53 protein-coding genes, 6 tRNA genes, 1 other RNA gene and 1 pseudogene are annotated in these 55,480 nt (G+C 70.3%); 34 read left to right on the top strand and 27 right to left on the bottom strand.

What is annotated here, in order from left to right:
• The first annotated feature begins 20 nt into the window (after positions 1 to 20).
• From hrpA to ACFWPS_RS36495, 3 genes are all read left to right on the top strand, one after another.
• Positions 21 to 3,989, top strand: coding sequence for an ATP-dependent RNA helicase HrpA (hrpA, locus tag ACFWPS_RS36505; RefSeq protein WP_383713388.1), 3,969 nt, complete (start codon positions 21 to 23; stop codon positions 3,987 to 3,989).
• A gap of 94 nt (positions 3,990 to 4,083) precedes the next feature.
• Positions 4,084 to 4,158, top strand: a tRNA-Asp gene (locus ACFWPS_RS36500).
• Positions 4,159 to 4,308: 150 nt separating this feature from the next.
• Positions 4,309 to 4,500: a DUF6274 family protein gene (locus ACFWPS_RS36495; protein ID WP_383713385.1), complete on the top strand. Its 192-nt coding sequence runs from the start codon at positions 4,309 to 4,311 to the stop codon at positions 4,498 to 4,500.
• A 506-nt stretch (positions 4,501 to 5,006) separates the two neighbouring features.
• Here the strand turns inward: ACFWPS_RS36495 and bldC are convergent.
• A complete protein-coding gene (gene bldC / locus ACFWPS_RS36490) occupies positions 5,007 to 5,213 on the bottom strand; it encodes a developmental transcriptional regulator BldC (RefSeq protein WP_003949541.1) in 207 nt (68 codons plus the stop codon).
• Between the two features lie 619 nt (positions 5,214 to 5,832).
• The gene (locus ACFWPS_RS36485; protein ID WP_383713382.1) at positions 5,833 to 6,675 is read right to left on the bottom strand and encodes a hypothetical protein; all 843 of its coding nucleotides are present in this window, start codon (positions 6,673 to 6,675) and stop codon (positions 5,833 to 5,835) included.
• Between the two features lie 266 nt (positions 6,676 to 6,941).
• On the opposite strand from ACFWPS_RS36485, the gene ACFWPS_RS36480 reads away from it, so the two are divergent.
• A complete protein-coding gene (locus tag ACFWPS_RS36480; RefSeq protein WP_383713380.1) occupies positions 6,942 to 8,033 on the top strand; it encodes a Leu/Phe/Val dehydrogenase in 1,092 nt (363 codons plus the stop codon).
• Between the two features lie 300 nt (positions 8,034 to 8,333).
• Positions 8,334 to 8,600, top strand: coding sequence for a DUF3073 domain-containing protein (locus tag ACFWPS_RS36475; RefSeq protein ID WP_383713378.1), 267 nt, complete (start codon positions 8,334 to 8,336; stop codon positions 8,598 to 8,600).
• Between the two features lie 123 nt (positions 8,601 to 8,723).
• Here the strand turns inward: ACFWPS_RS36475 and purM are convergent, their stop codons facing one another.
• From purM to ACFWPS_RS36455, 4 genes are all read right to left on the bottom strand, one after another.
• The gene (gene purM, locus ACFWPS_RS36470; RefSeq protein WP_383713375.1) at positions 8,724 to 9,794 is read right to left on the bottom strand and encodes a phosphoribosylformylglycinamidine cyclo-ligase; all 1,071 of its coding nucleotides are present in this window, start codon (positions 9,792 to 9,794) and stop codon (positions 8,724 to 8,726) included.
• Between the two features lie 31 nt (positions 9,795 to 9,825).
• A complete protein-coding gene (gene purF, locus ACFWPS_RS36465) occupies positions 9,826 to 11,355 on the bottom strand; it encodes an amidophosphoribosyltransferase (protein ID WP_383713372.1) in 1,530 nt (509 codons plus the stop codon).
• A gap of 232 nt (positions 11,356 to 11,587) precedes the next feature.
• A complete protein-coding gene (locus tag ACFWPS_RS36460) occupies positions 11,588 to 12,016 on the bottom strand; it encodes an META domain-containing protein (protein WP_383713369.1) in 429 nt (142 codons plus the stop codon).
• Between the two features lie 57 nt (positions 12,017 to 12,073).
• Complete coding sequence (locus ACFWPS_RS36455) at positions 12,074 to 12,871, bottom strand: sterol carrier family protein (RefSeq protein ID WP_383713366.1); 798 nt, start codon at positions 12,869 to 12,871, stop codon at positions 12,074 to 12,076.
• A 75-nt stretch (positions 12,872 to 12,946) separates the two neighbouring features.
• Here ACFWPS_RS36455 and ACFWPS_RS36450 point away from each other — a divergent pair, with 75 nt between their 5' ends.
• Positions 12,947 to 13,150 (top strand): helix-turn-helix domain-containing protein, encoded by a 204-nt coding sequence (locus ACFWPS_RS36450; RefSeq protein ID WP_089100649.1) that lies wholly within the window; start codon positions 12,947 to 12,949, stop codon positions 13,148 to 13,150.
• Between the two features lie 7 nt (positions 13,151 to 13,157).
• Complete coding sequence (locus ACFWPS_RS36445) at positions 13,158 to 13,622, top strand: Clp protease N-terminal domain-containing protein (RefSeq protein ID WP_383713363.1); 465 nt, start codon at positions 13,158 to 13,160, stop codon at positions 13,620 to 13,622.
• A gap of 96 nt (positions 13,623 to 13,718) precedes the next feature.
• On the opposite strand, the gene purL is transcribed toward ACFWPS_RS36445, so the two are convergent.
• From purL to purS, 3 genes are read right to left on the bottom strand one after another with little or no spacing between them, the layout of a single operon-like run.
• Positions 13,719 to 15,977, bottom strand: a complete 2,259-nt coding sequence (purL, locus tag ACFWPS_RS36440; protein WP_383713360.1) for a phosphoribosylformylglycinamidine synthase subunit PurL — start codon at positions 15,975 to 15,977, stop codon at positions 13,719 to 13,721.
• The gene (gene purQ / locus ACFWPS_RS36435) at positions 15,974 to 16,678 is read right to left on the bottom strand and encodes a phosphoribosylformylglycinamidine synthase subunit PurQ (RefSeq protein ID WP_383713357.1); all 705 of its coding nucleotides are present in this window, start codon (positions 16,676 to 16,678) and stop codon (positions 15,974 to 15,976) included. Before purQ ends, purL begins: the two co-directional genes overlap by 4 nt.
• Positions 16,675 to 16,938, bottom strand: coding sequence for a phosphoribosylformylglycinamidine synthase subunit PurS (gene purS, locus ACFWPS_RS36430; protein WP_015659417.1), 264 nt, complete (start codon positions 16,936 to 16,938; stop codon positions 16,675 to 16,677). The genes purQ and purS overlap by 4 nt, the downstream gene beginning before the upstream one ends.
• Before the next feature lie 383 nt (positions 16,939 to 17,321).
• Between purS and ACFWPS_RS36425 the strand changes: the two genes are divergently transcribed.
• From ACFWPS_RS36425 to ACFWPS_RS36390, 8 genes are all read left to right on the top strand, one after another.
• A complete protein-coding gene (locus ACFWPS_RS36425) occupies positions 17,322 to 17,639 on the top strand; it encodes an Lsr2 family protein (RefSeq protein WP_046733685.1) in 318 nt (105 codons plus the stop codon).
• Between the two features lie 135 nt (positions 17,640 to 17,774).
• Positions 17,775 to 17,846: transfer RNA gene (locus tag ACFWPS_RS36420), tRNA-Gly, on the top strand.
• An 80-nt stretch (positions 17,847 to 17,926) separates the two neighbouring features.
• Positions 17,927 to 18,002: transfer RNA gene (locus tag ACFWPS_RS36415), tRNA-Gly, on the top strand.
• A 146-nt stretch (positions 18,003 to 18,148) separates the two neighbouring features.
• Entirely contained in the window at positions 18,149 to 19,072 is a 924-nt protein-coding gene (locus tag ACFWPS_RS36410; RefSeq protein ID WP_383713355.1) for an ABC transporter ATP-binding protein, read from the top strand.
• Entirely contained in the window at positions 19,069 to 19,878 is an 810-nt protein-coding gene (locus ACFWPS_RS36405; RefSeq protein WP_383713352.1) for an ABC transporter permease, read from the top strand. Before ACFWPS_RS36410 ends, ACFWPS_RS36405 begins: the two co-directional genes overlap by 4 nt.
• Positions 19,879 to 19,897: 19 nt before the next feature.
• On the top strand, positions 19,898 to 21,157 hold the full coding sequence (locus ACFWPS_RS36400) for a sensor histidine kinase (RefSeq protein ID WP_383713349.1): 1,260 nt from the start codon (positions 19,898 to 19,900) through the stop codon (positions 21,155 to 21,157).
• On the top strand, positions 21,154 to 21,768 hold the full coding sequence (locus ACFWPS_RS36395) for a response regulator (RefSeq protein ID WP_383713346.1): 615 nt from the start codon (positions 21,154 to 21,156) through the stop codon (positions 21,766 to 21,768). The genes ACFWPS_RS36400 and ACFWPS_RS36395 overlap by 4 nt, the downstream gene beginning before the upstream one ends.
• A gap of 22 nt (positions 21,769 to 21,790) precedes the next feature.
• Positions 21,791 to 21,863: transfer RNA gene (locus ACFWPS_RS36390), tRNA-Gly, on the top strand.
• Positions 21,864 to 21,967: 104 nt separating this feature from the next.
• Here the strand turns inward: ACFWPS_RS36390 and ACFWPS_RS36385 are convergent.
• The 6 genes from ACFWPS_RS36385 to ffs all read right to left on the bottom strand — a co-directional run bounded on the left by ACFWPS_RS36385 (position 21,968) and on the right by ffs (position 30,796).
• Positions 21,968 to 22,867 carry a phosphoribosylaminoimidazolesuccinocarboxamide synthase gene (locus ACFWPS_RS36385; protein ID WP_383713344.1) on the bottom strand — a complete coding sequence of 300 codons (900 nt, stop codon included), beginning with the start codon at positions 22,865 to 22,867 and terminating at the stop codon, positions 21,968 to 21,970.
• Between the two features lie 92 nt (positions 22,868 to 22,959).
• Positions 22,960 to 24,456, bottom strand: a complete 1,497-nt coding sequence (locus ACFWPS_RS36380; RefSeq protein ID WP_383713342.1) for a N,N-dimethylformamidase beta subunit family domain-containing protein — start codon at positions 24,454 to 24,456, stop codon at positions 22,960 to 22,962.
• 280 nt (positions 24,457 to 24,736) lie between these two features.
• Positions 24,737 to 26,533, bottom strand: a complete 1,797-nt coding sequence (locus tag ACFWPS_RS36375; protein ID WP_383713339.1) for a hypothetical protein — start codon at positions 26,531 to 26,533, stop codon at positions 24,737 to 24,739.
• Between the two features lie 304 nt (positions 26,534 to 26,837).
• The gene (purD, locus tag ACFWPS_RS36370; protein ID WP_383713336.1) at positions 26,838 to 28,094 is read right to left on the bottom strand and encodes a phosphoribosylamine--glycine ligase; all 1,257 of its coding nucleotides are present in this window, start codon (positions 28,092 to 28,094) and stop codon (positions 26,838 to 26,840) included.
• Between the two features lie 341 nt (positions 28,095 to 28,435).
• Positions 28,436 to 30,652, bottom strand: a complete 2,217-nt coding sequence (locus ACFWPS_RS36365; RefSeq protein ID WP_383713334.1) for a DNA polymerase III subunit gamma and tau — start codon at positions 30,650 to 30,652, stop codon at positions 28,436 to 28,438.
• Between the two features lie 45 nt (positions 30,653 to 30,697).
• An RNA gene (ffs, locus tag ACFWPS_RS36360) (signal recognition particle sRNA small type) lies at positions 30,698 to 30,796 on the bottom strand.
• A 72-nt stretch (positions 30,797 to 30,868) separates the two neighbouring features.
• Between ffs and ACFWPS_RS36355 the strand changes: the two genes are divergently transcribed.
• Positions 30,869 to 30,956: transfer RNA gene (locus ACFWPS_RS36355), tRNA-Ser, on the top strand.
• Between the two features lie 62 nt (positions 30,957 to 31,018).
• Here the strand turns inward: ACFWPS_RS36355 and ACFWPS_RS36350 are convergent.
• From ACFWPS_RS36350 to ACFWPS_RS36335, 4 genes and pseudogenes are all read right to left on the bottom strand, one after another.
• Positions 31,019 to 31,208: pseudogene (locus tag ACFWPS_RS36350) on the bottom strand (site-specific integrase); the annotation flags it as partial.
• Positions 31,209 to 31,701: 493 nt separating this feature from the next.
• Positions 31,702 to 31,959 carry a hypothetical protein gene (locus ACFWPS_RS36345; protein ID WP_383713331.1) on the bottom strand — a complete coding sequence of 86 codons (258 nt, stop codon included), beginning with the start codon at positions 31,957 to 31,959 and terminating at the stop codon, positions 31,702 to 31,704.
• Between the two features lie 266 nt (positions 31,960 to 32,225).
• Entirely contained in the window at positions 32,226 to 32,486 is a 261-nt protein-coding gene (locus ACFWPS_RS36340; RefSeq protein ID WP_383713327.1) for a hypothetical protein, read from the bottom strand.
• Positions 32,483 to 33,028, bottom strand: a complete 546-nt coding sequence (locus ACFWPS_RS36335; protein ID WP_383713325.1) for a hypothetical protein — start codon at positions 33,026 to 33,028, stop codon at positions 32,483 to 32,485. Before ACFWPS_RS36335 ends, ACFWPS_RS36340 begins: the two co-directional genes overlap by 4 nt.
• Before the next feature lie 407 nt (positions 33,029 to 33,435).
• Between ACFWPS_RS36335 and ACFWPS_RS36330 the strand changes: the two genes are divergently transcribed.
• From ACFWPS_RS36330 to ACFWPS_RS36310, 5 genes are all read left to right on the top strand, one after another.
• Positions 33,436 to 33,714: a CopG family transcriptional regulator gene (locus ACFWPS_RS36330; protein ID WP_383713322.1), complete on the top strand. Its 279-nt coding sequence runs from the start codon at positions 33,436 to 33,438 to the stop codon at positions 33,712 to 33,714.
• On the top strand, positions 33,711 to 34,136 hold the full coding sequence (locus ACFWPS_RS36325) for a PIN domain-containing protein (RefSeq protein WP_383713319.1): 426 nt from the start codon (positions 33,711 to 33,713) through the stop codon (positions 34,134 to 34,136). Before ACFWPS_RS36330 ends, ACFWPS_RS36325 begins: the two co-directional genes overlap by 4 nt.
• A 1,578-nt stretch (positions 34,137 to 35,714) precedes the next feature.
• Positions 35,715 to 36,416 (top strand): hypothetical protein, encoded by a 702-nt coding sequence (locus tag ACFWPS_RS36320; RefSeq protein ID WP_383713316.1) that lies wholly within the window; start codon positions 35,715 to 35,717, stop codon positions 36,414 to 36,416.
• 680 nt (positions 36,417 to 37,096) lie between these two features.
• Entirely contained in the window at positions 37,097 to 38,518 is a 1,422-nt protein-coding gene (locus ACFWPS_RS36315; protein ID WP_383713313.1) for an ATP-binding protein, read from the top strand.
• Positions 38,519 to 38,933: 415 nt separating this feature from the next.
• Positions 38,934 to 39,443: a DinB family protein gene (locus ACFWPS_RS36310; RefSeq protein WP_383713310.1), complete on the top strand. Its 510-nt coding sequence runs from the start codon at positions 38,934 to 38,936 to the stop codon at positions 39,441 to 39,443.
• A gap of 18 nt (positions 39,444 to 39,461) precedes the next feature.
• On the opposite strand, the gene ACFWPS_RS36305 is transcribed toward ACFWPS_RS36310, so the two are convergent.
• The 5 genes from ACFWPS_RS36305 to ACFWPS_RS36285 form a co-directional block, all read right to left on the bottom strand.
• Positions 39,462 to 41,384, bottom strand: a complete 1,923-nt coding sequence (locus ACFWPS_RS36305) for a copper resistance CopC/CopD family protein (RefSeq protein ID WP_383713421.1) — start codon at positions 41,382 to 41,384, stop codon at positions 39,462 to 39,464.
• A 183-nt stretch (positions 41,385 to 41,567) separates the two neighbouring features.
• Entirely contained in the window at positions 41,568 to 42,338 is a 771-nt protein-coding gene (locus ACFWPS_RS36300) for an SDR family NAD(P)-dependent oxidoreductase (protein WP_383713307.1), read from the bottom strand.
• Positions 42,335 to 42,808, bottom strand: a complete 474-nt coding sequence (locus ACFWPS_RS36295; RefSeq protein ID WP_383713418.1) for a cupin domain-containing protein — start codon at positions 42,806 to 42,808, stop codon at positions 42,335 to 42,337. The genes ACFWPS_RS36300 and ACFWPS_RS36295 overlap by 4 nt, the downstream gene beginning before the upstream one ends.
• On the bottom strand, positions 42,795 to 43,421 hold the full coding sequence (locus ACFWPS_RS36290) for a GNAT family N-acetyltransferase (protein ID WP_383713304.1): 627 nt from the start codon (positions 43,419 to 43,421) through the stop codon (positions 42,795 to 42,797). Before ACFWPS_RS36290 ends, ACFWPS_RS36295 begins: the two co-directional genes overlap by 14 nt.
• Positions 43,414 to 45,969 carry a penicillin acylase family protein gene (locus ACFWPS_RS36285; RefSeq protein ID WP_383713303.1) on the bottom strand — a complete coding sequence of 852 codons (2,556 nt, stop codon included), beginning with the start codon at positions 45,967 to 45,969 and terminating at the stop codon, positions 43,414 to 43,416. The genes ACFWPS_RS36290 and ACFWPS_RS36285 overlap by 8 nt, the downstream gene beginning before the upstream one ends.
• 135 nt (positions 45,970 to 46,104) lie before the next feature.
• Between ACFWPS_RS36285 and ACFWPS_RS36280 the strand changes: the two genes are divergently transcribed.
• From ACFWPS_RS36280 to ACFWPS_RS36265, 4 genes are all read left to right on the top strand, one after another.
• Positions 46,105 to 46,737 carry an HhH-GPD-type base excision DNA repair protein gene (locus ACFWPS_RS36280; protein WP_383713300.1) on the top strand — a complete coding sequence of 211 codons (633 nt, stop codon included), beginning with the start codon at positions 46,105 to 46,107 and terminating at the stop codon, positions 46,735 to 46,737.
• Positions 46,738 to 46,834: 97 nt separating this feature from the next.
• Positions 46,835 to 47,485 (top strand): HdeD family acid-resistance protein, encoded by a 651-nt coding sequence (locus tag ACFWPS_RS36275; RefSeq protein WP_383713297.1) that lies wholly within the window; start codon positions 46,835 to 46,837, stop codon positions 47,483 to 47,485.
• Between the two features lie 219 nt (positions 47,486 to 47,704).
• A complete protein-coding gene (locus ACFWPS_RS36270) occupies positions 47,705 to 48,052 on the top strand; it encodes a hypothetical protein (RefSeq protein WP_383713294.1) in 348 nt (115 codons plus the stop codon).
• A 58-nt stretch (positions 48,053 to 48,110) separates the two neighbouring features.
• Positions 48,111 to 48,239, top strand: coding sequence for a hypothetical protein (locus ACFWPS_RS36265; protein WP_383713292.1), 129 nt, complete (start codon positions 48,111 to 48,113; stop codon positions 48,237 to 48,239).
• Between the two features lie 41 nt (positions 48,240 to 48,280).
• Here ACFWPS_RS36265 and ACFWPS_RS36260 read toward each other — a convergent pair whose 3' ends face one another.
• Positions 48,281 to 49,123, bottom strand: coding sequence for a helicase HerA-like domain-containing protein (locus ACFWPS_RS36260; RefSeq protein ID WP_383713289.1), 843 nt, complete (start codon positions 49,121 to 49,123; stop codon positions 48,281 to 48,283).
• Positions 49,124 to 49,307: 184 nt separating this feature from the next.
• On the opposite strand from ACFWPS_RS36260, the gene ACFWPS_RS36255 reads away from it, so the two are divergent.
• A complete protein-coding gene (locus ACFWPS_RS36255) occupies positions 49,308 to 49,604 on the top strand; it encodes a type II toxin-antitoxin system VapB family antitoxin (protein WP_003999914.1) in 297 nt (98 codons plus the stop codon).
• 111 nt (positions 49,605 to 49,715) lie between these two features.
• A complete protein-coding gene (locus ACFWPS_RS36250) occupies positions 49,716 to 50,372 on the top strand; it encodes a LytR C-terminal domain-containing protein (RefSeq protein WP_383713287.1) in 657 nt (218 codons plus the stop codon).
• Positions 50,373 to 50,783: 411 nt separating this feature from the next.
• Here the strand turns inward: ACFWPS_RS36250 and upp are convergent, their stop codons facing one another.
• On the bottom strand, positions 50,784 to 51,419 hold the full coding sequence (gene upp / locus ACFWPS_RS36245; protein ID WP_383713284.1) for a uracil phosphoribosyltransferase: 636 nt from the start codon (positions 51,417 to 51,419) through the stop codon (positions 50,784 to 50,786).
• Positions 51,420 to 51,534: 115 nt separating this feature from the next.
• On the opposite strand from upp, the gene ACFWPS_RS36240 reads away from it, so the two are divergent.
• The 4 genes from ACFWPS_RS36240 to ACFWPS_RS36225 all read left to right on the top strand — a co-directional run bounded on the left by ACFWPS_RS36240 (position 51,535) and on the right by ACFWPS_RS36225 (position 53,302).
• Positions 51,535 to 51,741 (top strand): hypothetical protein, encoded by a 207-nt coding sequence (locus tag ACFWPS_RS36240; protein WP_383713281.1) that lies wholly within the window; start codon positions 51,535 to 51,537, stop codon positions 51,739 to 51,741.
• Positions 51,742 to 52,125: 384 nt separating this feature from the next.
• A complete protein-coding gene (locus ACFWPS_RS36235) occupies positions 52,126 to 52,653 on the top strand; it encodes a hypothetical protein (protein WP_383713279.1) in 528 nt (175 codons plus the stop codon).
• A gap of 56 nt (positions 52,654 to 52,709) precedes the next feature.
• Positions 52,710 to 53,141: a tRNA adenosine(34) deaminase TadA gene (gene tadA, locus ACFWPS_RS36230; protein WP_383713276.1), complete on the top strand. Its 432-nt coding sequence runs from the start codon at positions 52,710 to 52,712 to the stop codon at positions 53,139 to 53,141.
• A gap of 76 nt (positions 53,142 to 53,217) precedes the next feature.
• A tRNA-Ser gene (locus ACFWPS_RS36225) sits at positions 53,218 to 53,302 on the top strand.
• Between the two features lie 39 nt (positions 53,303 to 53,341).
• Here ACFWPS_RS36225 and ACFWPS_RS36220 read toward each other — a convergent pair.
• Positions 53,342 to 53,572, bottom strand: coding sequence for a PLDc N-terminal domain-containing protein (locus ACFWPS_RS36220; RefSeq protein ID WP_383713273.1), 231 nt, complete (start codon positions 53,570 to 53,572; stop codon positions 53,342 to 53,344).
• Between the two features lie 212 nt (positions 53,573 to 53,784).
• Between ACFWPS_RS36220 and ACFWPS_RS36215 the strand changes: the two genes are divergently transcribed.
• The 3 genes from ACFWPS_RS36215 to ACFWPS_RS36205 all read left to right on the top strand — a co-directional run bounded on the left by ACFWPS_RS36215 (position 53,785) and on the right by ACFWPS_RS36205 (position 55,390).
• The gene (locus tag ACFWPS_RS36215) at positions 53,785 to 53,961 is read left to right on the top strand and encodes a hypothetical protein (RefSeq protein WP_089100593.1); all 177 of its coding nucleotides are present in this window, start codon (positions 53,785 to 53,787) and stop codon (positions 53,959 to 53,961) included.
• A 17-nt stretch (positions 53,962 to 53,978) separates the two neighbouring features.
• A complete protein-coding gene (locus ACFWPS_RS36210; protein WP_383713270.1) occupies positions 53,979 to 54,272 on the top strand; it encodes a Dabb family protein in 294 nt (97 codons plus the stop codon).
• 191 nt (positions 54,273 to 54,463) lie between these two features.
• Positions 54,464 to 55,390 carry an RNA polymerase sigma factor SigF gene (locus ACFWPS_RS36205; protein WP_383713267.1) on the top strand — a complete coding sequence of 309 codons (927 nt, stop codon included), beginning with the start codon at positions 54,464 to 54,466 and terminating at the stop codon, positions 55,388 to 55,390.
• Positions 55,391 to 55,480 lie beyond the last annotated feature (90 nt).

Below are 55,480 nucleotides of genomic sequence, written 5' to 3'. Positions count from 1 at the left end.
GGTGAGATCCTGGACCGCGTATGTCTACGCATCCCGCCCCCGCCCTTGGCCCCCTCGCCCCTCGCCTGACCGAGCTCTCACTGCGCGACGCGCACCGGCTCGGGCGCAGGCTGGAAGGTGCGCGCAAGATCCGTAAACCGGAGGCCCGGGCCGCCGTCCTCGCCGAGATCGAGGCCGAGGTGGCCAGGGCCGAGGAACGGATGGCCGGCCGACGTGCCGTCGTGCCCGCCGTGTCGTACCCCGAGCAGCTGCCCGTCAGTCAGAAGAAGGACGAGATCGCCGAGGCGATACGCGATCACCAGGTCGTGATCGTGGCCGGTGAGACCGGCTCCGGGAAGACCACCCAGATCCCCAAGATCTGTCTGGAGCTCGGGCGGGGGGTGCGCGGCATGATCGGGCACACCCAGCCCCGCCGGATCGCCGCCCGTACCGTCGCCGAGCGGGTGGCGGAGGAGCTGCGGACGCCGCTCGGGGAGTCCGTCGGCTGGAAGGTCCGCTTCACCGACCAGGTGAACCCCGACGCCACCTTCATCAAGCTGATGACGGACGGCATCCTGCTCGCCGAGATCCAGACCGACCGCGAGCTGCGCGCCTACGACACGATCATCATCGACGAGGCCCACGAGCGGTCCCTCAACATCGACTTCCTGCTCGGATACCTGGCCCAGCTGCTGCCCCGCCGCCCCGATCTCAAGGTCGTCATCACCTCCGCCACCATCGACCCCGAGCGGTTCTCCCGGCACTTCGGCGACGCCCCGATCGTGGAGGTGAGCGGCCGGACGTACCCCGTGGAGGTGCGCTACCGGCCGCTCCTCGAAGAGGACACGGAAGACGCCGACCGGGACCAGATCACCGCCATCTGCGATGCGGTCGAGGAGCTCCAGGCCGAGGGACAGGGCGACATCCTCGTCTTCCTCTCGGGAGAGCGGGAGATCCGGGACACGGCGGACGCGCTCACCAGGAAGAACTACACCCGCGCCGGAGGCGCTGATGGGCAGCGTACGGAGGTCCTGCCCCTCTACGCCCGGCTCTCGCACGCCGAGCAGCACCGGGTCTTCCAGCCGCACACCGGCCGCAGGATCGTTCTGGCGACCAACGTCGCCGAGACCTCGCTGACCGTTCCCGGCATCAAGTACGTCATCGACCCCGGCTTCGCGCGTATCTCCCGCTACAGCCACCGCACCAAGGTGCAGCGGCTGCCCATCGAGGCGATCTCGCAGGCCAGCGCCAACCAGCGCAAGGGCCGCTGCGGCCGTACGTCCGACGGCATCTGCATCCGGCTGTACGACGAGGACGACTTCGTCTCCCGCCCGGAGTTCACGGACCCCGAGATCCTCCGCACCAACCTCGCCTCCGTCATCCTCCAGATGACCGCGGCCGGCCTCGGCGACATCGAGAAGTTCCCCTTCATCGACCCGCCGGACCACCGCAACATCCGCGACGGCGTGCAGCTGCTCCAGGAGCTGGGCGCGATCGACCCGGCCGAGAAGGACCCGCGCAAGCGGCTCACCGACACCGGCCGCAAGCTCGCCCAGCTGCCCGTCGACCCGCGCCTGGCCCGTATGGTCCTGGAGGCCGACAAGAACGGCTGTGTCCGCGAGGTCATGGTCATCGCCGCCGCGCTCTCCATCCAGGACCCGCGCGAACGCCCGGCCGAGAAGCAGACCCAGGCCGACCAGCAGCACGCCCGCTTCCGCGACGAGACCAGCGACTTCCTCGCCTTCCTCAACCTGTGGAGATACGTCAGGGAGCAGCAGAAGGAGCGCGGCTCCAGCTCCTTCCGGCGGATGTGCAAGCAGGAGTTCCTGAACTTCCTGCGCATCCGTGAGTGGCAGGACATCTACATGCAGCTGCGCACGGTCGCCAAGCAGATGGGCATCCACCTCAGCGAGGACGACGCCCCCGCCGACCGCGTGCACGTCTCGCTCCTCGCCGGCCTGCTGTCGCACATCGGCATGAAGGACGTGAAGGAGGGCGCGAAGAACGAGTACCTGGGGGCGCGGAACGCCAAGTTCGCGCTCTTCCCGGGTTCCGCGCTGTTCAAAAAGACTCCCCGGTTCGTTATGTCGGCGGAGCTGGTGGAGACCTCGCGGCTCTGGGCCCGGGTCAACGCGAAGATCGAGCCGGAGTGGGTCGAGCCGCTCGCCGAGCACCTCCTCAAGCGGACGTACAGCGAACCGCACTGGGAGAAGGACCAGGCGGCCGTGATGGCCTTCGAGAAGGTCACGCTCTACGGCGTACCGATCGTCGCCGACCGGAAGGTGAACTACGGCCGGATCGACCCGGAGACCAGTCGCGAGCTTTTCATTCGCAACGCACTGGTCGAGGGTGACTGGCGGACCCACCACAAGTTCTTCGCCGACAACCGCAGGCTCCTCAGCGAGGTCGAGGAGCTGGAGCACCGGGCCCGGCGCCGGGACATCGTCGTCGACGACGACACGCTCTTCGACTTCTACGACCAGCGGGTGCCCGAACACGTCGTCTCGGGCGCCCACTTCGACTCCTGGTGGAAGCACAAGCGACACGAGCAGCCGGAGTTCCTCGACTTCGAGCGGGAGATGCTGATCCGGGAGTCGGCGGAGGCGGTCACCAAGGCCGACTACCCGGACTCCTGGCGCCAGGGTCAGCTGAAGTTCCGCGTCACCTACCAGTTCGAGCCGGGCGCGGACGCCGACGGCGTGACCGTCCACATCCCGCTCCAGGTCCTCAACCAGGTCAAGGACGAGGGCTTCGACTGGCAGATCCCGGGCCTGCGGGAAGAGGTGGTCACGGAGCTGATCCGCACCCTCCCGAAGCCCATCCGCCGCAACTACGTGCCGGCGCCGAACTTCGCGAAGCGCTTCCTGGACACGGCGGTCCCGCTGCAGGAGCCCCTCCCGGTGACCATGGCGCGTGAGCTCAAGCGCATGGTCGGCGTGCCCTTCGAGGCCGAGGACTTCGACTGGGCGAGGGTCCCCGACCACTTGAAGATCACCTTCCGGATCGTCGACGAACGGCGCCGGAAGCTGGCCGAGGACAAGGACCTGGAGGCGCTGAAGCTCCGGCTGAGGCCGAAGGCACGCCAGGCCCTCTCCCAGGCCGCCGCGGCCACCGCGGAGCGCCAGGGCGGCGAGTCGCTGGAACGCAAGGGGCTCACGGACTGGACGATCGGCTCGCTGACGCGCGTCTTCGAGACGCGCCGCGCGGGCCAGCCGGTGAAGGCCTACCCGGCCCTGGTCGACGACGGCGACACGGTCTCCGTCCGCCTCTTCGACACCGAGGAGGAGCAGACCGAGGCGATGTGGAAGGGCACGCGGCGGCTCATCCTCCGGAACATCCCGGTGAACCCGGCGAAGTTCGCATCGGAGAAGCTGACGAACGCCCAGAAGCTCGCGTTGTCGGCGAACCCGCACGGCACGATCCAGGCCCTGTTCGACGACTGCGCGATGGCGGCGGCGGACAAGCTGATCGCCGACTTCGGGGGGCCGGTGTGGGACGAGGAGTCGTACCGGAAGCTGTACGACAAGGTGCGCGCCGAGATCGTCGACACGACGGTCCGGACGGTCGCGCAGGTGCAGCAGGTGCTCGCCGCCTGGCAGGCCTGTGAGCGCCGTCTGAAGGCCGTACGGAGCCCCGCGCTGCTGGCGAACCTGACCGACGTCCGCAAGCAGTTGGACGCGCTGGTGAAGCCGGGCTTCGTGACGTGGGCCGGTATACGTCGGCTGCCGGACCTCATGCGCTACCTGGTCGCCGCCGACCGCCGCCTCCAGCAGATGCCGACGAACGTCCAGCGGGACACCACCCGCATGGAGAAGGTCCACGAGATGCAGGACGAGTACGCCTGGCTCCTGGAGCAGCTCCCGAAGGGCCGGCCGGTGCCGCAGCAGGTCCTGGACATCCGCTGGATGCTGGAGGAGCTGCGGGTCAGCTACTTCGCGCATGCGCTGGGGACCGCGTACCCGGTCTCCGACAAGCGGATCGTGAAGGCGATCGACACGGCGGCTCCGTAACCGACCGGGCACGCCAGGTGAGTTCGACCGGGACCCGCCCCCTCCTGTACAGTCCTTCTCGCAGCGCAACGCAAGACAAAGTGCCGCGAAACCTGGTCCTGTGGAGCAGTTTGGAGTGCTCGCCACCCTGTCAAGGTGGAGGCCGCGGGTTCAAATCCCGTCAGGACCGCCCAACGCCGAGGCCCGCATCCCCCAAGGGGAGCGGGCCTTTCGCATGCCCGGTGACGGCGAGCGGGAGCAGGGGCTCTTGACGGGGTCACATTCGGTGGCTAACCAGGAGGGAGGGCCGGTTTTCCCGGCCCCCTTCTGGAGGTGGCGTATGGCGGCTTCGGTGCGGCACGAGACGCGGGCGTTACTGAGGGCCCACCTGGCGGCCGCCTCGTCGTACCGGCATCTGACCCGTCACTGCCCGGTCTGCCATCGGCTGCTGCGGCTGGCCATGGACTCCGCCCCGCACGCCGTGGAGGCCCCCGAGGACGCCATGGCGGACGAAGACCCCGTCGGCGCGTGACCAACGGCCGTTCCCGGGAGGGGCGGTGGCGGGTCCGGTTCGCCGCGTCGCTCCCTTATCGCACCCTGCAGAGTACAAACAACCCGTGCGGTATGTGACGGGTGTCACCGCACGAGTTTCCGAAACGACGGCACTTACCCCCTTCCTACAACTGGTCAATTTAATATGTGCAATTGCACCACCCTGTCGGCCCGCCCCGAGCCCGTCCCTGGACCCCCTCCGGGGGGCGTCCACAGCGATCCGACAGGGCTCCCCAGACTCCGACAAGGCCGCTCACAGAAGCGCTGGTTACGGTGGTCCAAGACCCCATGGGCGCACAAAAAAGATCGCGCTGGACCCGGCGGAGTCCAGCGCGATCTACGACGCACCCTGTGTCGCTTGCCTGAGAAGTCTCTTGTCGGCCTGGGCGTAGGTCCTGTTGGGGCAGGTCCTGCGTCGCTTGGAGCTAGGGTTCGGGCACCTCGGCCAGTTGGGGGACCGGTCGGTTTGCCCGCTATTCAGTTGGGTCAGGCCTCGCTGCGCTGCTGGGGGATGCCCGCCAGCAGGGCGCGCACCTCAGCCTCGCGGTAGCGGCGGTGTCCGCCGAGCGTGCGGATCGACGTGAGCTTGCCGGCCTTCGCCCACCGCGTGACCGTCTTGGGGTCGACGCGGAACATCGTGGCGACCTCAGCCGGGGTCAGCAGCGGCTCGGCATCAGGGGTGCGAGCGGTCATGAGCGGCCTCCTCGGGAGAACCGAACCTTCTCGGTTCTTTCCTCTAAATTCTGCACCTTGACCCGCGTTGCCCGAAATGGCGGACGCGAGTCGAGTCGGTTATAGGACGAACGGCTTGTCCTCGGCACTACAACTACACCATCCGTCCAGCCGCGTCGGCCAAACCGATGGAATTGCCCTCCCAGGTAGGCATCAGCCGCGGAAGCCGATGGACCATGCCATAGCGGACAGTCACGCCTCTGTGACGATCAGTCACAGGACGATCAGGAGTCACCAGACCCCCCAAAGCACGTAATGCTGAGAATCCGCCCACAGTGCACCACACTTGGACGGATGGAGCCCTCCCCGGACTCCTTGTCCTATTTTGGCACGAGGAGTGGCAAGAGGCGCAAGAGCCGTGTAAGTGCTATCCGTCACCCTTGACGCAAAAGCCCGGATCGAGATCCAACGTCCAGTGCGTTCACTGAAGTGCCGTCAACGTACGTTGTTTCATGCCTCCTGGGCCGTGACGTACATCACTCACCGCACACACGTCACGCAGGTGTCATCCGGCTGTAAACACCATCAGACACCCCGTCACTCAGTACGGATCAGGGGGCATCCACGCTCAGACCGGCACTCAGTTCGCCGACCGGCGGTCCCGTACCGTCCGCCACCGCTCCACCAGCCGCCCGTACGCCTCGCCTGCCGCGGCCCCGTCGCCCTGGCGCAGGGCCTCGACGCCGGCCGCCACGTCGGCCGCGGAATGGTCGTCCTCGAGATCCCCGGCCGGCAGGGTGTGCACCAGACCGCCGTAGTCCAGCTCGACCAGCGAGCGCGGGTGGAACTCCTCCAGCCAGCGGCCGACGTCCACCAGGCCGTCGATCAGCGGCCCTTCCTCCACGGTGTCCTTGAGCGTGCGCAGCGCCCGGGCCACCCGGCGCCGGGCCTGCACCATCGGCGTGCGGTAGCGCAGCATCGGCGGGATCTCGGCGGTGCCCTTCTCGTACCGGCGCTCCTCGTCGGAGACCAGCACGAACCAGTTCAGCGGCACCTGCCAGGTCGCGGTGCGGATCCAGGGCCGGGAGTCGGGGTTGCGGACCAGCCAGCGCTCGTAGTCCATCGCGGCCTGCCGGCGCACGACCGGCGGGAGCATCGCGTCCAGGACCGGCTTCGGCAGTTCGTCGGAGAGCTCCTGCAGGGCCTGCCAGCCGCGCAGCCGGGTCCGCCACGGACAGACGCAGACGACGCCGTCGACCTCCAGGACGAACGCGTCGCCGCTCTCCTGCACCGGCACCGCGACCGGCGGGGTGGGCAGCAAGTCGGCCAGGGAACGGCGGAGTTCGTCCTGGTACGAGGGGCGCTCCGAGCGGCGGGCGTAACGCGTCCAGTGGTCGCGCTCCCGGTCCGGGAAGGCGGCCAGCGGCTCGTACACACGCAGGTACGTCGCGTAGGGGACGACCACCGAGGACACCTTGGGCACGCCTGCTCCCTCCCCACCGGACCGGGCTCGAAACCAGCGGAACCCACGGCGGAGCCATGACGGAGCCGGCCTGGGCCGGCCGCGGAAACCACAGCAAATCGTCCCACGCTCATACGTGCGCACACGGCACGGGAGAGTGATCCTGAACACTGCGCGGATGGTGTGCGGGCAATGGCTCTACGCTCATGCCACGGCCCCCGCCACCCTTACGGGAGCCCCAGCTTCCACCCGCCGCGACACACGCGACACAACCGGGAGTCACCACAGTGACCGACGTTTCCACCGGCGTCCTGCACACCCTGTTCCACTCGGACCAGGGCGGTCACGAGCAGGTCGTGCTCTGTCAGGACCGCAAGAGCGGCCTCAAGGCCGTCATCGCCATCCACTCCACCGCGCTGGGCCCCGCCCTCGGCGGCACCCGCTTCTACCCGTACGCCAACGAGGAGGAGGCCGTCGCCGACGCCCTCAACCTCGCGCGCGGGATGTCGTACAAGAACGCCATGGCCGGGCTCGACCATGGCGGCGGCAAGGCCGTGATCATCGGGGACCCGGACCGCGACAAGACCGAGGAGCTGCTGCTCGCCTACGGGCGGTTCGTGGCCTCGCTCGGCGGCCGGTACGTCACCGCCTGCGACGTCGGCACGTATGTCGCCGACATGGACGTGGTGGCCCGCGAGTGCCGCTGGACCACCGGCCGCTCCCCCGAGAACGGCGGTGCCGGCGACTCCTCCGTGCTCACCGCGTACGGCGTCTACCAGGGCATGCGGGCCAGCGCCCAGCACCTGTGGGGCGACCCCTCGCTGCGCGGCCGTACCGTCGGCATCGCGGGCGTGGGCAAGGTCGGCCACCACCTGGTGGAGCACCTGCTGGAGGAGGGCGCCGAGGTCGTGATCACCGACGTACGGCAGGAAGCCGTCCGGCGCATCGCCGACCGGCACCCTTCCGTGGGAGTGGCCGCGGACACCGACGCCCTGATCCAGGTCGAGGGCCTCGACATCTACGCCCCCTGCGCGCTCGGTGGTGCCCTGAGCGACGCGTCCGTGCCGGTGCTGACCGCTCAGGTGGTGTGCGGCGCGGCCAACAACCAGCTCGCCCACCCGGGCGTCGAGAAGGATCTCGCCGACCGAGGGATCCTCTACGCGCCGGACTACGTGGTGAACGCCGGCGGGGTCATCCAGGTCGCCGACGAGCTGCACGGGTTCGACTTCGAGCGGTGCAGGGCGAAGGCGGCGGAGATCTTCGACACCACGCTGGCCATCTTCGCACGTGCGAAGGATGACGGGATTCCGCCGGCCGCGGCGGCCGACCGGATCGCCGAACAGCGGATGCACGAAGCGGCAACGGCGGGTGGACGCTGACCGACGGCCGGGTTTCCGGGCGGTTTTTCGGTACCTGCCGGCGGACAGTTGGAGAGAACTCTCACGTTCGTCGGCGGGTCGCCCGCCAGGAAGTGGTTAAAATCGTGGTTGACCAGCGGGGACGGGGCGCCTCGCGGGTCATGGAGTCAGGCGCGTGGTGCGGGCGACGTACCGTATGGGCGCGGGCTCAGGTACCGTGGAAGCCCTACGGACCGGTCTCTCCGAGGAGAGTCCGTTCCGGATCATGAACGCGTGTCAGACTCTGGGGCCGTCGAGCCCCGTCACCGAGGGGGTCGAGCCATGGGGCGCGGCCGGGCCAAGGCCAAGCAGACAAAGGTCGCCCGCCAGCTGAAGTACAACAGCGGTGGGACTGACCTGTCACGTCTGGCCAACGAACTGGGCGCATCGACTTCGAGCCAGCCGCCGAACGGCGAGCCGTTCGAGGACGACGACGAGGACGAAGACGACCCGTACGCCCAGTACGCGGATCTGTATAACGACGACGATGACGACGAGGACGAGGACGACCAGTCCGGTCCGACGTCCCAGCATCGTCGCGGTGCTTGACGCCAGCGGCTGCTGAGCCGCTTCACTGACCCGGTCCGGTGTTCCATAGCCGGACCGGGTTTTGTGCTGGGCTCTCGGGGCTCCGCCCCGGACCCCGCTCCTCAAACGCCGGAGGGGCTGGGCTTATGCGTAGTCGCCCACCAGTTCCGCACCGGTGGTGTGGTCGCCGCGCTCGGTGATCTCGCCGGCCACCCATGCCTCGACCCCGCGGTCGGCCAGTGCCGTCAGTGCCACGTCCACCGATTCCTGCGGGACGATCGCGATCATGCCGACGCCCATGTTGAGCGTCTTCTCCAGTTCGAGCCGGTCGACGCTGCCGGTGCGGCCGACCAGGTCGAAGATCGGACCCGGGGTCCAGGTGGCGCGGTCGACGATCGCGTGCAGGTGGTCCGGGATCACCCGGGCCAGGTTCGCGGCGAGTCCGCCGCCGGTGACGTGGCTGAAGGCGTGGACCTCCGCCGTGCGCATCAGGGCCAGGCAGTCCAGCGAGTAGATCTTGGTCGGCTCCAGGAGTTCCTCGCCGAGGGTGCGGCCGAGCTCCTCGACGTGGGCGTCGAGCGCGAGGCCCGCCTGGTTCAGCAGGACGTGCCTGACCAGGGAGTACCCGTTCGAGTGAAGCCCGGAGGACGCCATGGCGATCACCGCGTCACCCGTACGGATACGATCCGCGCCGAGCAGCCGGTCGGCCTCCACGACGCCCGTACCGGCGCCGGCCACGTCGAAGTCGTCCGCACCGAGCAGGCCCGGGTGCTCGGCCGTCTCGCCGCCCACCAGGGCGCAGCCGGCCAGCACACAGCCCTCGGCGATGCCCTTGACGATGGCGGCGACCCGCTCGGGGTGAACCTTGCCGACGCAGATGTAGTCGGTCATGAACAGCGGTTCGGCACCGCACACCACGATGTCGTCCATGACCATGGCGACCAGGTCGTGGCCGATGGTGTCGTACACACCCAGCTGCCGGGCGATGTCGACCTTGGTGCCCACGCCGTCCGTGGCGGAGGCCAGCAGCGGGCGCTCGTAGTTCTTGAGGGCGGAGGCGTCGAAGAGGCCGGCGAAGCCGCCGAGGCCGCCGAGGACCTCGGGGCGCTGCGTCTTCTTCACCCACTCCTTCATCAGCTCTACGGCGCGGTCGCCCGCCTCGATGTCGACACCGGCAGCCGCGTAGGAAGCACCGGAAACAGGGCTCTCAGACATTGCCTGGGATCTTTCGGGTTGATGACGGGGCTTACGGGCGACGGATCGCGTCGGCCGCGGCCGTGGCTGCCGGACCGGCCGCCAGCTCGGTCTCCAGGAGCTGCTTGCCGAGCAGCTCGGGGTCCGGGAGCTCCATCGGGTACTCGCCGTCGAAGCAGGCACGGCAGAGGTTCGGCTTGGCGATGGTGGTCGCCTCGATCATGCCGTCGATGGAGATGTACGCCAGCGAGTCGGCGCCGAGCGAGGTGCCGATCTCCTCGATGGTCATGCCGTTGGCGATGAGCTCGGCGCGGGTGGCGAAGTCGATGCCGAAGAAGCACGGCCACTTCACGGGCGGGGACGAGATCCGGATGTGGACCTCGGCGGCGCCCGCCTCCCGGAGCATCCGTACGAGCGCGCGCTGGGTGTTGCCGCGCACGATCGAGTCGTCGACGACTACCAGCCGCTTGCCCTTGATGACTTCCTTCAGCGGGTTCAGCTTCAGGCGGATGCCGAGCTGACGGATGGTCTGCGAGGGCTGGATGAAGGTCCGGCCGACGTAGGCGTTCTTGACCAGGCCGTTGCCGAAGGGGATGCCGGAGGCCTCCGCGTAGCCGACGGCGGCCGGGGTCCCGGACTCCGGGGTCGCTATCACCAGGTCGGCGTCGACCGGGGCCTCCGCGGCCAGCTTCCGGCCCATCTCCACGCGGGAGAGGTAGACGTTCCGCCCGGCGATGTCGGTGTCGGGGCGGGCCAGGTACACGTACTCGAAGACACAGCCCTTGGGCTTCGCGTCAGCGAATCGCGAGGTGCGCAGGCCGTTCTCGTCGATGGCGACGAACTCGCCCGGCTCGATCTCGCGGACGAAGCTGGCGCCGCAGATGTCGAGAGCGGCGGACTCGGAGGCGACCACCCAGCCGCGCTCAAGACGGCCGAGGACCAGCGGGCGGATGCCCTGCGGGTCGCGGGCGGCGTAGAGGGTGTGCTCGTCCATGAAGACGAGGGAGAAGGCGCCCCGGACCTTCGGCAGGACCGCGTGCGCGGCCTCCTCGATGGTCAGCGGCTTGCCGTCCTCGTCGACCTGGGCCGCGAGGAGCGCGGTGAGCAGGTCGGTGTCGTTGGTGGCCGCGACCCGGGTGGACCGGCCGCCCGGGTCCTTCGGGAGTTCGGCCACCATCTCGGCGAGCTGCGCCGTGTTGACGAGGTTGCCGTTGTGGCCGAGCGCGATCGAGCCGTGCGCGGTGGCGCGGAACGTCGGCTGGGCGTTCTCCCACACGGAGGCACCGGTGGTCGAGTAGCGGGCGTGACCGACCGCGATATGACCCTGGAGCGAACCGAGCGAGGTCTCGTCGAAGACCTGGGAGACGAGGCCCATGTCCTTGAAGACGAGGATCTGGGAGCCGTTGCTGACCGCGATTCCCGCGGATTCCTGACCCCGATGCTGGAGGGCGTAGAGCCCGAAGTACGTGAGCTTGGCGACCTCTTCGCCCGGAGCCCAGACACCGAAGACGCCGCAAGCGTCCTGGGGGCCCTTCTCACCGGGGAGCAGATCGTGATTGAGGAGACCGTCACCACGTGGCACGGCACCGAGTGTAGGCGAGATCGACCACTGGTCCGAATTGGGGATACACAGCCGTAATGGATCTACACCCACGGACGCGGTTGTGGGTTTCTCCATTTTCGCAGGTCAGCACGGTAAGAGGTTTCTCCAGGCGGCGTCGGTTCGTGCGGACCGGTGCCGGCGCAACCCCCAGACACGGTATCCCTGAGTGAGGTGTCGCACATCATTCGGGGGGCGGCGCCCCTGTCGCGTGTCATGCCCTGGACAGCTGGACACGGTCGCCGCCGTCCGCGGTGAGGGTGAGTTTCCCGTCCTCGCCCTTCATGGTCAGCGGCCCGGCGGTGAGCGTGCGGGCGAGTGCACGCTCGAAGGCCATCCGGGCGTTGTCGCAGGCCATCCGGGTGGTGCGGGTGTGGCTCAGCCGGATCTGGTCGTCCGCGATCTCTGCGGTGGCACTGAACTGGTTGCACCCGAAGCTGCCGGCCGCGCGGCCGTCCTCGATCTTCACATGGGCGCGCGCCGGGGCGCGGTGGGTGGTGCCGTCGACGGTCACGCTGTCGACGGTCCAGTCGATCCCGGTCACCGGTGTGCGAGTCCCCACGGAGGCACCTCTCTCACTGCCACAGGCCACCACGAGCGGGACGAGCAGGGCGGCCGTCGCCGTCAGGGTCATACGGCGCATGCGCTGTTTCAACCCGTACATGCCGTTTCGACGGCGCGCACCGGCCGATCGGTTCCCTCACCCCATGACGGGCAGGTACGCCCCGAGGTCCGCCCGCTCCCCGCTGGCGCTGACCCTGGCGTCCGCCACGGCCTGCTGCCACGCCAGCCGCCCGGCGGCCAGCCGGATCCAGGTCAGCGGATCGGTCTCGACGACGTTCGGCGGGGTGCCCCGGGTGTGCCGGGGTCCTTCGACGCACTGCACCACGGCGTACGGCGGCACCCGCACCTCGGTGGAGCCGCCGGGCGCCTTGACGGCGAGCGCGTCGGCGAGCAGCCGGGTACAGGCGGCCAGGGCCTGCCGGTCGTACGGCACCTCCAGCCCGGCGACGGCCGCGTTGAGGTCGTCGGTGTGGACGACCAGTTCGACGGCGCGGGTGACGAGATAGTCGTCGAGGGAGAGCGCGCCGGCGCTGGTGGCGAGCAGCCGGGTGCCGGGGTGTGCGTCGAGCAGGGCGCGCAGGCCGGCGTCGGCGTCGGCGAGGTAGGCGCCGAGGTCGGGGTGGTCGGCGGCGAGGCGCCGGGTGAAGCCGTCGATGGCGGCGGCGTTGCCGGAGGTCCCGAACGGCCAGTCGAGGAGGACCGCGTCGGCCTTCGCCGGCTCGGCCTTGTCCAGGGCCCGGTGGACGGCGGTGACCGCCATGCCGATATGGGCGGCGAGGTCCCGTACGGTCCACCCCTCCAGCCGGGTGGGGAGCGCGAGTTGCCCGGGAGTGAGGCCCTCGACGGCCGCTCTCACGTTGCCGAACTGGGCGAGAACCGCGGCACGGGTCCTGGCCGGGTCGTAACTGCGGGCGCGCTTCTTGGCCTGGGGCATGGCGGTGAGCCTATGCGACCCCTCTCTGTCAGTCTGGGTTGACAATCAGGTCGATGTCAGTCCAGACTGACAAGCATGAACGCAGGAGATCTCTCAGAACGCCTCAGGTCGCACGACCCCGCGGTGGGACTGCGGGCCGTGGGTGCCCTGCACCGACTGGCCGAGCAGGTCGAAGCGGCGGCGGTCGCGCGCGCCAGGGAACAGGGATGGTCCTGGGAGCAGATCGGGGACGCCCTCGGCGTGTCCCGGCAGTCCGTCCACGCCAAGTACGGGAAGTGAGACGACCATGTTCGAACAGTTCGCGGCAGAGGCCCGGGCGACCGTCGCATCGGCGCTCGAAGAGACCACGCTGCGCGGCGACCGCCGCATCGGTACCGAGCACCTCCTCCTGGGAGTGCTGCACGATCCCGGCGCGGTCCGGGCCCTCGGCACCGACCTGGAGGCCGCACGCGCCGCTCTCGACGCCCTCGACCGGTCCGCGCTGGCCGTGGTCGGCATCGACGTCCAGGGGATCGAGCGGGCACCGGTTCCCGCGTCCCGCAAGCGGACCCCCCTCACTTCGGGCGCCCGCGCCGTCCTCCCCCGCGCCCTGGCCGAGACCAAGAAGGCCCACAGCCGCCGGATCACACCGGAACACCTGCTGCTGGCCCTGCTCGACTGCGAGCGGCCGGATCCCGCGGCGGAGCTCCTGACCGAGCTCGGCGTCGACCGCCCGGCCGTCCGTGACCGCATCCGGCAGACGGGTCGCTGAGACATCGGCCCCGTGCCGGTCGGCGCACACAGCAGGGCGGCCCCGCCTGTCGCCTGGGCAACAGGCGGGGCCGCCCGGAGAACCTCTTGCGCCCGCTTACGCCAGCAGCGCCTCGATCGTCCCCTCGTGCGCCTCGCGCAGCTCGGTCAGGGGGAGTTCGAACTCGCCCTGGATCTCCACCGAGTCCCCGTCCACGACACCGATGCGGGTGACCGGAAGGCCGCGCGCACCGCACATGTCGTTGAAGCGGACCTCCTCCGAGCGCGGCACCGCGACGATCGCGCGCCCGGCCGACTCGGAGAGGAGGAAGGTGAAGGCGTCGAGCCCGTCCGGTACGACCAGCCGCGCGCCCTTGCCGCCGAGCAGCGCGGACTCGACCACGGCCTGGATCAGACCGCCGTCGGACAGGTCGTGCGCCGAGTCGATCATGCCGTCGCGGGAGGCGGAGATCAGGATCTCGGCCAGCAGCCGCTCCCGCTCCAGGTCGACCTTCGGCGGCAGGCCGCCGAGGTGGTCGTGGACGACCTGGGACCAGGCCGAGCCGCCGAACTCCTCGCGGGTGTCGCCGAGGAGGTAGAGCAGCTGGCCCTCCTCCTGGAAGGCGACCGGCGTGCGGCGGGCCACGTCGTCGATCACACCGAGGACCGCGACCACCGGGGTCGGGTGGATGGCCGCCTCGCCCGTCTGGTTGTAGAGCGAGACGTTGCCGCCGGTCACCGGGGTGCCCAGCTGGAGGCAGCCGTCGGCGAGTCCACGCACGGCCTCCGCGAACTGCCACATGACCGCCGGGTCCTCGGGCGAGCCGAAGTTCAGGCAGTCGGAGACCGCAAGGGGCTTGGCACCGGTGGTCGCCACGTTGCGGTAGGCCTCGGCCAGGGCCAGCTGGGCGCCCGTGTAGGGGTCGAGCTTGGCGTAGCGGCCGTTGCCGTCCGTGGCGATGGCGACGCCGAGGCCGGTCGCCTCGTCGACGCGGATCATGCCGGAGTCCTCGGGCTGGGCGAGGACCGTGTTGCCCTGCACGAAGTGGTCGTACTGGGAGGTGATCCACTTCTTGGAGGCCTGGTTGGGGGAGCCCACCAGTCGAAGGACCTGCGCGCGGAGTTCCTCGCTGTCGGCCGGGCGCGCGAGCTTGTTCGCGTCGTCCGCCTGGAGCTCGTCCTGCCACGCCGGGCGGGCGTACGGGCGCTCGTAGACCGGGCCGTCGTGGGCGACCGTGCGCGGGTCGACGTCGACGATCTTCTCGCCGTGCCAGAAGATCTCAAGCCGGTCGCCGTCGGTCACCTCACCGATGACGGTGGCGATGACGTCCCACTTCTCGCAGATCTCCAGGAAGCGCGCGACCTTCGCCGGCTCGACGACCGCGCACATGCGCTCCTGCGACTCGCTCATGAGGATCTCCTCGGGCGAGAGCGTGGAGTCGCGCAGCGGGACGTCGTCGAGGGTGACGGTCATGCCGCCGGAGCCGTTCGAGGCCAGCTCGGAGGTGGCGCAGGACAGACCGGCCGCGCCGAGGTCCTGGATACCGACGACGAGCTTCTCCCGGAAGGCCTCCAGGGTGCACTCGATGAGCAGCTTCTCCTGGAAGGGGTCGCCGACCTGGACGGCGGGGCGCTTCGAGGGCTTCGCGTCGTCGAAGGTCTCGGAGGCGAGGATCGACGCGCCGCCGATGCCGTCGCCGCCGGTCCGGGCGCCGTACAGGATGACCTGGTTGCCCGCGCCGGAGGCCTTGGCGAGGTGGATGTCCTCGTGCCGCATCACGCCGATGGCACCGGCGTTGACCAGCGGGTTGCCCTGGTAGCAGGCGTCGAAGACGACCTCGCCGCCGATGTTGGGCAGGCCCAGGCAGTTGCCGTAGCCGCCGATGCCTGCGACGACGCCCGGCAGGACGCGCTTGGTGTCGGGGTGGTCGGCGGCGCCGAAGCGCAGCGGGTCGACCACGGCCACCGGCCGCGCGCCCATCGCGATGATGTCGCGGACGATGCCGCCGACGCCCGTGGCCGCGCCCTGGTAGGGCTCCACGTACGACGGGTGGTTGTGCGACTCGACCTTGAAGGTGACCGCGTAGCCCTGGCCGACGTCGACCACGCCCGCGTTCTCGCCGATGCCCACCAGCAGCGCGTCGCTCTGCGGCGCCTTCTCGCCGAACTGGCGGAGGTGGACCTTGGAGGACTTGTAGGAGCAGTGCTCGGACCACATGACCGAGTACATGGCGAGCTCGGCGCCGGTCGGGCGGCGGCCGAGGATCTCCACCACCCGCTCGTACTCGTCCTTCTTCAGGCCGAGTTCGGCCCAGGGCAGCTCGACGTCGGGGGTCGCGGCCGCGTGCTCGACCGTGTCCAGAGGCGTCCGGCTCATGCGTTGACCAGCTTCTTGAGGATCGAGGTGAAGAAGGGGAGGCCGTCGGTACGGCCCGTGCCGATCAGCGGCTCGACGGCGTGCTCGGGGTGCGGCATGAGGCCGACGACGTTCCCGGCCTCGTTGGTGATGCCGGCGATGTCCCGTAGGGAGCCATTGGGGTTGCCGTATCCATCAGCGGCTTCGCCGCGGACGAGGTAGCGGAACACCACCCGGCCCTCGGCCTCCAGCTTGTCGAGCGTGTACTCGTCGGCGACGTACCGGCCGTCCATGTTCTTCAGCGGGATGTGGATCTCCTGGCCCGCGCGGTAGTCCGCCGTCCAGGCCGTGTCCGCGTTCTCCACCCGCAGCTTCTGGTCACGGCAGATGAAGTGGAGGTGGTTGTTGCCGAGCATCGCGCCGGGCAGCAGGTGTGCCTCGGTGAGGATCTGGAAGCCGTTGCAGATACCGAGGACCGGGAGGCCGGCCTTCGCCTGCTCGATGACGGTCTCCATCACCGGCGAGAAGCGGGAGATGGCGCCGGCCCGCAGATAGTCGCCGTAGGAGAAACCACCGGGAAGAACCACCGCGTCGACCTGGTGGAGGTCCTTGTCCTTGTGCCAGAGGGCGACCGGTTCCGCACCCGCGAGACGGATCGCGCGCTGGGTGTCACGGTCGTCGAGGCTTCCCGGGAAAGTGACGACGCCAATACGAGCGGTCACTTCGCCGCCTCCGCGACTTCCTCCACCTTGACGGTGAAGTCTTCGATCACGGTGTTGGCGAGGAAGGATTCCGCAAGATCATGGATGCGGGCGAGCGCGGCCTCGTCGACCGGTCCGTCAACTTCCAGTTCGAATCGCTTTCCCTGACGTACGTCGGAGATGCCCTCGAAACCCAGGCGCGGCAGCGCACGCTGGACCGCCTGGCCCTGGGGGTCGAGGATCTCCGGCTTGAGCATGACGTCGACTACGACGCGTGCCACTGGCACTCCCGGTGTTGTGGTGCTGACTGCTGAGCAGATACCCGTGATACCCGTCGGTGTCTCCGACCGGTGTCTTCAGACTACCCGCACAAAATTTCTACGCGGGTAGAGTTGTAGGAAACTACGTGAGCCGCATCACGATCGGGTGACGGTGGCGGATCCTCACGAAAAGTTCTGGGAAAGTTCCCCGGGTTCGCCCGTGACATCTATTGCGCCGGGACACGCCCGACGGATTTAGTCGGGCTTCACTTTGTATTGCCAGGCACTGTACAAATGAATTGGCAATAGCCGATACTCGGCACGTCATCTCCCGCCATCGCGGTCATCACCGATGTGCTGACGATGAGCTGTATAGACGTGCCACACGAAGGGACCGAATATTCGTGGCGCAGAAGGTCGTGGTCACTCTCTTTGACGACATCGACGGCTCGGAAGCGGCGGAAACGATCGCCTTCGGACTCGACGGCAAGTCGTACGAGATCGATCTGAATCAAGCGAACGCCAAGAAACTGCGCACGGCCCTGGAGCCGTACGTGGTGGCCGGCCGCAAGCGGTCGAAGTCGGGCAAGGCGTACAAGCAGACGGAGGTCGCCCCCGACCCGGCGGCCGTTCGCGCCTGGGCGCAGGCGAACAAGATGGATGTCCCGGCCCGCGGCCGCATCCCGAAGAAGGTGTACGAGGCGTTCAGCGCCGCCCAGTGAGAGGGCGGCCGGCTGCCCTCAGGGTGCGTCAGCCGCCCCTGGGGGCAGCCGACTTGCGCTACCCCCCTGCTGATCAGCTAATGTCTGGAGCACGCCGAGGGACACGGCCGAAAAGCCGAGGCCCACGGAGTACATGCGGGTGTAGTTCAGTAGCAGAACATCCCCCTTCCAGGGGGAAGGCGCAGTGTGCAATTCCTGTCACCCGCTCTGCACCGCCGTCCTGAGCATGCTTGTGGATCAGGTAGGCTGGTGCTCGCACCGATCGGTGGGAGCCGGTCGGGAGCAGTGCGGACGTAGCTCAGTTGGTAGAGCGCAACCTTGCCAAGGTTGAGGTCGCGAGTTCGAGCCTCGTCGTCCGCTCCAGCTCATAGAGGAAACCCCAGTCATATGACTGGGGTTTTTTCGTGCGCCCACGCACATCTGCCGAGGCTGTTCCCTCTGACATTTGTCATGGCGAGCGATGACACCGCGCACTGCTCCCGGGCCCCGGCAACGGGGACGCTGGAGTCATGGACTACGAACACGTGATTGAGGTCACAGATCTCCGGCGTGTCTACGGGGGCGGGTTCCAGGCGGTCCGCGGAATCACCTTCTCCGTGGCCCGCGGGGAGATCTTCGCGCTGCTCGGCACCAACGGCGCCGGAAAGACATCCACGGTCGAACTGCTGGAAGGACTCGCGTCGCCGGACGGGGGCCGGGTGCGGGTACTGGGCCACGATCCGCACCGGGAGCGGGCCGCCGTACGCCCGCGCACCGGCGTGATGCTCCAGGAGGGCGGCTTCCCCTCCGAGCTGACCGTCGGCGAGACGGTACGGATGTGGGCCGGCTGTACGACCGGAGCCCGGCCCGTGGCCGAGGCGCTCGGCCTGGTCGGGCTCACGGGCCGGGCGAAGGTCCGGGTCAAGCAGCTCTCCGGCGGGGAGCGGCGCCGCCTCGACCTGGCACTCGCGCTGCTCGGGCGGCCCGAGGTGCTGTTCCTGGACGAGCCGACGACCGGGCTCGACGCCGAAGGGCGCCGGGACACCTGGGAGTTGGTGCGCGCGCTGCGCGACGCCGGAACCGCCGTCCTGCTCACCACGCACTACCTGGAGGAGGCCGAGGACCTCGCCGACCGGCTCGCGATCCTGCACGAGGGGCGCATCGCGCTCACCGGCACACCGGCCGAGGTGACCGCGGGCCGGCCCGCGCGGATCTCCTTCGAACTGCCCACCGGGTACTTCCTCGGAGACCTGCCGCCGCTCGCCGCACTGGGCGTGTGCGGGCACGAGGCCGAGGGCCGGGCCGTACGGCTGCGGACGCGCGAGGTGCAGCGGACCGCCACCGGGGTGCTGACCTGGGCCGAGCGGACGGGGGTCGAGCTGGAACGGCTGGAGGTGCGGTCGGCCTCGCTGGAGGAGACGTTCCTGGGGATCGCGCAGGAGGTGGCCGCATGACCACGCCGAACGCGCCGGCTCTCGGCGGGCGCCGGGCGACGGGCGCCGCGGTCCGTCGCCGGCTGGGCGCCCTCGCCCGTGCCGAACTGCTGCTCCTCGGCCGCAACCGCGGCACGGTGCTCGTCGCGCTGCTCGTACCGCTCTCCCTGCCGATCACCGTACGGCCCGCGATCGACCAGCTCGACGTCACGGGGAAAGGGCTGAACACCGGCATCCTGATGCTGACGGCCGCGATCGGCTTCTCCTTCCTCTTCGCCGTGTACACCTCCCTGGTGAGTGCCTACGTCGCCCGCCGTGAGGAACTCGTCCTCAAGCGGCTGCGCACCGGCGAGCTCACCGACGCGGAGATCCTGGCCGGGACCGCCCTGCCCGCCGTCTGCCTCGGCCTGGCGCAGGCGCTGGTACTGACCGCCGGCTGCGCGGTACTGCTCGACGCGGGCGCACCCGCAGCGCCGTACCTCACCGTGCTGGGTCTGCTGACCGGCCTGCTGATCAGTGCCGCGCTCGCCGCGCTCACCTCGGCCTTCACCCGGACCACCGAGAGCGCCCAGGTCACCGCGCTGCCCCTGGTCTTCGTCTCCATGCTGGGCTCGGGCATCGCCGTCCCGGCGGACGCCCTGCCCGACCGGGTGACCAGGGTCGGCGAGTTCCTCCCGCTCTCCCCGGCCGTCCGGCTGGTCCGGGCCGGCTGGACCGGCGAGCTGAACACGGGCCAGGCCCTGGGCACCGTCCTCATCGCGCTGGCCTGGACCGTGGTCGCGGTGTTTGCTGTACGGCGGTGGTTCCGCTGGGAACCTCGGCGCTGAGGGCGGGGACGGGACCGGGATGAGCGGGGCAGCAGGGGGCTGGTGGCGGGGGAAGACCACGCCCGCCAAGGTCGAGACGTACACGCGGTGGTCGTTCCACTTCTTCGCGGTGATCGAGGTCGCGGCGATCGGACTGCCGGTGCTGGCGCAGGCGGGGGCGGAGGTGGCCGGCTGGCTGGTGGCGATGGTCGTCGGTCACGCGCTGCTCTGCGCCCTGACCGCCTCCCGGGCACTGGACTGGACGCGCGGTCGGCGGGAGCAGCCGGTGCGGCTGCTGTGGGTGCTGACCGCGGCGACCTGCGTCTTCGCCGTCGCGGCTCTGGTCCTGCGCGAGCACGGCGGCGCGGGCGACGGCACGGAGAACGCGGCGGCGACCGTCTTCGCCATGATCCTGGCCTTCGGGGCCGGGACCATGGCGCTGGGCGTACGCAACCGGCGGCGCGTGGTGGCGCAGACCACGGGCTTCGCGTTCGGGGCGGCCGTGGTGCCCTTGCCACTGGGCGTTCCCGGGCCTGAAGCCGTGGTCACGGCGTTCGTGGTGTTCCTCTCCGCCAGCTTCCTCGCCGCCACCTCGATCTTCTCCGTCTGGCTGCTGAACGCCGTCTACGAACTCGACGAGGCCCGCGAGACCCGGACCCGGCTCGCCGTCGCCGAGGAACGGCTGCGGTTCGGGCGCGATCTGCACGACGTGCTCGGCCGGAACCTCACCGTCATCGCCCTCAAGAGCGAGCTGGCCGTGCAGCTGGCCCGGCGCGAACGGCCCGAGGCCGTGGAGCAGATGACCGAGGTGCAGCGGATCGCACAGGAGTCGCAGCGGGAGGTGCGCGATGTCGTACGGGGGTACCGGGACGCCGACCTGGGGGCCGAACTCGCCGGTGCGCAAGGGGTGTTGACGGCGGCGGGGATCTCCTGCGAGGTGACCGGCGACACCGGCGGGCTGCCCGCCGAGGTCCAGTCGGCGCTCGGGTGGGTGGTGCGGGAGGCGGCCACGAACGTGCTGCGGCACGGGGACGCGGGCCGCTGCTCGGTGGAACTGCAGGTGCGGGAGGGGTGTGTGGTGCTGACGGTGGAGAACGACGGGGTGGTCCGCCGGGGCGGCGAAGGCCGTGGGTCCGGACTCGCCGGGCTGCGGGAGCGGCTGGCGCGGGTGGACGGGACGCTGGAGGCCGGGCCGGTGGGGGCGGACGGATTCCGGGTGACGGCCTCGGTCCCGCTGTCCGGTCGTACGACTGATGCGGCCGATGCAGCTGGTGCGAGTGTGAGTGGAGTCACTTCATGACGTCTCCGGTACGGCTGCTGCTCGCGGACGACGAGCATCTGATCCGGGGCGCGCTGGCCGCGCTGCTCGGCCTTGAGGACGACCTGGTCGTCGTCGCGGAGGCGGCCACCGGCCCGGAGGCGCTCGCCATGGCGCGGGCCCATCGCCCCGATGTCGCGGTGCTCGATCTCCAGATGCCCGGCGCGGACGGTGTGAGGGTCGCCACATCGCTGCGCGCCGAACTGCCCGCCTGCCAGGTACTGATCGTCACCGGTCACGGGCGGCCCGGCCATCTGAAACGGGCGCTGGCCGCCGGTGTGCGGGGGTTCGTCCCGAAGACGGTGAGCGCACAGCGGCTCGCCGAGATCATCCGGACCGTGCACGCCGGAAACCGCTACATCGACCCGGAGTTGGCCGCCGACGCGATCTCCGCCGGGGACTCGCCGCTGACCGCGCGGGAGGCCGAGGTGCTGGAGCTGGCGGCCGACGGGGCACCGGTCGCGGAGATCGCCGAGCGGGCCGCGCTGTCGCCGGGGACCGTGCGGAACTACCTCTCCTCGGCCGTCACCAAGCTCGGTGCGGAGAACCGTCATGCGGCAGTACGTCTCGCGCGGGAGCGAGGTTGGGTATAGTTGCTCTCGCGCCACGGCGCATGCGGACGTAGCTCAGTTGGTAGAGCGCAACCTTGCCAAGGTTGAGGTCGCGAGTTCGAGCCTCGTCGTCCGCTCAGAGGAGAAGGCCCCCGGTTACCGCCGGGGGCCTTCTGCGTACGGGGCCCTGCCTGTTCCCGGGCCGCCTGTTCCCGGGCCCGGGGCCCGGGAACTGCGTCCGTCACGACCAGGTGTTGCCCGTCAGCCGCTCGTACGCCTCGATGTACTTCGCGCGGGTCGCCTCGACCACCTGCTCCGGCAGCGGCGGCGGGGGCTGCTCGCTCTTCCGGTCCCAGCCGGACTCGGCCGAGGTCAGCCAGTCGCGCACGTACTGCTTGTCGAACGACGGCTGGGCGCGGCCCGGCTGCCACTCGTCGGCCGGCCAGAACCGGGACGAGTCCGGGGTGAGCACCTCGTCGGCGAGAACGAGGGCGTCGTTCTCGAAGCCGAACTCGAACTTCGTGTCGGCCAGGATGATCCCCCGGTCCCGGGCGATGTCCCGGGCCCGCCCGTACACCGCGAGGGTGGCCTGGCGCAGCTGGGCGGCGGTCTCGGCGCCGACCTGGCGGGCGACCTCCTCGTACGACACGTTCTCGTCGTGCTCGCCGACCTCGGCCTTGGTAGCCGGGGTGAAGATCGGGGCCGGCAGCTCGGAGCCGTCGACCAGGCCCTCGGGGAGGGCGAGGCCGCAGACCGTGCGGGACTCCTGGTACTCGGCGAGGCCGGAGCCGGTGAGGTAGCCGCGGGCCACGCACTCGACCGGGAGCATCTTCAGGGACTTGCAGATCAGGGTGCGGCCCGCCCAGTCGGCGGGGGCGCCCTCGGGCAGCTCGGTGCCGATGACGTGGTTGGGGGCCAGGTCGGCGAGCTTGTCGAACCACCACAGGGAGAGCTGGGTGAGCACCCGGCCCTTGTCCGTGATCTCGGTCGGCAGGACCCAGTCGTATGCGGACAGGCGGTCGCTGGCGACCATCACGAGGTCGCCGGCCGCGTTCTGGTACAGCTCGCGCACCTTGCCGGTGTGCAGATGCACCAGACCCGGCACCTCCACGGGCTCGGGCTTTTCGACGAATCCGGACACGGTTCCTCCCCGTGGTTCTGTACAGGTGCCCTCGATTCTCCCGTATGCCGGGTTGCGCACGGACAGCGGGGCCGCGCGGACACCTGTGCGCATCAGTCGTGTTTGCAGATGCGGTCCAGGAGGTTGGCGGTGGCGCGCTGGACCCGGGGGTCGACGTGGCCGGGGCGGTCCAGGGCCGGGGACCAGGCGAAGGTGCCGGAGGCGAAGACCAGGGCACCGGAGGGGGCGCGGTAGAGAGAGGTCTCCTGGTGGCGCAGGGCGCCGTCGTTGTCCGTGTAGGGGGAGTGGGCGAGCAGGATGCGCTCCTCGTGCTCGGGCAGCGCGGTGCGCGGGAAGTAGCGGTCGGCCTCGCCGGCCACCAGGCCCGGCAGCTCGTCGCCGTCGTGCGCGCCGGTGGCCTCCCAGAGCCAGTGCCCCGCGTTGCGCACGATCAGGGGGTTCGGCTCGGGCACCCGGCCCGCGTACTGGATGCCGACCGTCTGCTGTTCGGGCCGGTCGATCTCGCGCCAGAGCACGGGCTTTCCCGGGCCCCTGCGTTTTCGGCAGGTCAGCAGGCGGTTCGCGACCCCGGACGGGGAGGGGCCCAACTCCACCTGCCAGTACATGGTGTTGGCGGAGAGGAAGACGAGGCTCGTGCCGCTGTCGCGGGCCAGTTCGACCGTGCGGCGCATCCGCGGGGACCAGTACTCGTCGTGGCCCGGGAAGACCAGGCCCCGGTAGCGGGCGGGGTCGACGCGGCCGGCGTGCAGGTCGCGGGCGTCGGCGTAGGCGAGGTCGTAGCCGTAGCGCTCGGCCCAGCGGATGAAGTCGTAGGCGTGGCCGACGTGCAGGGGCAGGCCGGCGCCCGCGTACGGCCGGTCGAAGGAGACGGTGGTCGCCGCGTCGGCCTCACCGAGCAGCAGGCCCCGCTCGTCCCAGGCGTGGTAGAGGCTGGCCCCGGTGCGGCCGTCCTCGGGGTAGAGGTTGTACGCCTGCCAGGTGATGTCCGGCAGCAGGAGCAGCAGGTCGGCCGGGTGGTTGTCGCGGATCGTGAAAGGCACGTGCGAGCGGTAGCCGTCCGCCGTGGTGAGCACGGCGACATACGCGCCGATGCTCCAGTACGACGGAACCTGCAGCCGCCAGGACAGCCACCAGTGGTGGCAGGAGACCGTGCGGTCGGCGGCCAGCGGCGGGGGCTGGACGATGCCGGACAGCCGGGGGCTGGTGGTGATCTTGGAGGCGCCGTCGCCGCCGTAGTGGCCGATGCGGTAGATGTCGACGCTGAATTCCTGCGGCGGGTCGACGGTGATGTGGAAGTCGACGGCCTCGCCCGGGGCGACCGCGCCGGTCGAGGTGAACCCCTTGATCTGGCGGTGCACGTCGTCCGCCGAGCGCGGGCCGCCGACGGCGGTGCGCGGTGCGGGGACCCTGGGGTTCTCGCCGGTGGGCTGTGGCCGGCTGGGGTCCACGTACCAGGGGACGACATGACCGGTGTCGTCGAAATAGGTCTCGCTGCCACGCAGCCAGGGCACGGGACCCAGGCCGAAAGGGTCCGTGACGGCGTGCGCGAGTGCTCCCGACTCCCAGCGGCGGATGTGGTCCGATGCCATGGTGGCTCCCCTCCCTCGTGCCCCCGTGAAGTGAGCTGATACGAGCCGATGTGCGATGTGTACGTGGTTCTTTCGCAGTTACACCTGGTTGCGCGTGGTTCTGATCTCTGCCGTGCCGCCGCGCCGCGCCGCGACTGCGGCGTCTGTCTTATGTCGGATGCGCTTGCCACATCCGCGAACGGTCCCAGCACATCACATAACGCACGCGTACGGTCACGGTTCGTTGCGAATTTGCCTGAAGTGGAACACTTTGCTCCGCTAAAGTGCCGAAAAGCCGAGGTCAGACCAGTCGGACCGGTTTCTCGGGACGTATTCCGGACTCGACCAGCCAGGCCCGCAGCGGGGCCGGGTCTCCCTCCTCGATGAGGCTGAGGACTCTGGACGTCAGGTCGGCGGCCCGCTCGCCGCCGACCAGCAGGGACGGACCGTCGAGCCAGTCCAGGCCGGGAGTGGCACCGGCGGTGTCCACGGCCGCGCAGCACACCATCGCCTTGACGTGGTCGGCGAGGAGCTCGCGGGCGGTGCGCGGGGGCTGGAGCGGGAACAGGGGCAGTGCGCCGTCGTCCCAGAGAGGGCTGCCGGGGCCGGTCTGGCCGGCGGCAGGGGTGGGGCAGCCGGGGCGCGCGGCGTCGGTCGCCTCCGCGCGCTCCTCGCGGGCGAGGGCCGCGGTGAGGCCGGCGGCGAGGGCGGCGCTGCGTTCGGTGCCGGTGGGCTCTCCTGCTTCCTCGTCGTAGCCGGGGGTGCGGGGGTCCTCTTCGTACGCCGGAGGGCACGGGCGTCTGCCGGGGGCGGACGGGTCGGTCAGGTGGTCCAGGACACGGGCCAGGGTGGGGCCGCCGGGGTCCGGGGCGGCGGGGTCGAGGGTGGCGCGGACGCCGAGGGCGTCCAGGACGCGGTGCAGGCGGGCCGCCTCGGTGCGCCAGGTGCGGTCGACGACCTCGTCCGGATACTCCTGCCAGTCCACCGGCGACCAGGCCGGTCCGGGCTCGGCGGGGCCGCCGTGGAAGAGGCGGGCGGCGAGCAGCGAGGCGGCCTCGTCCACCAGGCCCGGCTCCTCCAGCAGGTCGCAGGCGGGCCGCTCGCCCAGCCGGGAGGCGAAGCCCTCGGCCAGCCGGTCGCGCCGGGACAGCTCGGTGAGGGCCGCGACCACGCCCGCATCCAGCCGGGAGGGCCAGCGGCCCATCCGCCAGGCGGGCAGCGCGACCCGGGTGAGCAGGCGGTCCCAGCCGGCGTACGCGAGGCCGACCTGTTCCTGGGCGACGATCCGCAGTCCGTAGTCCACGGCCTGGGCCCGCTCGGCGGCGGCCGCGGCGACCCCGCGCTCCATCAGCGCCGCGTGCTCCCGGCAGCCGCGCAGCAGCAGCCGGGCCACCCAGCCGACACCCGCGCACACCAGACGGGCCCCCGGACATCGGCCGGGCGTCGCGGAGACGGCCACCGCCGCGTCCAGGCCCCGTACGAAACGGCGGGCGGCGGCTATGTCCGGCTGGGCCGAGGGTCCCGTGCCGGCGACGACCGGCGCGAGGACCGCGCGGAGCTCGCCGACGCGCATCCACCACAGGAACGGGGAGCCGATGACGAGGACGGGGGCGGCCGGGGTGCGGCGGTGCGGGCCGGGGGTGCCGAGCTCGTCACCGCCCTTGGGCGCGGGCGGGCCGTGGGCCGGGTGGGTGCGGTCCTCCAGCCAGCTGTCGCAGTCCGGGGTGAGCGCTATGGCGGAGGGCGCCGGCACGTCCATGCGGTCGGCGAGGTCGCGCACCATCCGGTACAGGTCCGGGGCGGACTCCTCCGTGATCGGGACCGTGGGCGTCACGGCGGGGCGGGCGCGGGCCACCACCAGGGCGACACCGGCGGCCGCCAGCAGCACCAGCACGGCGAGCACGCCGACGATCCAGCGGGCGGTGTCCCAGCCGGGGCCGACGAAGTGGCCGGTGGAAACACCGGTCAGCAGGATCACCGTGGCCGCGGCGGGAAGCAGCGCCACGGCCAGGGCGCGGCCGCGGATGCGCAGCACGGCGAGGGCCCGGGTACGCGCTGCCTGCGCTCCCGCCTCCGCACCGATACCGGTACTGGTCACGTCCGGACCTCACCCCCTCCCGGCTGTCCTCGGCCTGTCCTGGCTGTTGCTCACTCCCCCACTGTGGCACCCACCACTGACATCGCAATGCCGGTGGGCCAAGTGCCGGAACGCCTGCGCCGCACCCTAGTTGGGGCCTCGGCCCCCGTCAGCCGGATGGGGCATCGGTCACTCGATGGAATGGCTTTGGTCAGAGGTGATCGACTGACAGCAACGATCAGGCCCCGGATTTCGGGTCCGGGGCCTGTCGGGAGTCGTCGGTTCCGTACAGCTGGTGGCGCTGGGGGCCTGAGGCCTGCCGGGCCTAGGAGGCCTCAGCCGCCGCCTTCGCGGCGATGTCCGTCCGGTACTGGGAGCCGTCGAGGCCGATGCGCGCCACCGCCGCGTACGCCCGCTCACGGGCCTGGGTCAGGTCCTCGCCGGTCGCCGTGACGGAGAGGACGCGGCCGCCGGCGCTGACGACGTCGGCACCGGCGCGCTTCGTCCCCGCGTGCAGGACGTAGGCGTGCGGCGCGTCCTCGGCGGCGATCTCGTCGAGGCCGGTGATGGCGTCGCCGGTGCGCGGGGTGTCCGGGTAGTTGTGCGAGGCGACGACGACGGTGACGGCGGCGGCGTCGCGCCAGCTCAGCGGCGGAAGGTCGGCGAGGGTGCCGTTCGCGGCGGCGAGCAGGACGCCGGCCAGCGGGGTCTTCAGGCGGGCGAGGACCACCTGGGTCTCCGGGTCGCCGAAGCGGGCGTTGAACTCGATGACCCGAACACCGCGCGAGGTGATCGCGAGGCCGGCGTAGAGCAGACCGGAGAACGGGGTGCCGCGGCGCCGCATCTCGTCGACGGTCGGCTGGAGGACGGTCTCCAGGACCTCGTCGACGAGCTTGGGATCGGCCCAGGGCAGCGGGGAGTAGGCCCCCATGCCACCCGTGTTCGGGCCCTCGTCCCCGTCCAGGGCGCGCTTGAAGTCCTGGGCGGGCTGGAGCGGGAGGACCGTCACGCCGTCGGTGATCGCGAAGAGGGAGACCTCGGGGCCGTCCAGGAACTCCTCGATGACGACGCGGTCGCAGGCGGCGGCGTGCGCCTTGGCGGCGTCCAGGTCGTCCGTGACGACGACGCCCTTGCCGGCCGCGAGCCCGTCGTCCTTCACGACGTACGGGGCGCCGAAGGCGTCCAGCGCCTCGGCGACCTCCTCGGCGTTCGTGCAGACGTACGAACGGGCGGTGGGCACCGCGGCCCCCGCCATCACGTCCTTGGCGAACGCCTTGGACCCCTCGATCCGCGCGGCCGCCCCGGAGGGGCCGAAGACCGGGATGCCCGCCTCGCGCACGGCGTCGGCGACCCCGGCGACGAGGGGGGCCTCCGGGCCGACGACCACGAGGTCGGCGCCGAGTTCCACGGCGAGGGCGGTCACCGCCCCGCCGTCCAGGGCATCGACCTGGTGCAGCTCGGCCACCTCGGCGATGCCGGCGTTGCCGGGGGCGCAGTACAGCGCGGTGACGTCGGAATCGAGGGACAGAGAGCGGCACAGGGCGTGTTCGCGGGCGCCGCTGCCGATGACGAGGACCTTCACGGGGGCCAGCGTAGCCGGACAAGCCGACTGGAGGATTCTCCAAGGGGGCTCGGCCGCGGGGTGGCCGCCTGCTGAGATGCCCGCCCTTGGGGGCTGCCGCCCCCAGACCCCCGCTTCGGCCTGAACGGCCTCGTCCTCAAACGCCGGACGGGCTGATTCGTGCGACGGGGCGCCACAGCTCTCCAGCGCCGGATGCACTGAGAAACCCAGGGGCGCGGGGCTGTATTCGATATGCGGCTACCCCCGCGCGGGCGCGGGCGCGACCAGCCCACGGCAGCCCGCAGCCGACACGCGACCCCAACGCCCTCCGGCCTCCGGCGCTCGACCCTACTCGTCGTTCGTCACTCGTTCTGGAACTCCTCCACCACCGTCGCCCCCAGTTCCTTGACGATCAGTTCGTGGCCGGAGAGGGCCGACTCGTCGAGGTCGGGGTCGTCCTCCTCGGGGATGTCGTCCTCGGGAGCCACCGGCGGCGGCTCGGAGGCGGCGGGGGCAGGGCGGGCCGTCGCCGTCGGGGTGGGCGGCGGCGGGCTCTGGGCCGGGGCCGCCACCGGAACCTGCTGGGTGGGCGCGGGGCGGGCCGGGGCCGCGGGGGCCGCGCTGCCGTAGCCGGATGCCGCGGGCGCGCCGTAGCCGCCTGCCTGGCCGCCGCCGTACCCGGTGCCGGGCGGAGCCGCACCGCCGCCGCCCGTCGGGTCGACGATCGCCTCGACCCGCCACTGCACGCCGAACTGCTCGTTCAGCGCCTGCCGCAGCACGTCCTCGCTGCCGCTGCTCGCGAAGTTGTCGCGGGCGCCGGCGTTGACGAAGCCGAGTTGGAGGGTGGTGCCGTCGAAACCGGCCACCTGGGCGTTCTGGCTGAGCAGGATCCAGGTGAAGCGGCGGCGGTTCTTGACCGCCTCCAGGATGTTCGGCCAGAGCGCACGGGGGTCGATGCCACCGGCAGGGGCGGGAGCAGAGGCGGGAGCAGAGGCAGGAGCGGCAGCCGGGGTCGGGGTCGGGGGGGCTGCCGGGGCCGCCGAGGGCGGCGGGGCCTGCTGGGCCGCCGGCGCTCCTGTGGCCGTCGGCCAGCCGCCGGGGCGGCGAGCACCGCCGCCACCTGCGGGGGCGGCCGTCGGCCAGGCACCGGGCGCGGCAGCGGCCGGCGCGGCGGCAGCGGGCGGCGCGGCCGGAGGAGGGGTGGGCGCGGCGGCCGGAGCCGGAGTCGGAGCCGGAGGCTCTGGAGTCGGGGCCGGGGCCGGGGCAGATGCCGGGGCCGCTCCTCCTCGTGCGGCTGCCCGGGCCGCGGCCGGACCGCCGCCTTGCGGGACAGAGCCCGGAGCCGGCGCCGGAGGCTGCAGGTGCACCTCGGGGCCGGGGACGTACCCCATGGCGGGTGCGCCGCCCCCGCCCGAGAAGTTGACGCCCCGCTCCAGCCGGTCGAGGCGGGCCATCACGGACCGCTCGTCGCCGTAGGCGGCGGGCAGCAGCACACGGGCGCAGATCAGCTCCAGCTGAAGCCGAGGAGACGTGGCGCCGCGCATCTCGGTCAGGCCCGCGTTGACGAGGTCGGCGGCGCGGCTGAGCTCGGCGGCGCCGAAGGTGCCGGCCTGGGCCTGCATCCGTTCGAGGACGTCGGCGGGGGCGTCGAACAGCCCCTTCTCCGCGGCGTCCGGTACGGCAGCGAGGATCACCAGGTCCCGCAGCCGCTCCAGCAGGTCGGCGACGAAACGGCGCGGGTCGTTGCCGCCCTCGACGATCCGGTCCACGACCTCGAAGGCGGCGGCGCCGTCCCCGGTCGCGAAGGCCTCGACCACGGAGTCGAGCAGCGAGCCGTCGGTGTAGCCGAGCAGCGAGGTGGCCATGGCATACGTCACGCCCTCCTCGGTGGCCCCGGCGAGCAGCTGGTCCATGACGGACATGGAGTCGCGCACGGACCCGGCACCGGCCCGCACGACGAGCGGGAGCACGCCGTCCTCGACCGGGATCTTCTCCTTGCCGCACACCTCGCCGAGGTAGTCCCGGAGGGTCCCCGGCGGGACGAGCCGGAACGGATAGTGATGGGTCCGCGACCGGATGGTCCCGATGACCTTCTCGGGCTCGGTCGTGGCGAAGATGAACTTGAGGTGCTCCGGCGGCTCCTCGACGACCTTGAGCAGCGCGTTGAAGCCGGCCGACGTGACCATGTGGGCCTCGTCGATGATGTAGATCTTGTAGCGGCTGGAGGCGGGCCCGAAGAAGGCCTTCTCGCGCAGCTCACGGGCGTCGTCCACACCACCGTGAGAGGCCGCGTCGATCTCGATGACGTCGATGGATCCCGGGCCGTTGCGCGCGAGGTCCTGGCAGGACTGGCACTCCCCGCACGGGGTCGGCGTCGGCCCCTGCTCGCAGTTCAGACACCGGGCGAGGATCCGCGCGCTGGTCGTCTTCCCGCACCCACGCGGCCCGCTGAACAGGTACGCGTGATTGACCCGGTTGTTCCGCAGCGCCTGCTGCAGCGGGTCGGTGACATGCTCCTGCCCGATGACCTCGGCGAACGACTCCGGGCGATAGCGGCGGTACAGCGCGAGAGACGACACGCATACGAGGTTATAGGCGCCCACTGACAACCGGCCCCGCCCGCAAACGCAAGCGCCCCCCACGCACCCGCCAGAGCCAACCTACCCTTGCTGCCTTCCGGCCCTGGGGGAGTTCAGTCAGATAGCGCCGCGTGAGGGGCTGCGCAAAGAGTACCTGACATCAGCAGGTGGGAACGAGTTCGCGAGCACTCCTCTCGGTCATGTAATGTTCCGAGCGGAGGATTCGCCTAGAGGCCTAGGGCGCACGCTTGGAAAGCGTGTTGGGGGCAACCCCTCACGAGTTCGAATCTCGTATCCTCCGCCAGTGCCTCACCGGGCACGATGTCGAAGGGCCTCCTGGAAACAGGGGGCCCTTCGACGTTGTCCTCAGACCCCGTTGTGCTGGTTTTTGTCCACAGCGGGTGTCTCCGGGGATCCCCAGATGGCTTTGGCGATCTTCCGGCATGAGCACGGTGGCGGCGGTGTGCCGGGCGTGGTGCAGCCGGGCGTCCCGAACTCCCGAGTCTTCCAGCAGCCGCTCCAAGTCGTGATAGTCCGTGTACCGGCTCAGTGGGCCACACCACACCATGTGCCCTAGATTGCTTTGAGCCTCTGCAACGTGGGAGTCCAGCAGGTAGCGCCATCGAGGCGGAGGTACAGCCTCATTCCTCCGCCAGTGCCTCACCGGGCACGATTCCGAAGGGCCCCACCGCGAGGTGGAACCCTTCGATGCGCGGTTAACGGGGCGGCCGAACAGCCACGGAACGGTTGCCGTCATTCCAGATGTAGACACCGCTGGTACCTGCGCCGTACCAACTCTCCGGCCCGACCTCGGCCGTGAGAGACGGGTACTCGCTGATGGAATCCCAAATCTCGGCCGGGTCCACCTGCCGGTACGGCTGGTTGAAGACCAGAGCGGGCCTGCCGGTGGTCCGCGAAAGCCACGTGGTCGTGTGGTCGTAGAACCCTGGCCTGCCTTGGCATTCCCTCTTGGCGCAACGGCCTCTGTCGAGCCAGTGCAGCCCGGACGAACACCCGGTGTCGCCGCTCTTGAGATCGTGCCGGTCCGCTCAGTCCAACAGGTCCGCGCGCATCTGGACGTAGATGTTCGGGCCGTAGGGCCAGTGCACGCCGTCGGCGTCACGGTTGAGCACGCCCCGAGCGTGGTCATCCAGAGAAGCGAAACTGGCTCTCTTCGTGCTGCTCGTTGTCCTGGCCTTTGTCCAGTGCACCGCCAGCCACCACCGTTCACCGCCGTAGGCGCACCCCGTCTGCCCTGCCCCCTGCACCCCCACGAACGCCCCCGGACGGCCGCGCAGTGTCGGCATGGCGGTCACCGGACACCGTGGCACCGTGGCACCGTGGCACCGTGGCACCGTGGCACCGGCAAGACGTTCCTGTTGGACGTCACCTCCGCGCTATCGGGGGTTTTCGTGCGGCCGAAGCCGCCGACGCGGAGCCGCTCGACGGATCAGCAGTGCACCGACCATCCACGTGCGCCCTACCACCCCGTTCCATGCCGCGGGTCAACCCGGAGGGGGCGTTCGCGCGCCCAACCCTCGGATGTCGCACTCGGCCCGCCGGCGGCCAACCCTCAGTCCCATCGCCTCGCGAACTCGGCTCCGGCCAGCAGATCGACGATCCGCACGATCGGATCATCGAGCCCCATGGCGACCAACACATCGGCGGGAAGGACTACGTACTTTCCCTTCTCTTTCGTGACACGGCAGGGGAAGCGGCCCGCCCTCACCAGTCCGCCCGCCTTCGCTGCGTCGACTCCGAGGAGATCTGCCACCTTGCAGAGGGGCATTGGCTCGCCCAGCCACTGCGACAGTCGCCTTGCGCTCGGGTTCACTCGGCTTCCTTCTGCAGTCCGCCGAGTTCGTCGGACTCGACGTCGGGCACCTGCCCCGGATCCGAGGCGAGGAACACACCCAAGAGCCCAAGGCGGTGCAAGGTAGCGCCCATGCGTTCGCCGCTGATGCGCTCCCCCAGCAAAGAGTCAACCTCACCGACCACCTGGATGTCCGAATCGTTGCGGATGGGCGAGTAGTCGTCGTCAAGGAGGCTCGAACGGTCGACAAGACCGCGCGGATCCGTCGTGCGCTCGGCCGGATCAGCCCGCTCCACCGCCCAGCCAGCGGCATTGGCAGCCCGGACGACCTCATCACGGACGTCGTCGGCTTCAGCGGCCAGTGCCAGCCTGTACAACGCGCCGACGAGCATGGCTGACCTCACCTCTGCGGCATCGACGCAGAGCCTCCTCGAGACTCTCGCGGCCGACTCCCGCAGGTAGGGGATGATGAAGTACAACGCGAGCAACTGGCCGCGCTGAGCCAAGTTCGGCACGCCGCTTCGGGCATCGCGCCCCACGCACCGCCACAGCGCATCCCGCACAGCAGCATCAGCGGCATCTCGTGCCGCCGCTTCCTTCGCCTCCGAGAGCGTGAGGTGCTCGCCGACCGAACATCTCCCCCGGGCACATGTGGACAGACCAACTGTCCACCGAGCAGCTGCGGAACCTTCAGCTCGATCGATCCGAAGACGTCTGCTGAAGGCAGCAGGGACATGGACTCTCCTCCTGTCGTTCCATCAACGGCAGGAGGCTCACCACCGCGAAGGACAACCATCCTCATCCGACGCAGCATGCGCTGATGAGAGTGAACGGCACGCGGTGGCCGAGTGAAGCGGTACGAATCGGCGATCACGCATGGGCAGGACTCACGGATTGGCCATTGGCCTCCTTGCCTTACGGGTCACGGCAAACCGGTAGGGCCATTCACACCAAGAGTATGGTGACTTGTATGGCAACCAAGAAAGTAACGGTGACGATCCCCGAAGATCTCCTAGACGAGATCCGCGCCGAGGCGGCTGAGCGGGGGCTTTCGGCGTACGTCGCCGAAGCACTGCGATTCAAGCGTGATCGGGACCGTCTGCTGGAACTGGTCGACTGGCTGCAGGAGGAACACGGCGCGGTCACCGAGGACGAGCGCACGGCAGCACTCTCGGAGCTGGAAGATCTCGACGCCGAGCACGAGCGCCGCCTCACCGCCGGAGGACACAACGCTGGAGAGGCCGCGTGACCAAGCGAGCCGGTGAGCACGGGCAGCGGCCACTGCGCGCCTTCGTACTCGACTGCGAAGCCCTGTCCCTCGCTGTGCGCGGCGACCGGAAGATGATCGCCTGGCTCGATCTCGCAGCACGGGGCGAAGCCGAAGTGGTCACGTCGCCCATGACACTGGTGGAGGCGTACGACGGCAGGACCACCGAGCAGCGCTGGGACTGGGTGCTCTCCCGGCTCAAGGTCGCCGATATCGGAAAGGACGAGGCCCGCCAGGCCCGCCGACTCCTCGGCGACGCCAAGCTGCACGGCCACAAATACGCCATCGATGCCATGCTCGCTGTCATCGCACGCCAGCAGAAGGGACAGGTCACCGTCTTCACCTCGGACGTGGACGACCTGGAAAAGCTCCTCCCGGACACCGTCGTCGTCAAGAAGGTATAACCCGGCAGCCTGGTCTCAGTTCTGGTCTCATTCATACCCGTCCGGCAACGTCCGCCGCCCTCCGAATGCCCCACTCCGCCGCAGGTCAGGACGCCCTCGATCGCCACCGAACCCCCAGACGAACATTTGGAAAGCGTGTTGGGGGCAACCCCTCACGAGTTCGAATCTCGTATCCTCCGCAGCAGCCTGAACAGGCGAAACGAAGAGCCGGGCCACGATCGTGGCCCGGCTCTTCGACGTGAACCGGTTGCATTTTTGGTTGCGTTTACAGCCGACATTGAGGACATCTCGGTGGGCAGCCAGGCGCACGCTGCCGCATCTCACGGCGGGTGGTCGGCGCCGGCTCCGTGGCGGGCCCCTACGGAACCTGGCGGTGGACGTCGCGGCGGTTTCACCGCGAACGCGTGCTCGGAGCGCGAGTGCATGGCATGTCCCCTCCGGAACCGCGCTCGGTGGCGGAACTGGCGGACCGTCTTCAGCGCCCGGGATCGGTGGCACTGCCCCGTCGGACGAGGAAACCACTCGCGCGCTGGACACCGCGCTGGAAGTGCTCGCCGATCACGCTCCGGTCTGGCCGGACGGCGCGGGCGAGCTCCGCATGGCCGGACCGCCGCGCCAGGCATGGGACGCGCCCCTGGCGCCGGAACAGCAGCTCGCGGGCGCGACCTTCAACGAGCTGCGCAGCATGCTGGCGGCATCGGACGTCAAGCCTCCGGGCACCGAGCCGCAGCGGCTGACCGCACTCATGGAACACCACAGCGGCCCGGAAGCTGCTCGCACGCCGAGCCGCGGCGTGCTGGGCCAGTCGCAGTTCATCCTGTTTCGGCGCTGTCGGCCTCGGCCTCGCACCAGGCGCCCGGTGGGCGCTGGACCAAGGACTCCTGATCCAGGACCGGCACCGCTACAGTCCGCCCATATGCCGGCCGAGGCGGCGCGCGCTGCGCGGGCCTGGATGGCACCCTCCGTTCGCCCCCCTCCCCTCTCCGTGCGAACGGCGTCCGTCAACCCGGGCGGAGTGGACCACGAGGCATCAGCCGCGGCCACCGAATTCACATCCGGGTCAGGTCGAATTCCGTGGCCGCAACCGAGCTCGACCCATCTGGCCGAGGGCCTCACCTTGCCCTAGGCCGAGTGCCACCTGTCGAGTACCGCTACTCACGCCAGCATATCGTTGTACCGTCAAACATACTTCACTCGATTAGGGCTAAATCTAAGCAGAGATCCCCGAAGCACAGTTGCCGCGACTCATGATTTTCCGTAGGCCCAATCCGGCGGCGCGAGAGGAAAACCATGCGCGATGTCTTCACTCTCATCACTGAACGACTTCTGCGCGACTGCGGCGGGGAGCCCATCTGTGCGCACGTCGGCGATGTCCAAGTGTGCGCAATCAAGAATCATCCCACATACCAGGTTTTGCGCGACAAAGTTCGACTTGGTCGATCGAAATCCGTAGCAAGCTTGCGCCTCTGGGAGTCGGCGGACACTTTGGCGAGAGAGAGTGACCAACAGGAGCGAGAAAAATGGTTGATGATCCTACTGGATCTACTGACTCCATACTTTGCGGGATAGTCGAGAGAGTTGGCACGAAAATGGAATTACGATGTCTCTGACATCAGGTCGGCGATGATGGAAGGTGCCCTGCAAGCATGGTTTTCCAGGGCAGGTGGCACGCCTTCCAAGGCACTCCTGGACACTATGATGACTCACGCGTTCAGTGCCGCTCGTGAGCTGGTGGAAGTCGGAAGCTCGGAAACATGTGCAACAAGTGCGGAGCATCTGATTGCTGATGCCGCGCATGAGGAAGATTCCACGCTGCGCGCCTCGTCGATCATTGACGCCACCACGGTACGGGATCCGGATACCGATGAGAGAATTCGCGGGGAGCGCACAGGAGCCCTGTTGCAGCGAATGGGAGTAATGGATCACGTCAAGACCCTTCATGACAAACTCCGCAACGGTTGCCGTGATGAGGTAGATTCTCCCGCCCTTACTCCAACGCAGGCAGGGCGATCATGGGTAGACGGGAGGAATCTTTACTATCGGATTTCTGATCTCCTGCCGCAATATATTGGCTTCAGCGAGGCTGCCAATATTATTGGCCTTTCAGAATCACAAGCGTCAAAGATGGCCAGGAAGGGCTCCCTCCCCTTCAGGGTACTCTGGATTGGCAATAGCCGGGTCGTGGCGGTCAAGTCACTTATGCATACTTTGGACATCCAGGACTCCATCGTACATCCCGATGATGTAGAAAATGGCGCTTCTCATCTCGGCGAAGAATAGAAATTCGAAGAAGGCTTTCGCTGATCTTCGGCGGCCGATTCGTCGCGTCGGGCACGGACAAGGGCGCCATCCTTGAACTCGGCGCGGAAGCGACTTCGGTTTGCCGGCATGCCCCGTTGGGACCTCTGCCGCCCGGCACGCGGTTGGTGGCCGTCATCAACCTGCACTCCCGGCCGAACCGACCGCCCCCTGCGGCCTGCCCAAGCCCGCCCTGCGGCAGCTCGCCCCGACGGTCCTGATCAGCGGTAGTCCACCCACAACGGCGCTCGCCTCACTACGCGCCGCGAGCTACGCCCGCCCATAGCCGAGACACCAAGGAAACGGTGCACATCGAAAGCGCCTACCGCACAGGGTGGTCGCTGCTGCGCCGCTCCCGCGAAGGAACGTCGGGCGGAGCCGCCGCTCCGAAGCACCGCCACCCGGCCCCGCGAACAAGTGCGCCGACGCCGACCTCAACGTGCTGACAGACCGGCTGCTCAAGGCCACGCCGACCGCGCTGGAAGCCGACCCTCTTCGGCAGCGGATACCTTCCACGACGAACATCGATCGTCACCGGGCACGCGAACCATCTGTCACCTTCTCCCGTATCCACGGCGTCATGAGCCTCCTGCCGAATGAATGGGAGATGGTATCGATAGCAATACTATCCCTGGGGATACTATTGCTATCGGGAGGCTTGCATGCGTCGTTTCATCGGGCGGGATCGCGAACTGAGCGTGCTCGGCAACGCCTTGCAGGCGGTTCGCTCTGCCGTCGGGTCGGCGAAGCCGGGGCAGTGCATCCTCATGCGGGGAAGGCGGCGGGTCGGCAAGTCCAGTCTCGTCGAGGAGTTCCTCCGGCGTACCGAGACGCCGCACCTCTTCTTCACCGCTGCCGGCGGCACCGCGGAGGACGAGCTGTCGGAGCTGCTCGACGCCGTCGCCAGATCCAACCTGCCGGAGCGGGGACTGTTCTCGGAGGAGACCCCGGGGCAGTGGAACGCGGCGTTCAGGCTGCTCGCGGAGATCCTTCCCGACGACAGCCCGAGCGTGGTCGTCATCGACGAGGTCCCGTATCTCATGGACCGAATCGATGCCTTCGAGGGCATGCTCCAGCGGGCATGGGACCGGCTGCTCAGCCGTAAGCCGGTACTTCTCCTCCTGGTCGGATCCGACCTGTCGATGATGGAGGCGCTGAACAGCTACGACCGCCCCTTTCACCAACGGGGCCGGGAAATGATCGTGGGGCCCCTGAACCCGGCCGACATCAGCGAGATGCTCGGCCTGTCAGCGGCAGCCGCGTTCGATGCCGCTCTGATCACCGGAGGGCTCCCCCTGATCTGCGCCGAGTGGCGGGCCGGAGCAGACGTCTGGGAGTTCCTCCGCGACTCGCTGGACAACCCGATCTCGGCCCTGCTGGTCTCCGCCGAGCGCTCACTGGCCGCGGAGTTTCCACCGCAGGCGATGAGCAGGGAGGTACTGCGGGCCATCGGATCCGGGGAGCGAACCTTCACCAACATCGCTCGCGCGGCCGGCGGCATCGCCCACACCACTCTCACCCGAGCCACCGACCTCCTGACCGAGAAGAGGGTCGTGGCCGCCGAGCTGCCGCTCTCGCTGAGGCCGTCGAAGGAACGCCGCTACCGAGTGGCCGACCCTTACCTCCGGTTCTGGCTCGCGTTTCTGGACCCGCACATGGCGGAGATCGAACGAATGCGGGGAGATCTCACTCTGAGCCGCATCAAGGAGCAGTGGACGAGCTGGCGGGGCCGCGCGATCGAACCCCTCGTCCGGGAATCCCTCGCCCGCCTCCTGCCGGACGGGATGCTGCCCGCAGCCCCGGCGATCGGCGGATACTGGACCCGCAGCAACGACGTGGAGATCGACTTGGTGGGCGCCGACCGGCAGCCGGTGGCCAAGGAACTGCTCTTCCTCGGTTCGGTCAAATGGCTGGAGAACTCCGCGTTCGACAGCCACGACCTGGCCGCACTGCAGAAGCACCGCGCGGCGGTCACCGACGAGCCCGTACCGCTCGTGGCGGTCTCCCGTAACGGGACCAGCTGTTCCGGGCTCCAGGCGGCGTACGAACCCGAAGAACTGCTCAACGCTTGGCGCAGCGTGTGAGCAGGGGGCTGGTTCTCCCAGTGGATGCAGTTCTGGTTGCATTCGCCTCCGTCCGGTGCGGTCCGGACTGAGCCAGATCGACTGCTCCGTCCCAGGTCAGAGCGGATCCGCGCGTCCACGAACCCCCAGACGAACATTTGGAAAGCGTGTTGGGGGCAACCCCTCACGAGTTCGAATCTCGTATCCTCCGCCAGTGCCTCATCGGGCACGTTGTCGAAGGGCCCCATCGTTCGCGGTGGGGCCCTTCGACGTTGTCCGTCTCACTTTTCCGGCTCGTCCTGAGCCTGACTGGTTAGGCGCCCTGGTTTCGAGCAATTCGGGATCTTCACCGGTATCCGCGCACGCTGCGGGCGGATACTGCTGCTGCGCCCGGGTGGCGGGGGCGGATGAGCGGAACGGATGAGGAGTACGGCCAGTGAGCAGCGACGACCGCACAGGACCACCCAATTTCGGCAGTGAACGGGACATGTTGCGGGCTTTCCTCGACTACCACCGGGCGACCCTCGCCATGAAGTGCGAAGGGCTCACCGACGAGGAGTTGCGGCAGCGGTCGATGCCGCCGTCCACGTTGTCGCTGCTGGGCCTGGTGCGGCACATGGCGGAGGTGGAGCGCGCATGGTTCCGCCGGGTCTTCGAGGACAAGGACGCGCCCCTGGTGTGGTCCGACGAGATCGACTTCCAGGCGGCGTACGACGCGAGCGGGTCGACCAGGCAGGAGGCGTTCACCGCCTGGGAGGCCGAGGTGGCGACCTCGCGCCGTATCGAGCGCGCGGCCGGCTCCTTGGACCAGGCCGGATACCAGCCGAGGTGGGAGGAGGAGGTGTCGCTGCGCATGGTGATGCTGCACGTGCTCCTGGAGTACGGCCGTCACAACGGGCACGCCGACTTCCTGCGCGAGGGCGTCGACGGGACCGTGGGCGCCTGAGCGGCCGGAGCGGGCCGGCTACGCGGCGATCCGGATCTTCTTCGTCACCGTCACCTGGTCCAGGTCGGACACCCGTACCGTCACCGTCATCGTCCACTCGCCCGCGATGGGGATGTTGACTGAGTCGGCGGCCCAGTAGCCCCCGCGGTCGGTCACGTTGGCGGGGAGGGGGCCGATCTTCTGGGCGGCGAGGGTGAAGGAGAGGCGGAGTTCGGGGACGGTGGAGATGCCGCCGTCGGGGCCGAAGACGACCGCCTGCACGGAGTTCTTGCCGACCCGGCCCGGGTCCAGGGTGATCTGTACCTTGCCGTGGCCGTTCGGGGTGCCGACGTCGAAGGGGACCATGGCGACGGCGGCCGCGGGGATTCCGGTCGTGTCCGACACCGTTCCCGACGCGGCCGCCTCGGCCGCGGCCCGGCCGGGCAGGGTGCCGCTGAGGATCGTGGTGATGCCCAGGACGGCGACGCCGATGGCCACCTCGGCCAGGACCGAACGGCGCAGGGCGGCCTGGTGGCGGCCGGCGGAGGTGGCGGGGGTGGCGCCGGTGGCGGGGGTCGCTTCCTCCGAAGTCGGCGGTTCCTCCGGAGTCGACGGTTCTCCCAGGTGCGGTGTTTCCCCCAGGGTCGTCGAATCCTCCGCGGTCGGTGGGTCCGCCGGGGCCAGGGCGCCGACCGGGAGCGGGACGCGGTCGCGGACGGTCGCGGCCGGCGCCGGGGCCGGGACCGTCGCCAGTTTCGCCGTCCAGCGGCGGGACTGCGAGGCCGCTGCCAGCAGCAGGGTCACCGCGGCGAGTTTGACGAGGAGCAGCCTGCCGTACGACGTGTCCGTGAGGGCCTGCCAGGAGCCGAGGCCGCGCCAGGACTGGTAGACGCCGGTGACGACGAGGACCGTCACCGAGGCGAAGGCCACGCGGGAGAAGCGGGTGACGACGACGGCGGGGAGGGACGTGGTGGTGCGGTGGAGGGTGATGAGGAGGGCCGTCAGGCCGCCCAGCCAGAGCGCCATCGACAGCAGGTGCAGGACGGACGACGTCATGGCCAGCGGGACCTGGATACCGGCCGAGGCATGTTCCGCCGCCGCCCAGGTCAGGGCCAGGGCGAGGGAGAGGGCGGCGGCCGTGGCGAGCAGGGGGCGGGACGGGCGGATCAGGCGGGTCGGGCTCACGCGCTTGCGGAGGAGGAGGTAGAGGGCTGCCGTGAGTGCCAGCAGGGCCACCCTGACCAGCAGGGCCAGGCCCGGGCGGCCCGTCGCCGACCTGCCGAGGGCGGAGAGGTCGAAGGCCGTCGCCGGGGAGGTGCCCTCCTCGTACGGGGCGCGGAGGACGAAGAGGAAGAGGGTCGCGGCGAGGAGGGCCCACCACGCCGTGCGAACCGGGGTGCGGAGGGGGGCGGGATCCGGCGGGCGGCAGCCGGTCAGGAAGGCGACGGTGCCTATGAGCAGCGCCACGGCTATGTACGCGACGTAGCGGCCGATGTTGTAGAGGCTGCCGGTGAGCGGGTTCTCGACGGGGCCGGTGGAGACGGTCGCCGTGGTCGCCGACGGCTTGCCCACGGAGAAGGTGAGGGCGCCGGAGACGGGGTGGCTGTCCGCCGAGACGATCCGCCACGCCACGGTGTACGTGCCGGTGCCCAGCTTCTTCGGGAAGGTGATCCGGGCGGTGTCCGAACCGGCCGGGCCGTGTCCGGGGTCGCTGGTGTCCACCCGGTGGTTGGTGGGGTCGTACACCCGGAAGGAGTCGTCGAGCAGGCCGACGGACTCGGTGAAGGTGAGGGTGACGGATCCGGGCGACGACTTGAGCACGGCGCCGTCGGCGGGGTCGCTGCCGCGCAGGGCCGCGTGCGCGGAGGCGGGGCCGGCGGAGGCCAGGAGGAGGGCGGCGAGGAGGGTGCCGAGAAGTGCGAGGGCGCGCAGGGCCCGGTTCCTGCGGTTGCCGATCGGCATCGCTCGCCGCTTGTCGTGTTCTTCGCTCACGTCACCTGCTCCGAGTTCGGAAACACGCGTTCTTGGGTCATACGGCTGGGAAGCTTGTAGCGCTCATTTTGTCTGCGGGTGGGTGGGGGCTGGTCGCGCCCACGCGGCGGCAGCCGCACATGAAATACAGCCCCGCGCCCCTTACGGGGCGCGTCACCACGTCGGGCGTGCCGATACCCCGCCGTCGACCACCAGGTCGTGGCCGGTGATCCAGGACGCGAGCGGTGATGTGAGGAAGACGACCGCGTTCGCCACGTCGTCCACGCTTCCCAACCGGCCCGTGGGCACCGCCTCCTGCCATCTCCGGACCCCCTCCGGCCAGTCCGCCGCCAGTCCCTCCCGGTCGATCAGGCCCGGGGAGACGGTGTTGACGCGGATGCCGAGACGGCCGTACTCCAGGGCCGCCGCCCTCGCGTGCATGACCACCGCCGCCTTCGCCGTGCTGTAGTGGGCGTGGCCGGGGGCCGGGTGGGTCGCCTCGATGGAGGCGATGTGGGTGATCGCGCCGGCGCCGGACTGGGCGCGCATGATCTCGGCGGCGGCCTGGGTGCAGGCGAAGACGCTGGTGAGATCGGTGTCGACGACCGCGCGCCAGTCGGCCGCGGTCATGCCGGGCAGGGGCTGTACGGGTTGTACGGCCGCGTTGTTGACCAGCGCCGTGAGCCGTCCGCCACCCCACTCCGCGGCCTCGCGGACGACGCGGTGGCAGGTCTCCTCGTCGCTCAGGTCGCCCTGTACGACCGTCGCCCGGCCGCCGCCGGCCGTGATGCCCGAGGCCGCCTCGTGTGCCGCCCCGACGGCCGTGAGGCAATGCAGGGCCACCGCCGCGCCCTCTTCCGCCAGGCGGCGGGCGATGGCCCGGCCGATACCGCCGCCGGCGCCCGTGACCAGAGCGACTTGTCCGTCGAGTAGGTGGGTCGTCATGGACGGCAGAGTTCCGTGATGCGGGCGGCTTCGGACGGGTAACGCGCCGTGAGGTGGGCCGCGTTCCCGTGTTCGTAGCCCTCGAAGGTGAATCCGGGGGCCATGGTGCAGCCGAAGAGGGTCCAGGCGCCCGGGGGTGCCACGCGGGCGCCCATCCAGGTGCCGGCCGGGACGGTCAGCTGGATGTGCTGGCCGCCCAGGAGGTCGGGGCCGAGGACGGGGGTGCGGGTGGTGCCGTCGGGGGCGAGGAGCAGGAATTCCAGGGGGTCGCCCAGGTAGAAGTGCCAGATCTCGTCGGTGGGGAGGCGGTGCAGGGCCGAGTAGTCGTCGGCGGTGAGGAGGCCGACGATCGCGGTGCCCTCGGGGCGGCCGTCGGCGCGTGCGGGACCGGCCCAGGTCTCACGGAACAGGCCGCCCTCGCGGGGGATCGGCTCCAGGCCGTAGTGGGCGATCAGGTCATCGGGAGTCAGCGTCCGGGACATCCGGGAAGGCTACCGGCCGGGTGAGAAAAGCCAGTTGCGCGCGCTTTTCGGGCAGGTGGACGTCGGGGAGGTCGATCTCGGGGAGTACGACGGCCGGGCCGAGCTCGAAGCCCTGGCGCCAGAAGCGGGCGATCGCCTTCTCGTTGCGGACGTCCGGGTCCACGACGATGCGGTGGCGGTCGAGGGTGCGCAGGGCGTACGCCGTGAAGGTGCTCAGGAGGGCCTCCGTCCAGCCGGGGCGGGGACCATCGGGTCCGGGCGGGGCGAGGAGGACGTGGACGCCGATGTCGCCGGGGCGGACGTCGTAGCACTCACTCACCCGGTCGGCCTCCGGCTCGTACGTCTGGAGGAGCCCGACCGGGGTGCCGTCCTTCTCGGCGAGGTACGCGTGGTGGGTGTCGAGGGTGGCCATGTGGGCGTAGATCTCGGCGACCTGGGGGCCGGTGAGGCCGGTCATGCCCCAGAAGGCGGCGCGTTCCGCACTGACCCAGGTGTGGACGACGTCCGCGTCGCGCTCGGGGTCGAGGGGGCGGAGACGGACGGTGCCGAAGCCGGCGACGGGGTGTTCGAAGACGGGGTGGTGTGCGGGGTGCTCAGACATCGTTCTCTTCCGTGAGTTCTATGGGGCCTGCGGGGCTTGCGGGGCCGGTGAGGTCGCCGAGGTCGCCGAGGTCTGCGCGTTCCAGTCGGTCCCAGTCGGTGACGACCGGGGCCAGGTCTCCCTTGAGCCACAGCGGGAGCTGGTCGGTGTGGTGGGGGGCGCCGGGGACGCCGTCCGCGCCGAGCGGGACCACCCAGCGGCTGTCGTCGCGGCGGGCCAGGTCCCAGACGTAGCGGGCGGCCGGGCCGCGCGCGGAGCGGTCGGTGAGGCCGGGGACGGCGGAGGTGCACAGCACGCAGTCGTGGTCACCGGACAGGGCCGGTCCGTCCTCGTACGACGGATCGGGCAGCGCCTGCCAGGGGGTGAGGCGGTGGGTGTCGCCCCAGGTGCCGGTGGGCCGGCCGGCCGCGACTTCTTCCAGGGCCGCGCGTACGACGGCGGGGCGGTCGACGCCGTACAACTCCTCCGCCCTCAGGAGGTGTTCGAGGGCGAAGGCGATACGGGGGGTGAGGGCCAGCCAGGGCAGCAGGACCTCGGGGTGGGCCGGGGGCTCGGTGAGGGCGGCGAAGGCGGGGTGGGCGGCGAGGTGCCGTACGACGGCGGAGCGTACGGCCGCGTAGGCGGCGGCGTCGGTGCTGTCGGCGTCCATCCGGCGGTCCCAGGCGAGGAGGCGGTCGCGGAGTTCGGCGGCCTCGGGGGTGACGTCGTCGAGGGCGGACAGGCGGTCGAGGAGGGGGGCTGCGGAGGCGAGGTGGGTGTCGGTGTGGATCGCGGGCATGTCGGCGGCGGACCAGGTGCGGCGCTCGCCGAGGAGGGTGCGGATGCGGTCGGCGCGGTGGGGCGGGGCGAACTCGACGCCGAGGGGGGTGGCCGGGCCGCGCTGGTTCGCCATCACGGCCACGCCGTCGGTGATGTCGCCGTACGGCATCTCGTGCCAGCCCTGCCAGTCGTGGCCGGGGAGCCAGGCGGGGGCGAGGCGGGTGCGGTTGGTGTGCGAGCGGACGGGGACGCGGCCGGCGACGCGGTGCAGGGTGCCTCCGGCGGTGTCGGCGGCGTGGACTACGTTGACGGGCTCCGTCCAGGCGTCGAAGGCTCGGTCGACGTCGGTGACGTGGCGGGCGCGGAGGAGGGGGAGGAGGGCGCTGAAGCCGAGGTCTTCGGTGACGCGGGGCGGGTAGCGGAGCGCCAACGCCTCGGCTTCGCCATCGGCGTGTGGTTTCCCACCCGCACCACCCGTGCGACTTTCGTGGTCGGGTGCGGGTGGCCCCTGCGGGGGTTGACCGCCGTCGGCGACTGCCGGTGCGTGCGCCGTGGGAGGTCGTCCGGCGTGCGGGGCGAGAGACGGCGTGCGGGGTTCACGGTCGTGCTCGTCCGCCGCCGCTTCCGCCGATTCCTCCGCGGTCTCCATCGCCTCCACCGTCTTCATCGCCTCCGCCGCTTTCGCCATCTCCGCCGCCCCCGTCACCTCCGCCGCCTCCATCGCTTTCGTCACCTCGGCCGCTTCCATCGCTTCCGCGGTCTCCGCCGCCTCCATCGCTTCCGCGGCCTCCGTCACCCCCTTCTTCGTCCCCGCCGTCGCCCCCTTCTTCGTCCCCGCCGTCGCCGCCGCTGTCCTCGTCTGCAGATCCTCCGGGCCCCCGGCGATGACCGGGCCCCGGGGTGTTTCGAGTACCTCGATCTGTACTGGGGGGTTGCCGGAGATCTCGATCGTCTCCGTGTGGTGGTCGGCCGGGGTCCAGGTGCCGTCCGGGGCGAGGGCCTCCACGCCGGTGTCCGTGCGCCGCAGGCGCTCCCGGTAGAGGTCCTGGTAGTCGGCCATCGCGTTGGTGATGGACCAGGCGACCGTGCCCGTGTGGGCGAAGTGGGCGATGCCGGGGACGCCCGGGACCGCCAGGCCGATGACGTCGAACTCCGGGCAGGCGAGGCGGATCTGCTGGTAGACCCCGGGCGCCTCGATGAAGCGGTGGGGGTCGCCGGCGAGGAGGGCGTGGCCGGTGGTGGTGCGGGTGCCCGCGAGGAGCCAGCCGTTGCTGCCTGCGGTGGTGGGGCCGTCCGTGGCGAAGAGCGGGACCGCCTCCTCGCCCAGGTGCCGTATCGCCTCCTCGCGCCACAGCTTGGCCGGGAAGCCGGCGAACAGGATGTGGGTGGCCAGCCAGACGCCCAGGGGGTGCCAGGGCTCCCAGGTGCCGGGGGTCAGGCCGGTGCGGACGAACTCGGGCGTGCGGGCGGCGCCGGCCGGCAGGCCCTCGTTGACGCCGGCCACGTACGCCCGTACCCACTCCGCCGTCTCCGGGTCCCGTCTCTCCAGTGCCTCGAAGCAACGTCTCGCCGTGTCCGCGAGGCGGGCCCGGCGGGCGAAGACGTCCCAGGCGACGGCCGGGCCGCCGAGGAAGGACGCCGACGTGCCCTGCGCGCGGTGCCGTTCCACCTCCAGCTGCCAGGCCCGGTCATGCGCCGTCACCCGGCCCTGTGCGCGGGCGAGTTCGTGCGCGTCGGCCGCCCGCAGATGCGGGATGCCCCAGGCGTCGCGGTACGTCTCGATGGTCACCCTGTGACCCCCTTGTCTGAGGTTAGCCTTACCTAAGCTGAATCGCGGAGGAATCGTACGTGAGGGGTGTGGAGATCGAGGAGGCCGGGCACCTGCGGGCGCGCGAGGGCGGTCCTGGCGCGGGATCATCGGGCCATGGACGCCAACGCCGACGCCAGCTCCAATGCCGACTCCAACGCCCCCGTCCTGCACCTCGCCCAGGACCCCGAGGCCGACGAACTCCTCAGCCGCAGCAAGCTCGCCGCGCTCACCGGCATGCTGCTCGACCAGCAGGTGCCGATGGAATGGGCGTTCAAGGGGCCCGCCACCATCGCGCAGCGCATGGGCACGGACGACCTGGACGCGCACGAGATCGCCGCCCAGGACCCGGAGGCGTTCGCCGCGCTGCTCTCCGAGAAGCCGGCCGTGCATCGATACCCCGGTTCCATGGCCAAGCGCATTCAGCAGCTGTGCCAGTACCTCGTCGAGCACTACGACGGTGACGCCGAGGGCATCTGGCGTGACGTGGACAGCGGGGCGGAGCTGCTCGGGCGGCTCCAGGAACTGCCCGGGTTCGGGAAGCAGAAGGCGCAGATCTTCCTGGCGCTGCTGGGGAAGCAGCTGGGGGTGACGCCGAAGGGGTGGCGGGAGGCGGCAGGGGCGTACGGAGAGGCGGCGGCATACCGGTCGGTGGCCGACATCACCGGGCCCGAGTCGCTGGCGAAGGTGCGGGCCCACAAACAGGAGATGAAGGCGGCGGCGAAGGCAGCGAAGGCGGGCGGGAAGTAGGGGCTGCCCCGATCCCTCGGATCCGCCGAACCCGAGGGCTCACCCGTCCGGCCCCGTCCTGCTGGCAGGGCCGCCCCGGTCGGTCTCAGCTGGAACCATGACCGAGCCCCCCAGCACCGGCCCCGCCGACGACGACCGGAAGGCGCATGCCACCGGCACCGCTCGGCACGAGCCCGAACCTCCCTTCGAGGGACCGCTGCACGCCCTCTCCGAGGCCGCCTGGCAGACCGTCCTGCTCACCGGGATCGCCTCCCTGATCCTCGGCATCCTGATCCTCGTCTGGCCCGGTGCCTCGCTGCTCGCCGCCGGTGTGCTCTTCGGCATCTATCTGCTGATCAGCGGCGTCTTCCAGCTGGTGGCCGCGTTCGGCACGCACAAGACGACCTCGCTGCGCGTACTGGCCTTCATCAGCGGCGCGCTGTCGATCCTGCTGGGCCTGTTCTGCTTCCGGGGCCCCCTGGAGTCGATCCTGCTGCTCGCCCTGTGGATCGGGATCGGCTGGCTGATCCGCGGGATCACCCAGACGCTCGCCGCCGTACACGACCACAGAATGCCCGCCCGCGGCTGGATGATCTTCCTCGGGATCGTCACGTTCATCGCCGGCATCGTGCTGATCGTCTCGCCGTTCAGGTCGGTCGCGGTGCTCACCCTCGTCGCCGGTATCTGGCTGGTCGTCGTCGGCATCGTCGAGATCGTCACGGCGTTCGGCATCCGCGGCCGCGCCAAGCAGATCCCGCAGGCCCTGTGAGCGTCACCGGCCGCCCCGCGGGCGCAGACCGCACGAGCCCAGACCGAACTAGCGCGGACCAAAAGGGCACAGACCGAACGAGCGCGGGCCTCGCCGGCACCGCCTCTGTCGGGACCGGCCCGTCGGCTTCGTCAACTTCGCGCCCCGCCGGTACGCCGAGCGAGCGGATCTCGCGCCCCACGCGATGAACACCGCCCACCACGCGGGGAGATGACCGCCATGAGCAGCGGTCCCCCGACCGGACGTCGCCCGCAACCAGGCCCCGCCTGGCTGCGGGCGCTCGTGCTGCTGCTCGCCCTGTTGCTGGCCGGCGTCCCGACGGCTGTGGAGGCGCTCGCGGCGGCCGGCCCGGCCGTCTCGGCGGAGACCTTCGAGCACGACGCCCTCGACACCCCGCTACGGCCACCCGCCCGCGCCGTCCACCGCGCCGACGTACCCCAGCGCCCCGCGCCGCTCTCCGACGCGGCGCGGCCCGCCGGCCCGGCGGACCCCCACCGCCCCGGCCCGACGGCACCGCGTCCGCCGTACGCCACGCCCCTCCTGCGCACCGTGGTCCTGCGCTGCTGACCGACCTGCCTGTCCCGCACTCCCCCAGGTCAGTCAGCTCTAGGCAAGGAACACAGTCATGTCCTCAGACCCGTACGCGGTCCTGCGCGCCCTGCTGCGCGCGGAAGCCGTCCGCAGCACGCCGAAGGCGGAGACGAAGACGGCGGAGCCGTCGAGGCCGCAACCGCAGGAGCAGAAACGCGGTTGATCCCGCGGAGCTGAGCCGGGTGGCCCGTACGGGCGCCCGGCTCACCTGCGTCTGCGGGCCGTACCGAACAGCGACCGGGTGATCTCACGGCCGAGTTGCGTTCCCACCGACCGGGCGAGGGACTTGAACATCCCGCTGCTGACCACCTGTTCGACCAGCGACGGCTCTTCTTTCGGGGAATTCGGGGCCCTCGGTTCGGCGGCTTTCGGCTCGGCCGGCGTCCGCTGCAGCTTCTCGTACGCCGACTCCCGGTCCACAGCCTGTGCATAACGCCCGTGGAGCGCGGACCCTCGCACCGCCGCGTCCAGTTCCGCCGCGTCCACCGGCCCCATCAGGGACTCGGGGGCCCGCAGCCGGGTCGCCGCGACCGGCGTCGGGGCGCCCCTCTCACTGAGCACGGTGATCGTCGCCCGGACGGGGATGCCGTGGCCGAGGCCGACGAGCGCGAGGAACTCGGCGGGGAAGCCGGTCGCCGTCCACTCCTGCCCCACCTCGCCGGCCCGGCCCCGGACCCTGTCGTCCGGCTGCCCGGGGCGGGCGATGCCGGACAGGTCGCCCTTGATGTCCGCCAGGAACACCGGGACGCCCTGAGCCGAGAGCTGCTCGGCGATCAGCTGGAGCGTCTTGGTCTTGCCGGTGCCGGTGGCGCCGGCGACCAGGCCGTGCCGGTTGAGCATAGGGAGGGGGATACGGACCGGGGCGTCGGGACGGCACCGCCCGTCCCAGAGAACGGCACCGAGTTCCAGCGCCCGACCGGTGAAGGCGTACCCGGCGGCGATCCCGGCGACCACGGGGTCGGCGGGACCGGTGGCGCCCGCGGGGTCAGTGGCACCTGCGGGGTCAGTGGCACCCGCGGGGTCGGCTGCGTCCCTGGCCGGGGTCATGGACCGGGTCCTGGACGGGGTCGTGGACGGGGTCGTGGCATCGGCTTCGTCGGCCTCACCGGCACTCATCATCGGACCCCCTGTTCCCGTTTAGCCCGTTTGGTGACCTTTACGGAGTCTTTTCCAGCGTCGCACTCGCTCGCCATGGCTGCGCCCGGAACGTCTGGACCGGTAGGCTTTCCGTGTGATCTTCAAGCGCATCGGAAACGGCCGGCCGTACCCCGACCACGGCCGGGAGAGCACCCGGCAGTGGGCGGACGTCGCACCGCGCCCGGTCCGCCTCGATCAGCTCGTGACGACCAAGGGGCAGCTCGACCTGGAGACCCTCCTCGCCGAGGACTCGACGTTCTACGGCGACCTCTTCGCGCACGTCGTGAAGTGGCAGGGCGACCTGTATCTGGAGGACGGGCTGCACCGTGCGGTCCGCGCCGCCCTCCAGCAGCGTCAGGTGCTGCACGCGCGCGTGCTCGAACTCGACTGACACCCTTGAGCCATCCGGCATTTGCCGCCGGTTGGCCCTTTCGGGTTGGACCGGGCACCGTCGGATGATCATCTATTAGTCAACGCACCCGTGGCGCACTACGCTGCGCTCATGAGCATGCTGACTCCCCCCGGCATGGGCGGCCAGTACCGGATCACAGGGGACAAATACCCTCGCATGCGCCCGCGCCGGCGGCGTGCCCGGCTCGTCCTCTCCATGGTCGCCTCCGTCACCGCGCTCGGCCTGGTCGGTTGGGGCACCCTGCAGCTCATCGACGTCTTCACGGGCGGCGGGGGGACGGCCTCGGCGGCCGGCTCGGCGGGCGACTGCGTCAAGCAGGCCACCGCCAGCGCGAGTCCCGCGGCCGGTGCGCGGTCCGCGGAGCTACCGAAGCCGGCCCAGATCACGGTGAACGTCTACAACGCCACGACCCGCGCGGGCCTGGCCAAGGACACCGCGGACGAACTGAAGAAACGCGGCTTCAAGATCGGCGACATCGGCAACGCGCCGGCGAAGTTCGACCAGAAGGTCAAGGGCACGGCGATACTGCTCGGCCCGGCCTCGGCCCTGAAGACCTCGCTCCCGGTCCTGGCCACCCAGGTGACGGCCGCCGACCAGCGCACCGAGGCGGGCCGCAAGGGCACCGCCCTGGACCTGATCATCGGCAACGCCTTCAAGACCCTGACCCCCCAGGCAACGGCCGCCAAGGCGATCACGGCCCTGTCCAACCCCGCACCGACGGCGTCCACTTCGAAGAAGACCTGCTGAACAGCGCCCCGTAAAGCCCGAAAAGGGGCTGCCGAACAGCGCCCCGCAAGGGGCGCCGGGGGTACCCCCGGCCGAAGGCTGGGTGAGGAACTGCGCGACCAGCCACAACGAACCCGCGGCCGCCGACGCGCCCGGCCCGCACGGCGCCCGGGCGAGGATCCCGCCGGGCACCGCGAGGCACCGCCGGACACCGCCGTCGCGGGTGAGTACCGCTGCGGCGGACACAAAGATGCCGACCCACACCAACACACCAACACACCGGCGCACCAACACACCAACACACCGGCGCAACGGCGCAACGGCGCAACGGCGCAACGGCAAAAGCTTCGCGGATCGGTCCGGCGGACCAAGTGTTCGCCACTCGGCCCGACAAGCCGAACACCGCCACTCAGCCGGTGGACGAAAGGCTCGCTACTCGGCCGCGCCGTACAGCCGGTCCCCCGCGTCCCCCAGCCCCGGCACGATGTACCCGTGCTCGTTGAGGTGGTCGTCCACCGCCGCCGTCACGACCGTGACCGGCGTTCCCGCCAGCTCCCGCTCCATGAGCTCGACGCCCTCGGGCGCGGCCAGCAGCACGACCGCCGTCACGTCGTCCGCGCCGCGCTTGATGAGCTCGCGGATCGCCGCGACCAGCGTGCCGCCCGTGGCCAGCATCGGGTCCAGGACGTACACCTGGCGCCCGGAGAGGTCCTCCGGCATCCGCGACGCGTACGTGGACGCCTGGAGCGTCTCCTCGTTGCGGATCATGCCCAGGAAGCCCACCTCGGCGGTCGGCAGCAGCCGGACCATGCCGTCCAGCATGCCGAGCCCGGCCCGCAGGATCGGCACCACCAGCGGGCGCGGACGGGCGAGCTTGACGCCGGTCGTGGCGGCCACCGGGGTCAGGATGTCGACGGCCTCGGTCCGCACGTCCCGCGTCGCCTCGTAGGCGAGCAGGGTGACCAGTTCGTCGGCGAGCCGCCGGAACGTCGCGGAGTCGGTGCGCTGGTCGCGCAGCGTGGTGAGCTTGTGGGCGACCAGAGGGTGGTCGACGACGTGGAGACGCATGTCCACAACAGTAACCGCGCCCCCGCCCACCTCGCGCAGGCCCGCGCGAGCCGACGCTGGCATCAAACCCCCCATCCGGGGGAAAGTGGAGGTGTCGGACGGGGGTGGTGCGACCGTGCCTGAGCTGCCTGAGGGACCCGAGCGCCCCGACCGTGCGTACGGCGCGCCCGAGGGCGAGACGGAGACCGAGCGGCGGCGACGCCGGGCCCGGTTCCTGCGCGAGCTCGCCGAGGCGCGGGCGCTGCGCGAGCGGGTCCAGCCCCGCCGCGCCAAGGCGGCCCGGCTGCGGCACGCGATGCGCATGCGGACGTTCCGCTGGTAGGAATCGGTAAGAGTCCCCAGGACCCGGTAAGAGCCCACAAGACTCGGCAAGAGTCGTAAAGCCGATCCTTCGGCAAAGATCCACTGGTTGTGGCGCGTTGCGGTCCGTCACGGAGAAGGCCGTGCGTGGGCTGCGGGAAAACCCGCGTACGATCCGCAGGTGGCGGCAACGAGTGCGCTGGTGGCTGCGTTGACGGACGCATGGAAGCCTCTTTGCATACGTGCGATCAAAACTGCCAGACACAGGGAGCCGAAGACGTCCCCTGAACGCCTTGTTTCTGCCACGATTCCGAGTGGGTGGGGCTCGGAGCACAGCTCTCCCCGCCCAGAACCTCCGCCGGGGGGACCCCCAACCGGCACGCCTAAGACCAGTGGGAGAGTCACGGTGTACTTCGCCGCACTGCTCGCGCGCACCGAAGACGGGTGGGAAGCGAGCGACACAGAGCTCGACGATGTGGAGACCCTGTCGGACCTGGCCGACCTGGCCCGGGAATCGGCCTCGGAGGCCGACGACACGGTGCTCGTCTTCATCGAGCAGGAAGACGCTTGGTTCGGCGTCGTGCGCGTCGACGGGGAGGAGGACCCCCGGGTCTTCGTCTCCAGCGCAGCCGCCGCCGCCCGGAGCTCGTACGGCGAGCTCCTGCTCACCGACGAACTGCTCGGAAGGGAGCCCAAGGACGAATCCGACGACCTGGACGCCCTCGACCTCGACGGCACCGAGGACGGTGAGCCGGAGGCCGAGGCCGACGACGACGCGGACGGCTCCGCCGTGCCGGCCGGCCCGGTCGGCGACGCCGCGATCCTCGACGACCTGGGCGTGAGCGCCAAGGAGCTGCTGGCGCTCAGCGACGACGCGCTCAGCGAGATCGCCGAAGCCCTGGGCGCCTCCGACGTCCTGGAGACCGTCCGCTGACCCTCCACGAGGCACCCGGGTCCCCCGACCCGGTACGCGACCGCTGGCGGGCCGCGATGCGGCTCGCCCTGGCCGAGGCCGGCCGCGCCGTCCGGGGCGGGGACGTCCCCGTCGGCGCCGTCGTACTGTCCCCGGACGGTACGACGGTCCTCGCCGCCGGGCACAACGAACGCGAGGCGACCGGCGACCCCACCGCGCACGCCGAGGTCCTCGCCCTGCGCCGGGCCGCCGCGGCGCTCGGGGAGTGGCGGCTCACCGGCTGCACCCTGGTCGTCACCCTGGAGCCCTGCACGATGTGTGCCGGCGCCCTGGTCCAGGCCCGGGTGGACCGGGTCGTCTACGGCGCCCGGGACGAGAAGGCCGGCGCCGCGGGGTCCCTCTGGGACGTCGTCCGCGACCGGCGCCTGAACCACCGCCCCGAGGTCGTCGAGGGCGTCCTGGCGGACGAGTCCGCCCGCCTCCTCACGGACTTCTTCCGCACCCGCTGACCCGCTCGCGGGGGCCGGTCCCGGCCCCCGAATACCGATTTCAGAGCACGGCCCCCCGTGCTGTAAGGTCTCCCTCGGTAGCGTGTCCGAGCGGCCGAAGGAGCTCGCCTCGAAAGCGAGTGTGGCGCAAGTCACCGAGGGTTCAAATCCCTCCGCTACCGCTGTCGTATGAAGGGCGGCTCCGCATTCGGAGCCGCCCTTCACGCGGTTACGGCACCCGGGCCGGACCGGCCCGAGGGCTCGGGGCGCTTGCCCGCGTAGTTCCAGACGAGGGCTCCGAAGACCGGGGCGTGGAGCAGGAACAGCAGCCAGAGCCACTTCGGGACGTACCTGACCCGCTCCGCCGGTGTGCGGACACAGTCGAGCAGTGCCGCCACCACGAACACGATCAACAGGGCGACCATTGCGAAGGCCATCGTTGTCATCAGCATCTGCGCTCTCCCTCTCGGCTCCGGCCGACTCCGGTTGCCCCGGGTTCGTCCGCGTTCCCTCGGCCCTTCATCGGAGCGGCCCCCGCGATCGGTTCACGCTTCGGGGGATCGGAGAAAAAAATCCGGCATCCATCGCGCCGTTGGTCATACAAAATGATCGGAGGGTTACACTCGCGCCCGGCAACCGGGGGAACGGACAGGGGAGAGGCCAGGTGGCGGTGAACGCCAAGAAGATCGCCGTCTACGTGCTCGTGATCTTCGCGCTCTACGTGATCATCACGGACCCGCCCAAGGCGGCGGACTGGGTCCAGATAGTCTTCCAAGGCATATCGGACGCCGCGAAGTCCGTCGGCGACTTCTTCACCTGGCTGGCCGACGGGGCGAAGTAGCAGCACTGGGAGTGCCCATGATCCGCCACCTGGTCCTCTTCAAGCTCAACGAGGGCGTCGAGCGCGACGATCCGCGTGCCGTCGCGGGCGCCGAGGCCTTCTTCGCCCTCGGCGACCAGATCGAGGAGCTGCACTTCTGGGAGTGCGGCTGGAACATCACCGACCGCCCCATCGCCTACGACTTCGCGATCAACTCGGCGGTCGAGGACCGGGACGCGCTCAAGCGGTACATCGAGCACCCGGCCCACCAGGCGGCCGCGGCGCAGTGGCGGGAGTTCGCCACGTGGGTGATCGCCGACTACGGGTTCTGAGCCGTACGGCCGCTGCCGGATCCCGAGCCCCTCGCCTGCGACGGCGGGGGGCTTTACTGCGCCTTATGCCTCAACTTGCCAGTATTAATACCCAACACGACGTTATGAGGTGCTTGCACACAGTGCACATGTCTTGTGATGCTATGACCGCTTTTGACGGATGATTGACCGATGAAGAGGTGGCGTTGACCGTGTCGGCCAGTTCTGCGCCGCCCCAGGAAGAGGCGCCCGCCCCCGCTCAGACCCCCGCCCCCGCCCAGACCCCGATCCAGCCCCCGGCCCAGACCGCCACCGAGCCCCTCATCCAGACCGCCGCCGCTCCCGCCCAAGGCGACGCCCCCGCCCCTGAGAAGCGGCGGGGCGCCGACACCCGGGCGCTGACCCAGGTGCTCTTCGGTCAGCTGAAGGAGCTCATGCCGGGCACGCCGGAGCACAACCGGGTGCGCGCGGCGCTCATCGAGGCGAACCTCCCGCTCGTGCGCTACGCGGCCGCCCGCTTCCGCTCCCGCAACGAGCCGATGGAGGACGTCGTCCAGGTCGGCACCATCGGCCTCATCAACGCCATCGACCGCTTCGACCCGGACCGGGGCGTACAGTTCCCGACCTTCGCGATGCCGACCGTCGTCGGCGAGATCAAGCGCTACTTCCGGGACAACGTGCGCACCGTGCACGTACCGCGCCGGCTGCACGAGCTGTGGGTCCAGGTCAACAGCGCGACCGAGGACCTGACCACCGCCTTCGGCCGCTCCCCCTCCACCGCCGAGATCGCCGAGCGGCTGCGGATCAGCGAGGAGGAGGTGCTCTCCTGCATCGAGGCCGGCCGGTCGTACCACGCGACCTCCCTGGAGGCCGCACAGGAGGGCGACGGCCTGCCCGGCCTCCTCGACCGCATCGGCTACGAGGACCCGGCCCTGGACGGCGTGGAACACCGCGACCTGGTCCGCCACCTGCTCGTCCAACTCCCCGAACGGGAGCAGCGGATCCTCCTGCTGCGCTACTACAGCAACCTCACCCAGTCGCAGATCAGCGCGGAGCTCGGCGTCTCCCAGATGCACGTCTCCCGCCTCCTGGCCCGCAGCTTCCAGCGCCTGCGCTCGGCGAACCGCATCGAGGCCTAGAAGGCTCATGAAGATCTTGGTGAGGGGTTGTCCGGCCGTCAGGCCGGACAAGCCCCTGTGGTCATGCGCCGGCCGGTGTGAGGTGCCAGG

The organism is Streptomyces sp. NPDC058457, assembly GCF_042720695.1.
In the GTDB taxonomy this organism is placed as follows: Bacteria; Actinomycetota; Actinomycetes; order Streptomycetales; family Streptomycetaceae; genus Streptomyces.
Note: the sequence above shows the minus strand (reverse complement) of the source record. Positions and strands in the feature narration are given on the sequence as shown.

Bases quoted from the DNA above. Each gene is read 5' to 3' on its own strand.
- hrpA (WP_383713388.1), top strand. From the start codon at position 21: ATGTCTACGCATCCCGCCCCCGCCCTTGGCCCCCTCGCCCCTCGCCTG.
- ACFWPS_RS36495 (WP_383713385.1), top strand. From the start codon at position 4,309: ATGGCGGCTTCGGTGCGGCACGAGACGCGGGCGTTACTGAGGGCCCAC.
- bldC (WP_003949541.1), bottom strand. From the start codon at position 5,213: ATGACCGCTCGCACCCCTGATGCCGAGCCGCTGCTGACCCCGGCTGAG.
- ACFWPS_RS36475 (WP_383713378.1), top strand. From the start codon at position 8,334: ATGGGGCGCGGCCGGGCCAAGGCCAAGCAGACAAAGGTCGCCCGCCAG.
- purM (WP_383713375.1), bottom strand. From the start codon at position 9,794: ATGTCTGAGAGCCCTGTTTCCGGTGCTTCCTACGCGGCTGCCGGTGTC.
- ACFWPS_RS36460 (WP_383713369.1), bottom strand. From the start codon at position 12,016: ATGCGCCGTATGACCCTGACGGCGACGGCCGCCCTGCTCGTCCCGCTC.
- ACFWPS_RS36455 (WP_383713366.1), bottom strand. From the start codon at position 12,871: ATGCCCCAGGCCAAGAAGCGCGCCCGCAGTTACGACCCGGCCAGGACC.
- ACFWPS_RS36450 (WP_089100649.1), top strand. From the start codon at position 12,947: ATGAACGCAGGAGATCTCTCAGAACGCCTCAGGTCGCACGACCCCGCG.
- ACFWPS_RS36445 (WP_383713363.1), top strand. From the start codon at position 13,158: ATGTTCGAACAGTTCGCGGCAGAGGCCCGGGCGACCGTCGCATCGGCG.
- purL (WP_383713360.1), bottom strand. From the start codon at position 15,977: ATGAGCCGGACGCCTCTGGACACGGTCGAGCACGCGGCCGCGACCCCC.
- ACFWPS_RS36410 (WP_383713355.1), top strand. From the start codon at position 18,149: ATGGACTACGAACACGTGATTGAGGTCACAGATCTCCGGCGTGTCTAC.
- ACFWPS_RS36405 (WP_383713352.1), top strand. From the start codon at position 19,069: ATGACCACGCCGAACGCGCCGGCTCTCGGCGGGCGCCGGGCGACGGGC.
- ACFWPS_RS36400 (WP_383713349.1), top strand. From the start codon at position 19,898: ATGAGCGGGGCAGCAGGGGGCTGGTGGCGGGGGAAGACCACGCCCGCC.
- ACFWPS_RS36395 (WP_383713346.1), top strand. From the start codon at position 21,154: ATGACGTCTCCGGTACGGCTGCTGCTCGCGGACGACGAGCATCTGATC.
- ACFWPS_RS36380 (WP_383713342.1), bottom strand. From the start codon at position 24,456: ATGGCATCGGACCACATCCGCCGCTGGGAGTCGGGAGCACTCGCGCAC.
- ACFWPS_RS36345 (WP_383713331.1), bottom strand. From the start codon at position 31,959: ATGCCGACACTGCGCGGCCGTCCGGGGGCGTTCGTGGGGGTGCAGGGG.
- ACFWPS_RS36330 (WP_383713322.1), top strand. From the start codon at position 33,436: ATGGCAACCAAGAAAGTAACGGTGACGATCCCCGAAGATCTCCTAGAC.
- ACFWPS_RS36315 (WP_383713313.1), top strand. From the start codon at position 37,097: ATGCGTCGTTTCATCGGGCGGGATCGCGAACTGAGCGTGCTCGGCAAC.
- ACFWPS_RS36305 (WP_383713421.1), bottom strand. From the start codon at position 41,384: ATGCCGATCGGCAACCGCAGGAACCGGGCCCTGCGCGCCCTCGCACTT.
- ACFWPS_RS36300 (WP_383713307.1), bottom strand. From the start codon at position 42,338: ATGACGACCCACCTACTCGACGGACAAGTCGCTCTGGTCACGGGCGCC.
- ACFWPS_RS36290 (WP_383713304.1), bottom strand. From the start codon at position 43,421: ATGTCTGAGCACCCCGCACACCACCCCGTCTTCGAACACCCCGTCGCC.
- ACFWPS_RS36280 (WP_383713300.1), top strand. From the start codon at position 46,105: ATGGACGCCAACGCCGACGCCAGCTCCAATGCCGACTCCAACGCCCCC.
- ACFWPS_RS36275 (WP_383713297.1), top strand. From the start codon at position 46,835: ATGACCGAGCCCCCCAGCACCGGCCCCGCCGACGACGACCGGAAGGCG.
- ACFWPS_RS36270 (WP_383713294.1), top strand. From the start codon at position 47,705: ATGAGCAGCGGTCCCCCGACCGGACGTCGCCCGCAACCAGGCCCCGCC.
- ACFWPS_RS36265 (WP_383713292.1), top strand. From the start codon at position 48,111: ATGTCCTCAGACCCGTACGCGGTCCTGCGCGCCCTGCTGCGCGCGGAA.
- ACFWPS_RS36260 (WP_383713289.1), bottom strand. From the start codon at position 49,123: ATGACCCCGGCCAGGGACGCAGCCGACCCCGCGGGTGCCACTGACCCC.
- ACFWPS_RS36250 (WP_383713287.1), top strand. From the start codon at position 49,716: ATGAGCATGCTGACTCCCCCCGGCATGGGCGGCCAGTACCGGATCACA.
- upp (WP_383713284.1), bottom strand. From the start codon at position 51,419: ATGCGTCTCCACGTCGTCGACCACCCTCTGGTCGCCCACAAGCTCACC.
- tadA (WP_383713276.1), top strand. From the start codon at position 52,710: ATGCGGCTCGCCCTGGCCGAGGCCGGCCGCGCCGTCCGGGGCGGGGAC.
- ACFWPS_RS36220 (WP_383713273.1), bottom strand. From the start codon at position 53,572: ATGCTGATGACAACGATGGCCTTCGCAATGGTCGCCCTGTTGATCGTG.
- ACFWPS_RS36210 (WP_383713270.1), top strand. From the start codon at position 53,979: ATGATCCGCCACCTGGTCCTCTTCAAGCTCAACGAGGGCGTCGAGCGC.